Source organism: Pseudomonas sp. KH_024_B2, from assembly GCF_057839965.1.
This window is the reverse complement of record NZ_CM174502.1, coordinates 1,061,901-1,118,823: the sequence shown is the minus strand read 5'-3', so window position 1 is coordinate 1,118,823 and position 56,923 is coordinate 1,061,901. Positions and strand designations below refer to the sequence as shown.

At 59.8% G+C, this 56,923-nt stretch carries 53 protein-coding genes and 1 pseudogene (2 of these 54 only partly in view); 19 read left to right on the top strand and 35 right to left on the bottom strand.

Going from position 1 to position 56,923, the window contains the following annotated elements:
• Window positions 1-611, top strand: the final stretch of a protein-coding gene (locus tag AC3I0A_RS05245) for a glucan biosynthesis protein D (RefSeq protein WP_489376553.1). 1,015 nt of this gene lie to the left of the window's left edge; only the last 611 of its 1,626 coding nucleotides appear in the window; its start codon lies beyond the left edge, outside the window; its stop codon occupies window positions 609-611.
• 219 nt (window positions 612-830) lie between these two features.
• Here the strand turns inward: AC3I0A_RS05245 and AC3I0A_RS05240 are convergent, their stop codons facing one another.
• The 3 genes from AC3I0A_RS05240 to AC3I0A_RS05230 all read right to left on the bottom strand — a co-directional run bounded on the left by AC3I0A_RS05240 (window position 831) and on the right by AC3I0A_RS05230 (window position 4,644).
• On the bottom strand, window positions 831-1,937 hold the full coding sequence (locus tag AC3I0A_RS05240; RefSeq protein WP_489376552.1) for an NADH:flavin oxidoreductase/NADH oxidase: 1,107 nt from the start codon (window positions 1,935-1,937) through the stop codon (window positions 831-833).
• A 388-nt stretch (window positions 1,938-2,325) separates the two neighbouring features.
• Window positions 2,326-4,035, bottom strand: a complete 1,710-nt coding sequence (gene recJ / locus AC3I0A_RS05235) for a single-stranded-DNA-specific exonuclease RecJ (protein ID WP_489376551.1) — start codon at window positions 4,033-4,035, stop codon at window positions 2,326-2,328.
• 66 nt (window positions 4,036-4,101) lie between these two features.
• On the bottom strand, window positions 4,102-4,644 hold the full coding sequence (locus AC3I0A_RS05230; protein ID WP_489376550.1) for a YaeQ family protein: 543 nt from the start codon (window positions 4,642-4,644) through the stop codon (window positions 4,102-4,104).
• A gap of 140 nt (window positions 4,645-4,784) precedes the next feature.
• Here AC3I0A_RS05230 and AC3I0A_RS05225 point away from each other — a divergent pair, with 140 nt between their 5' ends.
• Window positions 4,785-5,984: a CaiB/BaiF CoA transferase family protein gene (locus tag AC3I0A_RS05225; protein WP_489376549.1), complete on the top strand. Its 1,200-nt coding sequence runs from the start codon at window positions 4,785-4,787 to the stop codon at window positions 5,982-5,984.
• Between the two features lie 199 nt (window positions 5,985-6,183).
• Here the strand turns inward: AC3I0A_RS05225 and AC3I0A_RS05220 are convergent, their stop codons facing one another.
• The 10 genes from AC3I0A_RS05220 to ffh form a co-directional block, all read right to left on the bottom strand.
• Complete coding sequence (locus tag AC3I0A_RS05220) at window positions 6,184-6,471, bottom strand: DUF3509 domain-containing protein (RefSeq protein ID WP_489376548.1); 288 nt, start codon at window positions 6,469-6,471, stop codon at window positions 6,184-6,186.
• Between the two features lie 269 nt (window positions 6,472-6,740).
• On the bottom strand, window positions 6,741-8,165 hold the full coding sequence (gene thrC / locus AC3I0A_RS05215) for a threonine synthase (RefSeq protein WP_489376547.1): 1,425 nt from the start codon (window positions 8,163-8,165) through the stop codon (window positions 6,741-6,743).
• A 68-nt stretch (window positions 8,166-8,233) separates the two neighbouring features.
• Window positions 8,234-9,538 (bottom strand): homoserine dehydrogenase, encoded by a 1,305-nt coding sequence (locus AC3I0A_RS05210; protein WP_489376546.1) that lies wholly within the window; start codon window positions 9,536-9,538, stop codon window positions 8,234-8,236.
• A gap of 134 nt (window positions 9,539-9,672) precedes the next feature.
• Complete coding sequence (locus AC3I0A_RS05205) at window positions 9,673-10,404, bottom strand: thioredoxin fold domain-containing protein (protein ID WP_489376545.1); 732 nt, start codon at window positions 10,402-10,404, stop codon at window positions 9,673-9,675.
• A 150-nt stretch (window positions 10,405-10,554) separates the two neighbouring features.
• Entirely contained in the window at window positions 10,555-11,451 is an 897-nt protein-coding gene (gene xerD, locus AC3I0A_RS05200; RefSeq protein ID WP_489376544.1) for a site-specific tyrosine recombinase XerD, read from the bottom strand.
• Window positions 11,452-11,579: 128 nt separating this feature from the next.
• A complete protein-coding gene (rplS, locus tag AC3I0A_RS05195) occupies window positions 11,580-11,930 on the bottom strand; it encodes a 50S ribosomal protein L19 (RefSeq protein WP_419116253.1) in 351 nt (116 codons plus the stop codon).
• Between the two features lie 45 nt (window positions 11,931-11,975).
• Complete coding sequence (gene trmD, locus AC3I0A_RS05190) at window positions 11,976-12,749, bottom strand: tRNA (guanosine(37)-N1)-methyltransferase TrmD (protein ID WP_489376543.1); 774 nt, start codon at window positions 12,747-12,749, stop codon at window positions 11,976-11,978.
• Window positions 12,731-13,270, bottom strand: a complete 540-nt coding sequence (gene rimM, locus AC3I0A_RS05185; protein WP_489376542.1) for a ribosome maturation factor RimM — start codon at window positions 13,268-13,270, stop codon at window positions 12,731-12,733. Before rimM ends, trmD begins: the two co-directional genes overlap by 19 nt.
• Window positions 13,271-13,275: 5 nt before the next feature.
• On the bottom strand, window positions 13,276-13,527 hold the full coding sequence (gene rpsP / locus AC3I0A_RS05180; protein ID WP_262114813.1) for a 30S ribosomal protein S16: 252 nt from the start codon (window positions 13,525-13,527) through the stop codon (window positions 13,276-13,278).
• A 249-nt stretch (window positions 13,528-13,776) separates the two neighbouring features.
• Window positions 13,777-15,153, bottom strand: coding sequence for a signal recognition particle protein (gene ffh / locus AC3I0A_RS05175; RefSeq protein WP_489376541.1), 1,377 nt, complete (start codon window positions 15,151-15,153; stop codon window positions 13,777-13,779).
• A gap of 222 nt (window positions 15,154-15,375) precedes the next feature.
• Between ffh and AC3I0A_RS05170 the strand changes: the two genes are divergently transcribed.
• Together AC3I0A_RS05170 and AC3I0A_RS05165 are read left to right on the top strand one after the other, a co-directional pair.
• Window positions 15,376-16,188 carry a cytochrome C assembly family protein gene (locus tag AC3I0A_RS05170; RefSeq protein WP_489376540.1) on the top strand — a complete coding sequence of 271 codons (813 nt, stop codon included), beginning with the start codon at window positions 15,376-15,378 and terminating at the stop codon, window positions 16,186-16,188.
• A 12-nt stretch (window positions 16,189-16,200) separates the two neighbouring features.
• On the top strand, window positions 16,201-17,442 hold the full coding sequence (locus AC3I0A_RS05165; RefSeq protein ID WP_489376539.1) for a CNNM domain-containing protein: 1,242 nt from the start codon (window positions 16,201-16,203) through the stop codon (window positions 17,440-17,442).
• Between the two features lie 155 nt (window positions 17,443-17,597).
• On the opposite strand, the gene purT is transcribed toward AC3I0A_RS05165, so the two are convergent.
• From purT to AC3I0A_RS05145, 4 genes are all read right to left on the bottom strand, one after another.
• The gene (purT, locus tag AC3I0A_RS05160) at window positions 17,598-18,779 is read right to left on the bottom strand and encodes a formate-dependent phosphoribosylglycinamide formyltransferase (RefSeq protein ID WP_489376538.1); all 1,182 of its coding nucleotides are present in this window, start codon (window positions 18,777-18,779) and stop codon (window positions 17,598-17,600) included.
• Window positions 18,780-19,029: 250 nt separating this feature from the next.
• Window positions 19,030-19,245, bottom strand: a complete 216-nt coding sequence (locus AC3I0A_RS05155; RefSeq protein WP_489376537.1) for a DUF1289 domain-containing protein — start codon at window positions 19,243-19,245, stop codon at window positions 19,030-19,032.
• Entirely contained in the window at window positions 19,242-19,766 is a 525-nt protein-coding gene (locus AC3I0A_RS05150) for a gamma carbonic anhydrase family protein (RefSeq protein WP_489376536.1), read from the bottom strand. The genes AC3I0A_RS05155 and AC3I0A_RS05150 overlap by 4 nt, the downstream gene beginning before the upstream one ends.
• Window positions 19,767-19,801: 35 nt before the next feature.
• Window positions 19,802-20,401: a CoA pyrophosphatase gene (locus AC3I0A_RS05145; protein ID WP_489068328.1), complete on the bottom strand. Its 600-nt coding sequence runs from the start codon at window positions 20,399-20,401 to the stop codon at window positions 19,802-19,804.
• Between the two features lie 148 nt (window positions 20,402-20,549).
• On the opposite strand from AC3I0A_RS05145, the gene AC3I0A_RS05140 reads away from it, so the two are divergent.
• The 3 genes from AC3I0A_RS05140 to AC3I0A_RS05130 all read left to right on the top strand — a co-directional run bounded on the left by AC3I0A_RS05140 (window position 20,550) and on the right by AC3I0A_RS05130 (window position 23,030).
• A complete protein-coding gene (locus AC3I0A_RS05140; RefSeq protein WP_489376535.1) occupies window positions 20,550-21,110 on the top strand; it encodes an NUDIX hydrolase in 561 nt (186 codons plus the stop codon).
• Between the two features lie 33 nt (window positions 21,111-21,143).
• Window positions 21,144-21,653 (top strand): L,D-transpeptidase family protein, encoded by a 510-nt coding sequence (locus AC3I0A_RS05135; protein WP_489376534.1) that lies wholly within the window; start codon window positions 21,144-21,146, stop codon window positions 21,651-21,653.
• Window positions 21,654-21,788: 135 nt separating this feature from the next.
• On the top strand, window positions 21,789-23,030 hold the full coding sequence (locus tag AC3I0A_RS05130; protein ID WP_489376533.1) for a TIGR03862 family flavoprotein: 1,242 nt from the start codon (window positions 21,789-21,791) through the stop codon (window positions 23,028-23,030).
• A 153-nt stretch (window positions 23,031-23,183) separates the two neighbouring features.
• On the opposite strand, the gene rhlE1 is transcribed toward AC3I0A_RS05130, so the two are convergent.
• Window positions 23,184-24,518 carry an RNA helicase RhlE1 gene (rhlE1, locus tag AC3I0A_RS05125; protein WP_489376532.1) on the bottom strand — a complete coding sequence of 445 codons (1,335 nt, stop codon included), beginning with the start codon at window positions 24,516-24,518 and terminating at the stop codon, window positions 23,184-23,186.
• Between the two features lie 58 nt (window positions 24,519-24,576).
• Window positions 24,577-25,467 (bottom strand): drug/metabolite exporter YedA, encoded by an 891-nt coding sequence (yedA, locus tag AC3I0A_RS05120; RefSeq protein WP_489378419.1) that lies wholly within the window; start codon window positions 25,465-25,467, stop codon window positions 24,577-24,579.
• 183 nt (window positions 25,468-25,650) lie between these two features.
• Here yedA and AC3I0A_RS05115 point away from each other — a divergent pair, with 183 nt between their 5' ends.
• Window positions 25,651-26,112, top strand: coding sequence for an Lrp/AsnC family transcriptional regulator (locus tag AC3I0A_RS05115; RefSeq protein WP_489376531.1), 462 nt, complete (start codon window positions 25,651-25,653; stop codon window positions 26,110-26,112).
• Between the two features lie 156 nt (window positions 26,113-26,268).
• Here the strand turns inward: AC3I0A_RS05115 and AC3I0A_RS05110 are convergent, their stop codons facing one another.
• From AC3I0A_RS05110 to AC3I0A_RS05100, 3 genes are all read right to left on the bottom strand, one after another.
• Complete coding sequence (locus tag AC3I0A_RS05110; protein WP_489376530.1) at window positions 26,269-26,880, bottom strand: 3'-5' exonuclease; 612 nt, start codon at window positions 26,878-26,880, stop codon at window positions 26,269-26,271.
• Between the two features lie 27 nt (window positions 26,881-26,907).
• A complete protein-coding gene (locus tag AC3I0A_RS05105; protein WP_489376529.1) occupies window positions 26,908-27,387 on the bottom strand; it encodes a LabA-like NYN domain-containing protein in 480 nt (159 codons plus the stop codon).
• Window positions 27,388-27,525: 138 nt separating this feature from the next.
• A complete protein-coding gene (locus AC3I0A_RS05100; RefSeq protein ID WP_489376528.1) occupies window positions 27,526-28,299 on the bottom strand; it encodes a DUF2076 domain-containing protein in 774 nt (257 codons plus the stop codon).
• A gap of 177 nt (window positions 28,300-28,476) precedes the next feature.
• Between AC3I0A_RS05100 and AC3I0A_RS05095 the strand changes: the two genes are divergently transcribed.
• Both AC3I0A_RS05095 and AC3I0A_RS05090 read left to right on the top strand, forming a co-directional pair.
• Entirely contained in the window at window positions 28,477-29,139 is a 663-nt protein-coding gene (locus AC3I0A_RS05095; RefSeq protein WP_489376527.1) for a hypothetical protein, read from the top strand.
• A gap of 88 nt (window positions 29,140-29,227) precedes the next feature.
• Complete coding sequence (locus tag AC3I0A_RS05090) at window positions 29,228-30,307, top strand: endonuclease/exonuclease/phosphatase family protein (RefSeq protein WP_489376526.1); 1,080 nt, start codon at window positions 29,228-29,230, stop codon at window positions 30,305-30,307.
• A 102-nt stretch (window positions 30,308-30,409) separates the two neighbouring features.
• Here AC3I0A_RS05090 and hrpB read toward each other — a convergent pair whose 3' ends face one another.
• Complete coding sequence (gene hrpB, locus AC3I0A_RS05085) at window positions 30,410-32,941, bottom strand: ATP-dependent helicase HrpB (RefSeq protein WP_489376525.1); 2,532 nt, start codon at window positions 32,939-32,941, stop codon at window positions 30,410-30,412.
• Window positions 32,942-33,060: 119 nt separating this feature from the next.
• On the opposite strand from hrpB, the gene AC3I0A_RS05080 reads away from it, so the two are divergent.
• Both AC3I0A_RS05080 and AC3I0A_RS05075 read left to right on the top strand, forming a co-directional pair.
• Window positions 33,061-33,480, top strand: coding sequence for a polyribonucleotide nucleotidyltransferase (locus AC3I0A_RS05080; RefSeq protein WP_489376524.1), 420 nt, complete (start codon window positions 33,061-33,063; stop codon window positions 33,478-33,480).
• Between the two features lie 30 nt (window positions 33,481-33,510).
• Window positions 33,511-34,410 carry a cation diffusion facilitator family transporter gene (locus tag AC3I0A_RS05075; RefSeq protein ID WP_489376523.1) on the top strand — a complete coding sequence of 300 codons (900 nt, stop codon included), beginning with the start codon at window positions 33,511-33,513 and terminating at the stop codon, window positions 34,408-34,410.
• Window positions 34,411-34,419: 9 nt separating this feature from the next.
• Here AC3I0A_RS05075 and AC3I0A_RS05070 read toward each other — a convergent pair whose 3' ends face one another.
• Window positions 34,420-35,577: a DUF6515 family protein gene (locus AC3I0A_RS05070; protein ID WP_489376522.1), complete on the bottom strand. Its 1,158-nt coding sequence runs from the start codon at window positions 35,575-35,577 to the stop codon at window positions 34,420-34,422.
• Between the two features lie 251 nt (window positions 35,578-35,828).
• Here AC3I0A_RS05070 and lon point away from each other — a divergent pair, with 251 nt between their 5' ends.
• The 6 genes from lon (at window position 35,829) to cmoB (ending at window position 41,976) form a co-directional block, all read left to right on the top strand.
• Entirely contained in the window at window positions 35,829-38,246 is a 2,418-nt protein-coding gene (lon, locus tag AC3I0A_RS05065; protein WP_489376521.1) for an endopeptidase La, read from the top strand.
• Between the two features lie 200 nt (window positions 38,247-38,446).
• Window positions 38,447-38,905: a hypothetical protein gene (locus tag AC3I0A_RS05060; RefSeq protein ID WP_489376520.1), complete on the top strand. Its 459-nt coding sequence runs from the start codon at window positions 38,447-38,449 to the stop codon at window positions 38,903-38,905.
• Between the two features lie 153 nt (window positions 38,906-39,058).
• Window positions 39,059-39,451: a protease inhibitor I42 family protein gene (locus AC3I0A_RS05055; RefSeq protein ID WP_489376519.1), complete on the top strand. Its 393-nt coding sequence runs from the start codon at window positions 39,059-39,061 to the stop codon at window positions 39,449-39,451.
• A 2-nt stretch (window positions 39,452-39,453) separates the two neighbouring features.
• The gene (locus AC3I0A_RS05050; RefSeq protein WP_489378418.1) at window positions 39,454-40,089 is read left to right on the top strand and encodes a lysoplasmalogenase; all 636 of its coding nucleotides are present in this window, start codon (window positions 39,454-39,456) and stop codon (window positions 40,087-40,089) included.
• Window positions 40,090-40,243: 154 nt separating this feature from the next.
• On the top strand, window positions 40,244-41,023 hold the full coding sequence (gene cmoA / locus AC3I0A_RS05045) for a carboxy-S-adenosyl-L-methionine synthase CmoA (protein ID WP_489376518.1): 780 nt from the start codon (window positions 40,244-40,246) through the stop codon (window positions 41,021-41,023).
• Window positions 41,020-41,976 carry a tRNA 5-methoxyuridine(34)/uridine 5-oxyacetic acid(34) synthase CmoB gene (gene cmoB / locus AC3I0A_RS05040; RefSeq protein ID WP_489376517.1) on the top strand — a complete coding sequence of 319 codons (957 nt, stop codon included), beginning with the start codon at window positions 41,020-41,022 and terminating at the stop codon, window positions 41,974-41,976. The genes cmoA and cmoB overlap by 4 nt, the downstream gene beginning before the upstream one ends.
• Window positions 41,977-42,124: 148 nt before the next feature.
• Here the strand turns inward: cmoB and tadA are convergent, their stop codons facing one another.
• The 7 genes from tadA to treP form a co-directional block, all read right to left on the bottom strand.
• The gene (gene tadA / locus AC3I0A_RS05035) at window positions 42,125-42,622 is read right to left on the bottom strand and encodes a tRNA adenosine(34) deaminase TadA (protein ID WP_489376516.1); all 498 of its coding nucleotides are present in this window, start codon (window positions 42,620-42,622) and stop codon (window positions 42,125-42,127) included.
• Window positions 42,622-43,998 (bottom strand): multicopper oxidase family protein, encoded by a 1,377-nt coding sequence (locus AC3I0A_RS05030; RefSeq protein ID WP_489376515.1) that lies wholly within the window; start codon window positions 43,996-43,998, stop codon window positions 42,622-42,624. Before AC3I0A_RS05030 ends, tadA begins: the two co-directional genes overlap by 1 nt.
• 220 nt (window positions 43,999-44,218) lie before the next feature.
• Window positions 44,219-44,512 (bottom strand): PTS sugar transporter subunit IIB, encoded by a 294-nt coding sequence (locus AC3I0A_RS05025; protein ID WP_489376514.1) that lies wholly within the window; start codon window positions 44,510-44,512, stop codon window positions 44,219-44,221.
• Window positions 44,513-44,514: 2 nt separating this feature from the next.
• Window positions 44,515-47,052, bottom strand: coding sequence for a phosphoenolpyruvate--protein phosphotransferase (gene ptsP / locus AC3I0A_RS05020; RefSeq protein ID WP_489376513.1), 2,538 nt, complete (start codon window positions 47,050-47,052; stop codon window positions 44,515-44,517).
• A gap of 63 nt (window positions 47,053-47,115) precedes the next feature.
• The gene (locus tag AC3I0A_RS05015) at window positions 47,116-48,339 is read right to left on the bottom strand and encodes a maltoporin (RefSeq protein WP_489376512.1); all 1,224 of its coding nucleotides are present in this window, start codon (window positions 48,337-48,339) and stop codon (window positions 47,116-47,118) included.
• A gap of 96 nt (window positions 48,340-48,435) precedes the next feature.
• The gene (gene treC / locus AC3I0A_RS05010) at window positions 48,436-50,085 is read right to left on the bottom strand and encodes an alpha,alpha-phosphotrehalase (protein WP_489376511.1); all 1,650 of its coding nucleotides are present in this window, start codon (window positions 50,083-50,085) and stop codon (window positions 48,436-48,438) included.
• A gap of 131 nt (window positions 50,086-50,216) precedes the next feature.
• Window positions 50,217-51,659 (bottom strand): PTS system trehalose-specific EIIBC component, encoded by a 1,443-nt coding sequence (gene treP, locus AC3I0A_RS05005; protein WP_489376510.1) that lies wholly within the window; start codon window positions 51,657-51,659, stop codon window positions 50,217-50,219.
• 336 nt (window positions 51,660-51,995) lie between these two features.
• On the opposite strand from treP, the gene treR reads away from it, so the two are divergent.
• Window positions 51,996-52,700 (top strand): trehalose operon repressor, encoded by a 705-nt coding sequence (gene treR, locus AC3I0A_RS05000; protein ID WP_489376509.1) that lies wholly within the window; start codon window positions 51,996-51,998, stop codon window positions 52,698-52,700.
• 10 nt (window positions 52,701-52,710) lie between these two features.
• Here the strand turns inward: treR and AC3I0A_RS04995 are convergent, their stop codons facing one another.
• The 4 genes and pseudogenes from AC3I0A_RS04995 to guaB form a co-directional block, all read right to left on the bottom strand.
• Entirely contained in the window at window positions 52,711-53,229 is a 519-nt protein-coding gene (locus tag AC3I0A_RS04995) for a helix-turn-helix transcriptional regulator (RefSeq protein WP_489376508.1), read from the bottom strand.
• Between the two features lie 4 nt (window positions 53,230-53,233).
• Window positions 53,234-53,513 (bottom strand): annotated as a pseudogene (locus tag AC3I0A_RS04990) (hypothetical protein).
• Window positions 53,514-53,793: 280 nt separating this feature from the next.
• Window positions 53,794-55,371, bottom strand: coding sequence for a glutamine-hydrolyzing GMP synthase (gene guaA / locus AC3I0A_RS04985; RefSeq protein WP_489376507.1), 1,578 nt, complete (start codon window positions 55,369-55,371; stop codon window positions 53,794-53,796).
• Between the two features lie 104 nt (window positions 55,372-55,475).
• Window positions 55,476-56,923 carry the 3' portion of an IMP dehydrogenase gene (gene guaB, locus AC3I0A_RS04980; protein WP_489376506.1) on the bottom strand. It continues 22 nt past the right edge of the window, so the window shows 1,448 of its 1,470 coding nt (coding positions 23-1,470); its start codon lies beyond the right edge, outside the window; it ends in the stop codon at window positions 55,476-55,478.

Here is a 56,923-nt window from a genome sequence, read left to right as displayed (position 1 = left end):
ACGAGTTCGCCAGCTACCAGGACACCGTGGACTGGTACAGCCGCCGTCCGAGCCTTTGGGTCGAGCCGACTACCGCTTGGGGCGAGGGCTCCATCGATCTGCTGGAAATCCCGACCACGGGCGAAACCCTCGACAACATCGTGGCCTTCTGGACACCCAAGAAACCGGTAGCCGCGGGCGACTCGCTGAATTACGGCTACAAACTCTACTGGAGCGCCCTGCCCCCCGTCAGCACGCCGCTGGCACGGGTGAATGCAACGCGCTCGGGCATGGGGGGGTTTATCGAAGGCTGGGCACCGGGCGAGCACTATCCAGAAGTCTGGGCTCGACGTTTTGCCGTGGACTTTACCGGCGGCGGCCTGGACCGTCTGCCAGAGGGCACGGGCATCGAGCCGATCGTCACCGCGTCGAACGGCCAGGTGAAAGACTTCAACGTCCTGCTGCTTGAGGACATCAAAGGCTATCGCGTGACCTTCGACTGGTACCCCACCGATGACAGCGTTGCCCCGGTCGAGTTGCGGCTGTTCATTCGCACCAATGACCGGACGTTGAGCGAGACGTGGCTGTATCAGTACTTCCCGCCAGCGCCGGATAAGCGTAAATACCCTTGATGGGCTAAACCTTTAGATAATCGGTGTCTGACCTGGCCCCATCGCGAGCAAGCTCGCTCCCACATTAGAACTGCGTAGTACACATGATTTGTGTCTGGACGCGGTCCAGTGTGGGAGCGAGCTTGCTCGCGATGACGGCCGCACAGCCAACAAAAATCTCTGCCAAAAACACAAAAGCCCCAGTCTCACGACCGGGGCTTTGGTTTTTTGCAGGTGCGTTTACTCACGCAAATCCGACTCATGAACCGGCTGATCGCGGTGAGTCGCCCGTTGGTATTGCGCCGGCCAAATGGCTTTGTGTCCGCCCAGGTCATCATCGGCATGCAGCGGCCAGTACGGATCACGCAACAGCTCGCGAGCCAGCAGGATGATGTCGGCCTGACAGGTACGCAGAATGTGTTCGGCCTGAGCCGGTTCGGTGATCAAACCGACGGTGCCGGTGGCGATGCCCGACTCCTTGCGCACGCGCTCGGCGAAGCGTGTCTGGTAACCCGGCCCGGTGGGAATCTCGGCATTCACCGCGGTACCGCCCGAGGACACATCGATCAGGTCTACACCCAAGGCTTTCAGGCGCCGCGCCATCTCCACGGTTTCATCCGGGTTCCAGCCATCTTCGACCCAATCGGTCGCCGACACCCGTACGAACAGCGGCAGCTCTTCAGGCCAGACCGTGCGCACCGCTTCGGTCACTTGCAGCACCAGCCGAATGCGGTTCTCGAAAGAGCCACCGTATTGATCGCGGCGCTGGTTGCTCAATGGCGACAGAAACTGATGCAACAGGTAACCATGGGCAGCATGCACCTCGACTACTTTGAAACCGGCGACCAGGGCGCGTTTGGCGGCATCGACGAAGGCTTGAATGACTTCGGCGATCTGCCCTTCATCCAGTTGTGTCGGTGCGGTGTGTTCGGGGTCGTAGGCAATCGGCGATGGACCGACCGGGATCCAGCCGCCGTCGGCCGGTTTGACGCTACCGTGCTTGCCCAGCCACGGACGATGAGTACTGGCCTTGCGCCCGGCGTGAGCCAACTGGATACCGGCGACAGCGCCTTGTGCGGTAATGAAGCGGGTAATGCGTTGCAGGGGTTCGATCTGCTCATCATTCCACAGACCAAGATCCTGAGCGGTGATCCGGCCGTCGGCGGTCACCGCCGTGGCCTCGGTAAAGACCAGGCCGGCACCGCCCACCGCACGACAGCCAAGGTGAACAAGATGCCAGTCATTGGCCAGCCCATCGACGCAGGAGTATTGGCACATCGGCGAGACCGCGATGCGGTTGGGCAGTGTCAATTGACGAATGGTGTAGGGTTCAAGCAGCAGACTCATGGGGCACCTCTCAATCAGTGGTCAGGCTCCAGGGTTCTGTTTGAAAAGTCGACGAGTGACAAGAAGGGATGCAGCACCCGCCCCCGCGGGCAAAAAATGGACAAGACGTCACAAGGCCAATCAAGCAGTGGTTAGAGCCTAGTCGACAACGAAGGATGAGGGGGGGATCAGAAAACGAAAGAACCCAATTTGGAGGGATGCACACACCTGTGGCGAGGGAGCTTGCTCCCGTTCGGCTGCGCAGCAGCCGTAAAACCGGCTGAGGTGTTCTAGCTGAAAAAAACCGCGATTGCTGGTTTTAGGGCCGCTACGCGCCCCAGCGGGAGCAAGCTCCCTCGCCACAGAGTCGGTGTTCGACTTCTAAGCCCCTCGCCACAAAGCCGTCGATCTATCTCGGTTCGATATGGGCAATCATCAATTGCACGGTTTCCTGGCCGCGGAACTCGTTGAGATCGAGTTTGTACGCCAGTTCGACCCAACGGATAGTCGGATTCGGCCAGATCTCGCGGTCGATGCCGAACGCGATGCCGTCGAGTTTCAGCGAACCGCATTCACTTTTGAGCACCACTTTCAGGTGCCGCTCACCGACAATCCGCTGCTCCACCAACTGAAACACGCCATGGAACAGTGGCTCCGGGAAATGCTGCCCCCAGGGACCGGCATGACGCAAGGCGCGGGCCAGTTCCAGGTGGAACTCCTCGACCGCCAGCGTGCCGTCCGAGAGCAGCCGACCGGTCAGGTCTTCCTCGCGCAGTTGCCGTCGGACCTCAACGTCGAACGCTTCGGCAAACGCCGGGAAATTCTGCTCCGGCAGCGACAGCCCGGCCGCCATGGCGTGGCCGCCAAACTTGCTGATCAATTCAGGGTGTTTCGCCGCCACCGCATCCAGTGCATCGCGGATATGAAACCCCGGCACCGAACGCGCCGAGCCTTTGAGCATGCCTTCACCGGCGTCGGCAAACGCGATGGTTGGACGGTGGTAGCGCTCTTTCATACGCGAAGCGAGGATACCAATGACACCTTGGTGCCAATCGGCGTCGAACAGGCACAGCCCAAACGGCATTGATTCCAGCGGCAAATCCTTGAGCTGGGCCAGGGCTTCGCGCTGCATGCCTTGCTCGATGGATTTGCGATCCTGGTTCAGTTCATCGAGTTGAGTCGCCATTTCGCGCGCTGAGGCGATGTCTTCGCTGAGCAGGCATTCGATGCCCAGGCTCATGTCATCCAGTCGCCCCGCCGCGTTCAGACGCGGGCCGATAATAAAACCCAGGTCCGTGGAAGTGATTCGTGAGTGATCGCGTCTGGCAACTTCAAGGATCGCTTTAAGGCCCGGCCGTGCACGCCCGGCGCGAATCCGCTCAAGCCCTTGGTGAACCAGAATCCGGTTGTTGGCATCCAGCGGCACCACGTCGGCCACACTGCCCAGCGCCACCAGATCCAGCAACTCACCAATGTTCGGCTGCGGTTTGCGCTCATACCAGCCCAGGCTGCGCAGACGCGCGCGCAACGCCATCAACACGTAGAAGATCACCCCAACGCCGGCCAATGCCTTGCTCGGGAACTCGCAACCCGGTTGATTCGGATTGACGATGGCGTCCGCCGCTGGCAACTCGTGGCCCGGCAAGTGGTGGTCGGTGACCAGTACGGTCAGCCCCGCGGCCTTCGCCGCCGCCACGCCTTCGACGCTGGAGATGCCGTTATCGACAGTGATCAGCAATTGCGGCTCGCGCTGCAAGGCCACCGCGACAATTTCCGGAGTCAGGCCGTAACCGTATTCGAAACGATTGGGCACCAGATAGTCGACATGAGCGGCGCCCAGCAGGCGCAAACCGAGCATGCCTACGGTGCTGGCGGTGGCGCCATCCGCATCGAAGTCCCCGACAATGAGAATGCGCTGACGCTGTTCCAGTGCCACTACCAGCAGATCCACCGCCGCATCGATGCCCTTGAGCTGCTGATACGGGATCAAGCGCGCCAGGCTCTTGTCCAGTTCAGCCTCGGACTGCACGCCACGGGCCGCGTAAAGACGGGTCAGCAGCGGTGGCAGATCGCCGAGAAACGGCAGGGTAGCGGGCAGCAGGCGGGGTTCGATACGCATGGGGCGGCGGATGCTTCCATTCTAAAAAGGGATGAAACACAGGTGTTGCAGACCCGCGGCGAAGAATCAGCCGCGCTCGCCTGTCAGCCACTGCAGCTGGACTTCGTGCTGACCGCGATCGTCGGTCACGAAAATCGTGCCTTCGCTGATCATCACGTCCCACTTGATAACGCGCGGCATGTCTTTGGCCAGCACTTCCAGAATCTCTTGCGGCACGGCGGCGATGTTGACGTTTTTCAGGTTTTTCACGGCGGGGATAACTTTGTTTTCCCAGACCCGCAGGCTGCCATAAGCCAGCAAACTGGTGCGTTCAGTGCGACGCGAGCACCAGGTCAGGCGATCGGCGTCCGGCTGGCCGACTTCGATCCAGTGCAGGACACGGTCATCCAGGCTTTTTTCCCACAAGGCCGGTTCGTCTACTTCTGACAGACCACGTCCGAAAGACAGCTGCTCGTTGTACCAAAAGGCGTAGGACAACAATCGCACAGTCATCCGTTCTTCGGTTTCCGAAGGATGGCGGGCGATGGTCTGTTTAACGCTTTCATACACCCCACGATCGAGGTCAGTAAGGTTCAGTTCAAACTTGTAGGTCGTGGACGGCTGGGCCATGAACGGGCTTCTTGATACGGGGAAAGGCGGCAAGTCTAACCGATGCGCAGGCTAATCAACGAATCATCATCCTTTAGCGAGATAGGCGGGCTATGTTAAAACGCTCTCTGCACTCAACCGTTTGTCCTACAGGATTTCCCATGCCGCTCACCGCCAAACCGCTTGCCGGGGTAAAAGTCATCGAACTCGGCACTTTGATCGCCGGGCCGTTCGCATCGCGCATCTGCGGTGAATTCGGTGCCGACGTGATCAAGGTCGAATCCCCGGATGGCGGAGATCCGCTGCGCAAATGGCGCAAGCTCTATGAAGGGACATCGCTATGGTGGTTCGTCCAGGCGCGCAACAAGAAATCCCTGACCTTGAACCTGAAACACCCGGACGGTCTGGCGATTCTCAAACAGTTGCTCAGTGAAGCGGACATCCTGATCGAAAACTTCCGCCCGGGCGTGCTGGAAAAACTCGGCCTGGGCTGGGAGGTTTTGCACGCGCTGAACCCGAAACTGGTGATGGTGCGTCTTTCCGGTTTCGGCCAGACCGGGCCGATGAAGGATCAACCGGGTTTTGGTGCGGTCGGCGAGTCCATGGGCGGCTTGCGCTACATCACCGGCTTCGAGGACCGGCCACCGGTGCGCACCGGTATTTCCATCGGTGATTCGATTGCTGCGCTCTGGGGCGTGATCGGTGCCTTGATGGCCTTGCGTCATCGCGAGGTCAATGGCGGTCAGGGGCAAGTGGTGGACGTCGCACTGTATGAAGCGATCTTCGCCATGATGGAAAGCATGGTCCCGGAGTTCGACGTCTTCGGTTTTATCCGTGAGCGCACCGGCAACATCATGCCTGGCATCACGCCCTCCTCCATCCATACCAGCGCCGACGGCAAACACGTGCAGATCGGCGCCAACGGCGATGCGATCTTCAAACGTTTCATGCAGGCGATCGGTCGCGACGATCTGGCTAACGATCCGGCCTTGAGCAGCAACGATGGTCGCGACGGCCGTCGCGATGAACTCTATGGCGTAATCGATCGCTGGGTCAGCTCACTGCCGCTGGATGCCGTGATCGAGCGATTGAACCTGGCCGAAGTACCGGCCAGCCGGATTTTCAGCGCCGAAGACATGTTCAGCGACCCGCAGTTTCTCGCCCGGGAAATGTTTCTGCAGGCCAAGCTGCCCGATGGCAAAAACTTCAAGATGCCGGGGATCGTGCCGAAACTCTCGGATACGCCGGGCACATCCGAATGGGTCGGGCCAGCGCTGGGTGAACATAACGTGCAGGTACTGAACGATCTTGGCTACGACGCCGCGCAGATCACGCGCCTGCGTGAAGTCGGGGCTATCTGAGCTGAAACGCTTGTCGAGCTCGCAAGCGCAATGACAAACGCCAGGCAAAAAGAAACCCCGAGAAGTGGGGAGACGACTCGGGGTTAAACGTGGTCAACAAAGACCAGTACAACAGGCTACAAGCACCGGAGCACAATGCCTGATCCTGCTGTACAAAATCTGACTGGCCTATGCCCTTAAGGTTCCAAAAAAAATGAAATCAATTCCTGTTGGCGAAGGCTTTGTCTTGCGCGGCGTTGCGCAGGGCAGCGATTACGCAGGGTTCGAGACGGCCTTCAGCAATCAGTAAATCCCGGTGCAGGCCGTCGACGACGTCGGTCAGCAAACGTTTATCGGTCAGCTGGGCCTGATTGAACTCCCGCTCGACCACAATGGCCCCGGTTTCATTCTTCAACCTCACCAGGCATTCGCCATGGGCACCCGATGGGGTCAGAGCGACCTGATACGGGCTTAAAGCCTCACCCAGCAATAGGCTGATACTTTCCATCTCGATCACCACTCAATAGTCCGAAAACAAAGTGCCTAAAGGGCGTGTCTGTAGGAGCGAGCTTGCTCGCGATGGCGATCTCAAGGACACCATCGCAGGCAAGCCGTGCTCCTACAGATGTTCAAGCTGAGTACATGGAGCATGCATGGGAAATATGACAGAGAGAAAACAGCCAGGTTGAACCGTCAGCCTTCCAGTGATCCTGGTATGGCAGTAATGAAAAAGCCCGTCAGGAGACGGGCTTTTTCATGTGCGACAGATTCACTCGATCAAAGTGGCTTGCCGCGGTTACCATGCTGACTGACAAAGGCCTGCACGGCTTTCAGGTCATTTGCCAAGACGGTGCAGCGTTCATCTCGCTCAAACAAATCAGAAAGATGGGCTGGCAGTTCAAGCGCTTTTCCTACGCCGGCTTTTTCCACAGCTTCCGGGAATTTGACCGGGTGGGCCGTTCCCAGAATCACCATCGGAATATCCAGGCTGCGACGGCACTCACGAGCGGCCTTGACGCCGATGGCCGTATGCGGATCCAGCAACTCGCCGCATTGTGCGAAGACTTCAGCGATGGTTTCGCAGGTTTGCGCATCATCGACCGCCAGCGAGTCGAACAATTTGCGCGTTTCGGTCCAGCGCTCCTGATCGACGCTGAAACCACCGCCCTGCTTGAAGGTGTCCATCAAGCCGGCCAGTGCTGCGCCATTGCGACCGTGCATATCGAACAGCAGGCGTTCGAAGTTCGACGAGACCATGATGTCCATCGACGGCGACAAGGTCGCGTGCAGGGTTTCCTTGACGTACTGGTTGCCGCTCATGAAGCGGTGCAGGATGTCGTTGCGGTTGGTGGCGACGATCAGTTGATTGATCGGCAGGCCCATGTTGCGCGCCAGGTAGCCGGCGAAGATATCGCCGAAGTTACCGGTTGGCACCGAGAACGATACCGAACGGGCCGGGCCGCCCAACTGCAGGGACGCGTGGAAGTAGTACACGATCTGGGCCATGATCCGCGCCCAGTTGATCGAGTTCACCGCCACCAGGCGAGTGCCCTTGAGGAAGCTCTGGTCGGCGAAGCTGGCCTTGACCATTTCCTGGCAATCGTCGAAGTTGCCTTCAACGGCGATGTTGTGGATGTTCTCGCCGAAGATGGTCGTCATCTGCCGACGCTGGACTTCGGAAACGCGGTTGTGCGGATGCAGGATGAAGATGTCGACGTTTTCGCAGTGCTTGCAGCCTTCGATCGCCGCCGAACCGGTATCACCGGAGGTGGCACCGAGGATCACCACGCGCTCGCCGCGCTTTTCCAGCACGTAATCAAGCAGGCGACCGAGCAGTTGCAGAGCGAAGTCCTTGAACGCCAGGGTCGGGCCGTGGAACAGCTCGAGCACCCATTCGTTACCGTTCAGCTGACGCAGCGGCGCAACGGCGCCGTGGGAGAACACAGCCGGATCTGATGAAGAATAGGTTTCTTCAAGGATCTTCTTGAAATCGGCATCCGGAATACTGCCGGTAACAAACGGGCGCATCACCCGGAAAGCCAGCTCGTGATACGGCAGGCCGGCCCAGGAAGCGATTTCTTCCTGAGTGAAGCGTGGCAGGTTTTCTGGCACATACAGGCCGCCATCGCTGGCCAGACCGGTCAGCAGCACATCTTCGAAATTCAGGGCCGGTGCCTGGCCGCGGGTACTGATATAACGCATGACTGGCTCCTCTAAAAAGAGTTCTCAAACGAGGGCCTTGGCAAAAAAGCCCTCGGAACAATAACGGCTTAGTTCAAGTGCTCGACGCGGATCCGCACGACAGGACCGACCACATCCTGCAACGCTTCCAGAGCGGTGATCGCGTCATTCATGCGCTGCTCCAGCACACGGTGGGTCAGCAGGATCATTGGCACCAGACCGTCGTGTTCTTCGACTTCTTTCTGCATGATCGATTCGATGTTGATACCACGCTCCGACAGGATGCTCGCGACCTGAGCCAGCACGCCCGGATGGTCTTTGGCCTGGATGCGCAGGTAGTAGGCACTTTCGCAGGCCTCGATCGGCAGGATCGGATGCGCCGACAGCGAGTCCGGCTGGAAGGCCAGGTGCGGTACGCGGTTTTCCGGGTCCGAGGTCATGGCGCGAACCACATCCACCAGGTCGGCGATCACCGACGAAGCCGTCGGTTCCATGCCGGCACCGGCGCCGTAGTACAGCGTCGAGCCTGCGGCGTCGCCATTGACCATGACGGCGTTCATCACGCCATTGACGTTGGCGATCAGTCGATCAGCCGGGATCAGCGTCGGGTGTACGCGCAGCTCGATACCGCTTGGTGTACTGCGGGCTACACCCAGGTGCTTGATGCGATAGCCCAGGGCTTCGGCGTAGTTCACGTCAGCAGTGGTCAGCTTGGTGATGCCTTCGGTGTAGGCCTTGTCGAATTGCAGCGGGATGCCGAAGGCAATGGACGCCAGGATCGTCAGCTTGTGCGCGGCGTCGATGCCTTCAACGTCGAAGGTCGGATCGGCTTCGGCGTAACCCAGGGCTTGCGCCTCGGCCAGCACGTCTTCGAAGGTCCGGCCTTTTTCACGCATCTCGGTGAGAATGAAGTTGCCGGTGCCGTTGATGATCCCGGCGACCCAGTTGATGCGGTTGGCGGACAGGCCTTCACGGATCGCCTTGATTACCGGAATGCCACCGGCCACGGCCGCTTCGAACGCCACAATCACGCCCTTCTCGCGGGCCTTGGCGAAAATTTCATTACCGTGAACGGCGATCAGTGCCTTGTTCGCGGTGACCACATGCTTGCCATTCTCGATGGCCTTGAGTACCAGCTCACGGGCAACGGTGTAGCCGCCCATCAGCTCTATGACGATGTCGATCTCAGGGTTCGTGGCCACTTCGAAGACATCGTTGGTAATCGCAATACCGGTCGTCTGGAACTGAGGCTTTGGCGTGCGCATGGCAATTTGTGCCACTTCGATTCCACGCCCGGCACGACGAGCAATTTCCTCGGCGTTGCGCTGAAGTACGTTGAAGGTACCGCCACCGACGGTCCCTAACCCACAGATGCCTACTTTGACCGGTTTCACTGTGAACTCCCCATAAAACGGCCGACTCAAGGCCGGCCGTGAAAACAACCGCATGCTCGCGGTTCTCTATTAATGGCCCGGCAAACGTTGCCGCCGGACCATGATCGTCAAAGGCTGACCATGACGATGCGAATTTATTTCGCGCCCAGCGCCAGTTTGGCGACTTGTGGCGCAGGCTGGTAGCCCGGAATCACTTGGCCGTCGGCCAAAACGATGGCCGGTGTACCGTTCATACCGATCGACTGACCGATGGCGAACTGTTTGGAAACCGGGTTATCGCACTTGGCGGCCTTGATTTCCTTGCCGTCGACCATTTTGTCCATGGCCGCTTTTTTGTCTTTCGAGCACCAGACCGCTTGCAGTTGCGCGTCACCCGGCGAACCGAGGCCCTGGCGCGGGAAGGCAACGTAACGCACCTCGATGCCCATTTTGTTCAGCGCAGGCACTTCGGCGTGCAGCTTGTGGCAATACGGGCATGTGGTGTCGGTGAACACGGTGATGTGCGATTTGGTTTCCCCGATGGCCGGATAAACCACAGTTTCCGCGACCGGGATGCCGTTGATCAACCTGGAAATGCCCAGACGCTCGGTTTTTTCAGTCAGGTTGACCGGTTTACCGTCCTTGAGTTGATACAGGTAGCCCTGCATGACGAACTGACCATCGGCGCTGGCATACAGCACCCGGCTGCCTTTGAGCTTCACTTCATAAAGGCCGGGCAACGGACTGGCAGTGATGGTGTCGACCGGCACTTCGAGTTGCAGGTTTTCGAGGCTCTTGCGAATCGCTTGCTCGGCGGCGTCATCGGCTACGGCAAAGGTGCTGACCAACGCAATGGCTGCGGCGGCGAAAATCTGGGTCACGCGCATGGGAACTCCTGAAGGCGGACAAATGGCACGGATGGAACGCCGATACTGAAACATCGGGTTTTAGCCGCCCACTGTGTAAACCGGCAAAGCCTACCACATAAGCCTTGCGGGGCCGACTGTCGCCGCGCCCTCTGTAGGAGCAGCCGGCAATCATCCTCTGGGATGGTGTTTGGCGTGCAGGTCTTGTAACCGCGCTCGTGCCACATGAGTGTAGATCTGTGTGGTCGACAAATCGCTGTGACCGAGCAACATTTGCACCACGCGTAAATCGGCACCGTGATTGAGCAGATGAGTCGCAAAGGCATGGCGCAAGGTATGGGGGGACAAGGATTTGCCGATCCCGGCAACTTTTGCCTGATGCTTGATCCGGTGCCAGAACGTTTGCCGGGTCATCTGTTCCCCGCGCAGGCTGGGAAACAGCACATCGCTGGGGCGCCCGCCCAGCAGCTCGGCGCGAGCATCGCGCATGTAGCGCTCGACCCAGACGATCGCCTCCTCACCCATCGGCACCAGCCGCTCCTTGCTGCCCTTGCCCATCACCCGCAGCACGCCCTGACGCAGATTGACCTGCTCCAGGGTCAGACTGATCAGTTCGGTCACACGCAAGCCGCAGGCGTACAGCACTTCGAGCATGGCACGATCACGCTGACCGATGGCCTCACTCAAGTCCGGTGCGGTCAGCAAAGCTTCGACATCGGCTTCCGACAAGGATTTTGGCAAGGGCCTGCCCAGCTGCGGCATATCGATCTGCAACGTCGGGTCGACCGCAATCAGCTTTTCCCGCAGCAAGTAACGATAAAAGCCACGTACACCCGAGAGGAAACGTGCAGTGGAACGCGGTTTGTAGGCCTGCTCCAGACGCCAGGCCAGGTGATCGAGAATCAGCTCGCGACCGGCATTGATCAGTTCCAGGTTTTGCTCTTGCAGCCAACCGTTGAACAGCACCAGGTCACTGCGATAAGCGTCACGGGTATTTTCGGCAAGACCCTTTTCCAGCCATAAGGCATCGAGAAACCGGTCTATCAGAGGATGGTCGATGGCAGGCATGAGCACTCAGGATTCGCAGGCTCAAGGCCGCGCTTGAATAAATAGTGAACACGTCACCAGTCTTTAAATCACAGGCAACAAAAAAGCAGCCCGCAGGCTGCTTTTTTTTTGCATCGGAGAAGCTGGACTTAAACCAGTTTTTCCTTGATGCGAGCTGCTTTACCGGACAGGTCACGCAGGTAGTACAGCTTGGCTTTACGTACGTCACCGCGACGTTTAACGGCCATGCTGTCGATTTGCGGGCTGTAGGTCTGGAAAGTACGCTCTACGCCAACACCGTTGGAGATTTTACGAACGGTGAAAGCACTGTTTACGCCGCGGTTACGCTTGGCGATAACAACACCTTCGAACGCTTGCAGACGCGAACGGTCGCCTTCCTTCACTTTCACCTGAACGACAACGGTGTCGCCCGGGGCAAAGGTAGGGATCTCTTTGGTCATCTGCTCTGCTTCGAGTGCAAGGATGATTTTGTTAGTCATGCTGTGCTCCTAAGGTAAATCGTCGGATTTACCATCGATACGTTGTTAACTATCGTCCCGCTCGCGGATGTATTCCTCGAGCAGCTTCTTCTCTTCTCCAGAAAGCGAGCGGCTTTCCAGAAGATCGGCGCGTCGTTCATAGGTCCGCCCAAGGGACTGCTGTAAACGCCAACGCCGGATGTGTGCGTGGTTGCCACTTAGCAACACGTCGGGAACACGCTGATCCACATACACCTCCGGTCGGGTGTAATGCGGGCAATCCAGCAAACCATCCGTAAAGGAATCTTCCTCGGCGGAGTCTGCATGCCCTAAAGCTCCAGGCAGCAGTCGTGTAACCGCATCTATCAGGACCATCGCCGGCAGCTCGCCACCGGAAAGTACATAGTCGCCAATCGACCACTCTTCATCGACATGAGCTTCAATAAATCGCTCGTCAATGCCTTCATAGCGGCCGGCAATCAGGATTAATGCTTCCTCATTCGCCAACTCGCGTACCGCCGACTGAGTCAGTCGTCGGCCTTGGGGCGACAGGTAAATTACCTTCGCCGCCTCCCCGGCTGCCTGCCTGGCCTGAACCAGCGCATCTTCCAGGGGCTTGATCTTCATCACCATGCCCGGACCACCGCCAAATGGGCGATCATCCACAGTGTGATGTCGATCCGTCGTGTAGTCTCGCGGATTCCAACAGGTGAGCTGCAAGAGCCCCTGTTTCACCGCACGACTGGTGATGCCGTACTCGCTGATGGCGGAAAACATCTCGGGAAACAAACTGATCACTTCTACGCGCAGGTTAGCCACGTTTAGAAGTCCGCATCCCATTCCACCTTCATCTCGCCTGCTGCCAGGTCGACGGCCAACACGCATTGCTCGGTATAGGGCAACAGGCGTTCGCGATCATCCAGGCTGCCAGCGCAAGGCTTGACCACCATTACATCATTCGAGCCGGTCTCCAGCAGGTGATCGATCTTCCCGAGCAATTGCCCGAGTTGGTCAATGACCTTGAGGCCTTCCAGCTGGTACCAGTAGTACTCGCCGTCGGTCAGATCAGGAAACAGGTTACGCGGCACGCAGATTTCAAAACCGGCCAGAAGACGAGCTTCTTCACGGTCATCGAGACCCTTGAGCTTTGTGACCAGAAACTTGCCGTTATGTACACGGCCGCTGACCAGCTCTACCTGTTGCACAACACCTTCGCGCTTGAGCGTCCAGGCTTTGTAGTCCAACAGGTTTCCAATCGGATCAGTAAAGGAAAAGACCTTCACTTCGCCGCGAACGCCATGGATGGAATAAATCTTGCCGATAACGATCAAATCATCAGCAATGGCAGGCGTCGCGTTCATATTGCTCAGGCCGCAGCCTTAGCAGCGTCCTTCAACAACTGAGCAACACGCTCAGAAGGTTGTGCACCAACGCTCAGCCAGTAGGCTACGCGCTCTTGGTTCACGGACAGGCGGACTTCTTGACCACGAGCGATCGGGTTGAAGAAACCAACTTGTTCTTTGTGCGAACCGTCGCGTGGGTTGCGGCTGTCGGTCACGGTCAAGTGGTAAAACGGGCGCTTTTTGGAGCCGCCAAGGGCAAGACGGATTGTTAGCATGTGAACATCGTTCCTGTAGTCGGTGCTGCAAATCTAAATGCACAGCGGGCATAGGTGCCCGAAAGGCCGCATATTCTAAGGAATATCCGGACTTTTGCAAATGTCTTTTTCCGGCGCCTATCGGCATGCCATCAAGATTTGCTATAGAGCCGTCGCGAACGACGGCAGGTCAGCTCCCGCCAAGCGCGGGTTTGCTGGAGATCCCACGTCCGTGTGGGAGGCGCCGACATGACTGCCGACGCGAATTTTTTAGATCCTCGGCATACCGCCGCCGGGCAACATTCCGCCCATGCCGCGCATCATTTTCGCCATTCCGCCTTTGGCAGAGAATTTTTTCATCATCTTCTGCATCTGCTTGTGCTGCTTGATCAAGCGACCGATGTCCTGCACCTGAGTGCCGGAACCCAGAGAGATCCGACGTTTGCGCGAACCGCTGATGATGTCAGGGTCGCGGCGCTCGGCCGGGGTCATGGAGTTGATGATGGCTTCCATCTGCTTGAACTGCTTCTCTGCCGCGCCCTGGGCATTGCCCATCTGCGCCAGGTTCATACCACCCATGTTCGGCAGTTTGTCCATGAGGCCGCCGAGACCGCCCATGTTTTTCATCTGTTGCAGCTGATCGCGGAAGTCTTCGAGATCGAAGCCTTTGCCTTTCTTGAGCTTTTTCGCCAGTTTGTCGGCTTTGTCTTTATCGAGGGTCTGTTCGGCCTGCTCGATCAGGCTGAGCACGTCGCCCATGCCGAGGATACGCGAAGCGATCCGCTCAGGGTGGAACGGCTCGAGCGCGTCGCTCTTCTCGCCCATCCCGATAAACTTGATCGGTTTGCCGGTAATCGCACGTACCGACAGCGCGGCACCACCACGAGCATCACCGTCGACCTTGGTCAGGATCACACCGGTCAGCGGCAGCGCGTCGCCAAAGGCCTTGGCGGTGTTGGCGGCGTCCTGGCCAGTCATGGCGTCGACCACGAACAGCGTTTCGACCGGGTTGATCGCCGCGTGCAGGGCTTTGATCTCGCCCATCATCTCTTCGTCGATGTGCAGACGACCGGCGGTATCGACGATGACCACGTCGATGAATTTGAGCCTGGCTTCCTTGATTGCCGCTTCAGCAATCGCCACAGGCTTCTGGCTGAGATCGGACGGGAAGAAGGTTACGCCGACTTCACCGGCGAGCATTTCCAGCTGTTTGATCGCCGCCGGACGGTAAACGTCCGCCGACACCACCATGACGCTTTTCTTCTTGCGCTCTTTAAGGAAGCGCGCAAGTTTACCGGCGGTAGTGGTTTTACCCGCACCTTGCAGGCCGGCCATCAGCACCACGGCCGGCGGTACAGCGCTCAGATTCAGGTCTTCGTTGGCCGCGCCCATCAGGCTTTCGAGTTCGGCCTGAACGATCTTCACAAAGGCCTGGCCTGGCGTCAGGCTGCGCGACACCTCGGTGCCGACAGCGCGCTCCTTGACCGCATGGACGAAGTCTTTGACCACCGGCAAGGCGACGTCAGCTTCGAGCAACGCCATGCGCACTTCGCGCAGGGTGTCTTTGATGTTGTCCTCGGTCAGCTTGGCCTTGCCGGTGACATGGCGCAGCGTCTGCGAGAGACGGTCAGTCAGGTTTTCAAACATGCGCGATCCTTTCAGGCCCTATGTAGACCGAGGTAATTGCAGCCCGGCCCGTGATGACTTGGTTAAAAAAAGTGTCGCTTCGCGAGCCTGCGGCGTGGGCAGGTGGCGGATTATAGCGAAGACTGAGGCTGGCGCACACCTCGCCGTCTGGTTCTGTGGTCTTTCGTGTCATGAGGGTTCTATGCCAAACTCAGCGCCTTCCGGGCTTGCTTAACAGGATTTATGCTCCCCTTGTCACCCAGCTTGCTAACCACCCTCGCCGCCGCCTGCTTATATGCCGCTGCGACTCTCTATCAAGGCACTCTTCTGGCCAAGGGCGCCAAGGCGAACAAGCGCCTGCTGGTTACGCTCGGCATCTTCGCCGTACTGACCCACAGCGCCAGCCTCTTCACTCACCTGATGACCCCGGCCGGACTGGGCCTGGACTTCTTCAGCGCCGCCAGTTTGATTGCCGTAGCGGTCATCGCTCTGACCCTGCTGGCCTGCTCGCGGATCCCGGTGGAGAACCTTCTGTTGTTGCTCTTCCCGCTAGGGCTGGCCACGGTGCTAATGGCGCAGTTCGCACCATCAGGCACTGTGCAGGTGATCGATGAAGAACCGGGGATTCTCGCGCACATTCTGCTATCGATCCTGGCCTACGGCATGTTCACTATTGCGGTGTTCCAGGCTTTGCTGTTGCTGCTTCAGGATCACCAGCTCAAGCACAAGCATCCGTCCGGGCTGATCAAGAACTTCCCGCCGCTGCAAACCATGGAAAGCCTGCTGTTCGGCTTCCTCTGGGCCGGCTGGACGCTGTTGTCGCTGTCGCTGATCTCCGGCTGTTTGTTCGTCGAAAATCTGTTCGCCCAACACCTGGTGCACAAGACCCTGCTGGCGTGTCTCGCCTGGATCGTCTTCAGCGTGCTGCTATGGGGCCGCAACCGCCTCGGCTGGCGCGGGCACAAGGCCATTCGCTGGACCCTTGCCGGTTTCTGCCTGCTGATGCTGGCGTACTTCGGCAGCAAGCTGGTCCGCGAATACATCCTGCATATCTGACGGGCAGTGAACATGGACAACTTGCCCACAGGGCCGATGCTCGCGGTATTGGTCCTGCTGATTTTATGGTCGGGGCTGTTTACCGCCATTGAAATCGCTCAACAGCAGCTGCTCACTCAGCGCCAGGCTTCGCGCTCGGGCGACAAGCCGCTCGCCAGACTGAGCTTTCCCCGTGAAAGCCTGATTCTGTGCAACACCCTGAGCCGGGTGCTGGCGGTCATCATCGGGACGCTGCTGGCCCTGGATTACTGGCAGGAAAACGGGCCGTTACTGGCCTTCCTCAGCACCACCTGCGCGCTGCTGGTGTTCGCCGATTACCTGCCGCGAATCCTCGCCACACGCTACCCCGAAGCTATCGTTGGTTTCGGTAATACCCTGCTTGGCGTGCCGCTGAAGATCCTCTATCCCGCCGCCTGGCTACTCAACCGTATTTCCCTGCTGTTGCTGCGCCCGTTCGGCAGAAGGCCCGGCGCCGTCAAACAGAGTGACGAGGATCTCCCGCCCGCTCAGGACGACGAACCTGACCACGAACACCCCGCCTGCCGTCCGCACCTGCTGCAAGGCATTCATGCGCTGGACAACATCACGGTCAACGACATCCTGGTACCGCGCAGCGAAGTCGACGGGATCAATCTGGACGATCCGGTCGAGGAGATCATCGAACAGCTGCGAATCTCCAAGCGCACCCGGCTGCCGGTGTTCTACAGCGACATCAACCAGGTCGAGGCAGTGCTCAATACCCGCCAGATCCAGCATTTGCTGCCCGACGCGAGCCTGACCAAGGAGGCCTTGCTGGCGGCCTGCCACGAACCTTATTTCGTTCCGGAAAGCACCCCGCTGCAGCTGCAATTGCTGAACTTCCACAAACAACAGCGACGCCTGGGCATGGTGGTTGATGAATACGGCGAAGTGCTCGGTATCGTCACCCTGGAAGACATTCTCGAAGAAATCGTCGGCGAGTTCGAAAGCGAGCAAAGCCTCGATAATCCGCACATCCATCCTCAGGCCGACGGCCGACTGCTGATCGACGGCGCGGCATCGATCCGCGAGCTGAACAAGAGCCTGGGCTGGCACCTGCCCAGCGACGGTCCGAAAACCCTCAACGGACTGGTCACCGAAGCACTGGAAACCATTCCTGAAAGCGCCGTCTGCCTGAAGATCGGCCGCTACCGCCTGGAAATCCTCGAAACCGAGGACAACCGGGTAAGCCGCGTGCTGATCTGGCACACCAGCTCGGCACCAGTAGTTTTATAAACACCGCTTGTGGTTTTGGCGCAAACCCCTGTGGCGAGGGGGCTTGCCGGAACGCCGCACCGTCGCTCCCACATTAGATCTTCAGTGGACACAGATTTTGTGTACGACAGAAATCCACTGTGGGAGCGAGCCTGCTCGCGATGGCTGCGACTCGGTTACAGCTCTACTACAACTGCCTGGGAAGCACGGGTCGCTTTGGCGCGAGCAGCTTCGATCGACTCGTCACGCGCCAGGGCAACACCCATGCGGCGCTGGCCATTCACTTCTGGTTTGCCGAACAAACGCAGTGCAGTATCCGGCTCGCTCAATGCGGCGCCCAGATTGGCGAATGCGGTCTGGGTCGACTGCCCTTCCACCAGAATCACCGCCGAGGCCGACGGGCCGAACTGACGGATCAACGGAATCGGCAAGCCGAGAATCGCCCGCGCATGCAGGGCAAACTGCGACAAGTCCTGAGAAATCAGGGTCACCAGACCGGTGTCATGCGGGCGCGGCGAGACTTCGCTGAACCAGACCTGATCACCCTTGATGAACAGCTCGACTCCGAACAGACCACGACCACCCAGCGCCTCGGTCACCGCTTTGGCGACACGCTCGGATTCCGCCAACGCCACCGGGCTCATGGCCTGCGGCTGCCAGGACTCCTGGTAATCGCCCTTCTCCTGACGATGGCCGACTGGCGCGCAGAAGGTGGTGCCACCGATATGCCGTACAGTCAGCAGAGTGATTTCGTAATCGAAGTCGATAAAGCCTTCGATGATCACCCGGCCTTTGCCGGCACGGCCGCCTTCCTGCGCGTAATCCCAGGCTTTCTGCACGTCATCGACGCTACGCAGCAGGCTTTGGCCTTTGCCCGACGAACTCATCACCGGCTTGACCACGCACGGGAAGCCGAGGTCTTCGACTGCCTTGCGGTAGTCTTCGACGGTGTCGGCGAAGTGATACGGCGAGGTCGGCAGGTCCAGCTCTTCAGCGGCCAGACGACGGATACCTTCGCGGTTCATGGTCAGCGCAGCGGCGCGAGCGGTCGGAATCACGGTGAAGCCTTCGGACTCCAGCTCCACCAGCGTAGCGGTAGCGATGGCTTCGATTTCCGGCACGATGAAGTGCGGCTTCTCAGCTTCGATCACTGCACGCAGCGCGGCGCCGTCGAGCATGTTGATCACATGGCTGCGGTGGGCCACTTGCATGGCCGGTGCATTGGCGTAGCGATCCACGGCAATCACCTCAACGCCCAGGCGTTGCAGCTCGATTACCACTTCCTTGCCCAGCTCACCGCAGCCACACAGCAAAACGCGGGTCGCGGTGGGCGACAATGGAGTTCCGATACGGGTCATCTCAGGTCCTCAAAGGAGCGGATCATCGAGGGTCGCGCGCTGAGCGGGCTTCCCATGGGGAGAAAGCGCGGCATTTTACATGAACCGGGCGGGTTGGCGGAGTGGACCAGGAAAGCGATGTCGACTTTGAGGCCGTCATCGCGAGCAGGCTCGCTCCCACACTTGACCGCATTCTCCTTTGAGACCGCGATCTAATGTGGGAGCGAGCCTGCTCGCGATCGAGTGCGAAGCACTCGCAAAAAAGCTCAGTTCAATGGTTCGGCTTGGCCCCAATCATCCACACCAACCCACTCGACTTCGCCCTTTCATGACACAACCCCAACACCTCGCGGCGCTCGGTGTTGTCCATCCGGCTCCAGCGGGTAATTTCATCGACGGTGCGTTGGCAGCCGGTGCAGATGTCGTCCTCATCGAGTGCGCAAATGTTCACGCAGGGCGAGGCGACTGGTCGTTCGGTCGTGCTCATGGCTCTTGCTCGGCCAGATCCCGGGCGTAACGCTGGGAGTTGTGCACATAGTGCGCGGCGCTCGCTTCGAGCATTTTTTTCTGTGGCTCGGTCAACTCGCGTACCACCTTGCCCGGCGAGCCCATCACCAGCGAACCATCGGGAATTTCCTTGCCTTCGCCAATCAGCGAATTGGCGCCGATGATGCAGTTCTTGCCGATTTTCGCCCCGTTGAGGATCACCGCATTGATGCCGATCAGGCTGTAATCGCCAACGGTGCAGCCGTGCAGCATGGCGTTATGGCCGATGGTCACGCCGGTGCCGATGGTCAGCGGGTAGCCCATGTCGGTATGCATGACGGTGCCATCCTGCACGTTGCTGTTCTTGCCAATCAGAATCAGCTCGTTGTCACCGCGCAATACCGCGTTGAACCAGACGTTGGCGCCTTCTTCCAGTTTGACCTTGCCCACCAGCGTGGCGTTGGGGGCGACCCAGCTCTGCGGATGGGTGTCGACTCGGGCGTCGCCCAGGCGGTATTTCATCGAGTAATCTCCAGGCAGGCAGCCGAGCGATGGCTTCAAATATTGATAAAGCTTTTGGGCGGGTGGTGCAGGCTGATTTTCGCGTCATAGAGCAGGTTGATCAACTCGACGATCATAATCGCCGTCAGTCCCCAAATCTTGTACTCGCCGTAACGATAGCTGGGCACATACCAACTGCGGCCCTGATAGTCGATGCGGTGGGTGTGTTCGCGCGGGTCCTCGCGGAAGAACTCCAGCGGCACGCTGAACACTGCGGCAATCTCGGCATCGTTGGCGCGGTACTCGACAAAATCCGGAATCACCCCGACGTAAGGGGTGACCTTGATACCGTGCAGGGAGATCAGCGGACTCAGCGGGCCGATCACTTCCACCAGCCCCGGCGGCAGACCGATTTCCTCTTCGGCTTCGCGCAGTGCGGTGAAGATCAGGTCGGGGTCTTCCGGGTCACGCCGTCCACCGGGGAAAGCCACTTCACCGCCGTGAGTCGAGAGCCCGCTGGCGCGCAGGGTCAGGACCAGCTCCGGCTCGTCACTACGGGTGATTGGCACCAGCACTGCGGCTTCGGGGAAACGTCGGTCGGTCTCCAGCGTACGCGGGGTATGGTTGCTTACGCGATGAAGTAGCTCGTCCAGCATGAGTCATCTCGATCTGTTGGCTACCTTGCATCATGCACCAAAGAAATCCCCTGCCCAACCCCCGATCCACGGCATGTCGCTTTAACGACAACTTGCCGACAACGGGCCTCCCACGCCAAGATAGGCGCAGCATTCAGGGAAACCCAGCATGAAATTCTGCAGCAACTGCGGCCAGCCGGTCACCCAGCGCATTCCCGAAGGCGATTGTCGCCTGCGTTTTGTCTGTGACCACTGCCAGACTATTCATTATCAGAACCCGAATATCGTCGCCGGTTGCTTGCCGACCTGGGGCACTCAGGTGCTGCTCTGCCGCCGCGCCATCGAACCACGACGCGGGTACTGGACCTTGCCGGCAGGCTTCATGGAGAACGGCGAAACCGTGGAGCAGGCGGCTGTTCGCGAAACGGCAGAGGAGGCCCGCGCGCGGGTACGCAACCTGAGCATCTACACCTTGATCGATGTGCCACACATCAGCCAGGTGCATGTGTTCTTTCGCGCGGAGCTGGAGGACCTCGATTTTTCCGCCGGCGAGGAGAGCCTGGAAGTCCGGCTTTTCGAAGAAGCCGACATTCCCTGGTCCGAGCTGGCTTTCCGCACAGTCGGGCGTACTTTAGAATGTTTCTTCGCTGACCGGCAGACACAGGTTTTCCCGGTCCGGTCCGAATCGATTCCACCACTCGCGCAACCTGCGATTACACTTGAACAATAGAAAGTACGCCGTACTCACAGGGATATCGTTTCAATGCGCTGGTTGCTCGCCCTCTTCTGTCTATCGTTCGTTACTGTCTCCCAGGGCACCGCCTCCACGGTGGTTACCCTGAACGGCAAAGTCATCGAAAAAGTACTGGTGCTCAAATCCGCCCACCAACTGCAATTGCTCAACGGCGGCATGCCGCTCAGGACCTATCGCATCTCCCTGGGCAAGCAACCCAGAGGCGCGAAGCTCATGGAGGGCGACAAACGCACGCCGGAAGGTATTTATTGGGTGGACTGGCGCAAGATCAGTGACCGCTTCAACTTGGCCATGCACATCTCCTACCCGAACGTCGCCGACTCCGTGCGCTCGATGCGTGAAGGGGTAGCGCCCGGCGGCATGATCATGATCCACGGCACCCCGGATACCCTGGATTATCCGGAGCAGCTTTTCCATACCCTGGACTGGACCGACGGCTGTATCGCCATGCGCAACATCGACATGCGCGAAGTCTGGCAGCTGGTCCCGGACGGCACGATGATCGAAATTCGGCCGTAAACGAAGGTTGATCGTTCCCACGCTCCCGCGTGGGAATGCATCCCCTGACGCTCTGCGTCACAGCAGAAGCAGACGGGTGCACTTCGATTGTGCTGGTAGAATGCCGCACTTATTTCGCCGAATCCGCAGCTCGCCATGACTCAATCCAGCCCGCCCCTTCCCCACCACGTCACCATTATCGGCGGCGGCCCCGCCGGTTTGATGGCGGCCGAGGTCCTGAGCCAGGCCGGGATCAAGGTCGAGCTATACGACGGCATGCCGTCGGTAGGGCGCAAATTCCTGCTGGCCGGTGTTGGCGGCATGAACATCACCCATTCCGAAGCCAGGCCGGCGTTTCTCTCGCGCTATGCCGAACGGGCGCCACACATCGCCCCGCTGCTGCGCGAGTTCGGCGCCGAGGCGCTGTGTGAATGGATTCATGGATTGGGGATCGAAACCTTTGTCGGCAGCTCCGGCCGGGTGTTTCCTACCGACATGAAAGCCGCGCCCCTACTGCGCGCCTGGCTGAAACGCCTGCGCGACGCTGGCGTAGTTATCCACACCCGCCATCGCTGGCTCGGCTGGAACACCGACGCCAGCCTGCGAGTCGACAGCCCGGAAGGCGAAAAAGCCCTGCAAACCGATGCGCTGCTGCTGGCGCTTGGCGGCGGCAGTTGGTCACGTCTGGGCTCGGATGGCGCCTGGATGCTGCCACTGGAACAGCGCGGAATCTCACTGGCGCCCCTGCAACCGAGCAACTGCGGTTTCGAAGTGACGGCCTGGAGCGATCTGTTGATCGGCAAGTTCGCCGGAGCGCCGCTGAAAAACATCGCCATCGGCCTGAATGACGATGCCCCGCGACTGGGCGAATGCGTCATCACCGCGACCGGGATCGAAGGCAGCCTGATTTACGCGCTGTCTGCGCCGATCCGCGACACCATCAATCAAAGCGGCTCGGCGACGATCCACCTCGACCTGCTGCCGGGCAAAACCCTGGACAAGATTCAGGCTGCGCTGGCCAAACCTCGCGGTTCACGCTCGATGGCCAAACACCTGCACAGCCAGCTCGGCATCGACGGCGTGAAAGCCGCCTTGCTGCGCGAACTGACCCCGACTGAGTGTTTTGCAGATCCGTCACTGCTGGCCAAAGCGATAAAGGCCTTGCCCCTGACCCTGGTGAAAACCCGTCCACTGGACGAAGCCATCAGCAGCGCTGGCGGCGTGCCGTTCGAAGCGATGAATGAAAACCTGATGCTCAAACAACTGCCCGGGGTGTTTTGCGCTGGCGAGATGCTCGACTGGGAAGCGCCAACTGGCGGCTATCTGCTCACCGCGTGCTTTGCCAGTGGCCGAGCGGCGGGGTTGGGGATGGTGGAGTGGTTGAAGCGAAAGGCTTAATACCGGGGGTGCCCCCTTCGCGGGCAAGCCCGCTCCCACAAGGACCGCATATTCCCTGTGGGAGCGGGCTTGCCCGCGAAGACGGCATGACAGTCAATACAACTCTCGACCCGATGCAATCTCAGGCCCCACGACGAATCAATGCTGTCGAGCTCAAGGCTTACGCTTACGCGGCCCGGTGTTAAACACCGGCACCTTGCGCACAGGCTTGATCGCCGGCACGTCAGCCGTCACTTCGCCGCTGTCCACCCACTTGCCCAGGTTGCGCTTGCCGCCACCCGATACTTTTGGTTTCTTCGGCTTTTTCGGCTTCTTGATCACCTGACCACTGGCATCGGTATCCGGCACACGGTGCTCGGGCTCGAAATCCTGCTCTTCATGACGGGTCAGTGTCTGACGGGTCAAGGTCTCGATGGCCGACAGCAGATTCACCTCATCGGCACAGACCAGCGAAATCGCTTCGCCGGTAGCGCCCGCACGACCGGTACGACCGATACGGTGGATGTAGTCCTCAGCCACGATCGGCAAGTCGAAGTTCACCACCAACGGCAAGTCTTCGATATCCAGACCACGGGCCGCGACGTCGGTCGCCACCAGAATCTGAATTTCGCTGGCCTTGAACCGGTCCAGCGCACGCTGACGGGTCGCTTGAGGTTTGTCGCCATGGATACCGTCGGCATTCACCCCCAGACCCTGAAGTTTTTCCACCAATTGATCGACACCGTTACGGGTCTTGGCGAACACCAGCACCTGCTTCCAGCGATTTTTGCGCATCAAATGGCTGAACAGCTCCGGCTTGCGCTTCTTGTCCACCGTCACTACCCATTGCTTGACGGTGTTGGCCGCGACGTTGCGCGGGCTGACTTCGATGCTCAGCGGATCATTGAGCATTTGCCCGGCCAGCAGGCGGATCGCGTCGGAGAAGGTCGCGGAGAACAACAGCGTCTGACGTTTTTTCGGCAGGACCCGGTAAATGTTCCCCAGCTCTTCGGAAAAACCGAGGTCGAGCATACGGTCAGCTTCGTCGAGGACCAGGGTTTGCAGTTGGTTGAACTTGAGCGCGTTCTGCCGAAACAGGTCAAGCAAGCGGCCCGGTGTGGCGACCAACAGGTCAACGCCCTTGCGCAGCTTCATCATCTGCGGATTGATGCTGACGCCGCCGTACACCGCGTAAGTGCTCAGTGGCAGGTGTTCGGCGTATTGGCGAACGCTTTCGTGAACCTGCTCGGCCAATTCGCGGGTCGGCACCAGAATCAGTGCGCGCACCGAGTTACTGGTGACCTTCGGCCCTTCCATGGCCAGCAACTGCAGCAACGGCACGGCGAAGCCGGCGGTCTTGCCGGTGCCGGTCTGGGCCGCAGCCATCAGGTCGCGACCGGCCAGCACCGCAGGGATGGCTTGCGTCTGCACCGGCGTCGGGGTCTGGTAACCGAGCGTCTCAAGGGCGCGCAGCAAGGGTTCGATCAGGCCAAGAGTGGCGAAAGTCATGGGGGTACCGTAGGGAAATGTCAGCGCAGGTGTGCAATGCGCCGCAGTTTACCCTAAATCAAGCCGGATTCTGCCTGCGCCACTGCGGCAAGCTGATCAACACCACAGCGCTGATGATCACCGCCATCGCCAGAGCCTCTTCGATCCCGATGCTTTCGCCGGCAAAGACAATCCCCAGCAGCACCGCCACCGCCGGATTGACGTAGGCATAGCTGGTCGCGGCCGCCGGGCGGACATTATTCAGCAGGTACATATAGGCGTTGAAAGCGATGATCGAGCCAAAGCCGATCAAATAAGCCAAGGCGACCCAACCCTCTACCGGCGGCAAGCTGTCCAGATGTTCGCCATTGAGCGCGCTGGCGATCAACAGCACCACGCCGCCCACCAGCATTTCCGCTGCGCTGGCCATCGCCCCCTGAGGCAACGACAAGTGCTTGCTCCAGACCGACCCGAACGCCCAGGTCGCCGCCGCGAATATCAGCAACACCGCGCCCAAAGGGCTCGACTGCAAGTTGGAGCCAAGGTTGAGCATGGCGATGCCGATCAGCCCGAGCACGATCCCGGCCCACTCCAGACGAGTATTGCGCGCTCCCCAGAAATAACCGCAGAGCAAAGTGAACAGCGGCACCGTCGCCACCGCCAGCGCCGCGACCCCGGAAGCCACGCCGATGTGCTCCGCCACCGTCACCGCGCCGTTCCCGCAACTCAGCAGCAAGATCCCGATCATCCCCGCCGCCCGCCATTGCGGCCAGGTCGGCGCAGGCACCCCGCGCCAGCGCAGAAAGCCGTACATCAAGGCTCCAGCGATGATGAAACGAATCCCGCCGAGCATCAGCGGAGGCCAATATTGCACACCGATTCGAATGACCAGATAGGTGGAACCCCAAATCACATACAACGCAAAAAAGGCACCGATCAGCTGCAACGGAAAACGGCGTGGGCCAGGCACGGAGAGCTCGATGGCAGACATGGAACACACTCGATGGCAGGATAAACAAAGCGCTATTTTAGAAAGCTCCAGGGCGGAATTTAAGTTACAAAACCTGTTTATAGCGCCCGTACACTTTTCAAAGCATGGAGATTATGGCTATAAACCATGTTTTCGAAAGTCGAGTATTTCAGGAGCCTGATCATGGATAAATACGACCGCATGCTCCTCAGTGCCCTGCTGGAAAACGGCCGGGCCTCGTATGCGGAACTGGCGCGCAAGGTCAACCTGTCGGCCCCGGCTGTGGCCGAGCGCGTGGCCAAACTGGAAACCAGCGGGGTGATTACCGGCTACCAGGCCAAGGTCGATATGACCAAGGTCGGCCTGCCGATCCAGTGCGTCATCGAACTGCGCCTGAACCAGCACGGCAGCCAGAAAACCTACGACGAACTGATCAAAATCCCGCAACTGACCGAATGCCACCGGGTCACCGGCGACCCCTGCGTCATCATGCAAGCCGCCGTCGGCTCAATGCCGGAGCTGGAGGAGTTGATCAACCGCATCGCCCAGTTCGGGTTCAGCAAGACCTCGATCGTGCTTTCCAGCGCCATAGAAAAGCGTGTGCCGTTGGGGCAGTTGGAGGGGAATGGCAGGAATGGTGGGTGAGTGTTGACCTGACCGAGGCATGTAGCGACTGCTCTACCGTCTTCGCGGGCAAGCCCGCTCCCACAGGTTCTAAGCCGATCGCAAAGGTGCGGTTCGCCTCTGACAATGTGGGAGCGGGCTTGCCCGCGAAGAGGCCAGCAGGCTCAATGCTGAACGTCAGAATCCACGATGGCGCTTGAGATGCTCATTGATCTTCGCCGCCGGCACTTTCTGCAAGCTGCACAACAGATCATGGGACAACTCCCGCAGACCATGGCGCTGGCGCAGTTCCTGGGCCAGGTACGCGGTGAGGTTGGCGGCCATTTCGGCGTCGGCCATGGCCCGGTGAGCCTGGCCGGTGTGGGGCAGTTTGGCGAAAGTGGTGAGGGTGCCGAGTTTGTGGTTCGGCGCGGCCGGCATCAGGCGGCGGGCGAGTAACAGGGAGCAGGCGAAGTTCTGCAACCGTGTACGTTTGATTCGCCCCATTTCGTAGTCCCAGAATTTCTGGTCGAACGCGGCGTTGTGGGCCAACAGCGGTGTGATGCCGACGAATTCGTTGACTTCGTTCATCACCTGTTCGGCAGACGGCGCGGTGCGCAGCATGGCGTTGCTGATACCGGTCAGGCCCTCGATGAAGGCCGGGACGCGCACACCGGCGTTCATCAGGCTCTGGTAACGCTCGACGATGCGCCCCTGTTCAAGGATCACCACGGCAATTTCCGTGGCCCGGCAGCTGCTGCTCGGGGAGATCCCGGTGGTTTCAAAGTCGATGACCGCTATCCGTTCCAAACCTGTTCCCATTCCGTCAAAAAAGTTTCAGTTTTTAAGCAGCAACGCGCCTTCGATCGGCACGTAGCGGCTGGCGGCGCGTATCAACGAGTTGGCGGTCAGCCCCGGCACGCCGTAGGCGACTGCTTCAACCCCGTGTTTGTTGATGATGCGTTCGAGCAGCAGGTCGAAATCACCGTCGCCGGAGGCCAGCACCACTTCGTCGACGTTCGCGGCGGCGTCCATGATATCGATGGTGATACCCACGTCCCAATCGCCCTTGGCCGAGCCGTCGCTGCGCTGGATGTAGGGTTTGAGTTTTACGATGAAGCCGAGGTTGCGCAGGATCTGCTGGAATTGCTGCTGCTTGCTGTCACCGCGATCGATGGCGTAGGCGTAGGCCTCGACGATCTGCCCGCGCTGGCTGATGTCAGCCCACAGGGCGGCATAGTTGAAGTGACAGCCATAAGCCTGACGCACGGTGTAGTAGAGGTTCTGGACATCGGCGAACACAGCGATTTTTTTCACCGCAAATCCTCATGGCGCAGACGCGCGCAGGCAATTGATCAGGCGCAAGACCCGAAAAGTCGCCCAGTATGCCAGCCAGAAGGAAATTTCCGCGAACAATCGGTCCGAAGCGCCATGGCGCTCCGGACGAATGGTGCATCAGATGAAGGAATCGTCGTCGCCGAAGAAGGATGAGCTGTCATCGCTGTAGTCGGCGTCGGTAAGCCCGCCTTGGTCATCGCCGTAGGAATCGTTACTGACCGTACGCTGATCGTTATCAGCCAAATCGTTGCCGCTGTCACTGACTTGTGCCGGCTCTTCCTTGATGACTTCGACCACTTCCTGCGGTTGCTGACTACTGTGGAACAGGCTGCTGATGCCTTGCGCCAACATCACACCACCGGCCACGCCGGCCGCGGTTTTCAAAGCACCGCCGAGAAAGCTGCCGCCTGCTGGAGCCTGTTGCTGTGGCGCCGCGTAATTCTGCTGCGCAGTTCCAAAATTTTGTTGGGGCGCCACGCCCGGTTGGGTATTGAACGAAGACCGCGCCGGCTCACGCCAGCCGCCGGTCGAGGCTGGGGCACTGGGGGCCGAAGCCGCTTGCGAGTCACGGGAACCACCACCGAAGATGCTCGACAGGAAACCGCCGCCACCGCTGCTCGGTGCCGGTGTCGCCTGGACCTTGGCTTGCTGCAGTTCGGCTTGCAGTTGCTGGTTGTGCTGAGCGAGTTGTTTGTTCTGTTCGTCGAGGCTCTTGATCGCCGCCTCTTGTACCAGAATCGCCTGGGTCATGAAGTACCCCGCCACAGGCTGGCGAGCCAGGTGCTCCTTGATCCGCGCCTCGGCCAAAGTATCGCGCGGGGCTGAGTCCGTTTCGGCTTGCTGCAGCCGTGAAAACAGTCCATCGATCAGGGTTTGTTCTTCGCTGTTCATGGCGACCTCGTTAGATTGCCGATAAAAATCCTGAAACCTTTCCTGGTGAAAAGGCGCCCACCAGTAATGGGGTTGTTGTGGGACGATTCAATCGCCTTTACCTAACGTTTACGTTTGCTCGCCCGGGAGCTGCATCGGTTAAAGTGTCGGACTGCTTTTGACCTGCGATACCGACCCATGAATCCGTTAGATGTGCTCCGCGACTCCTTGTACTTCTTCAAGCGCAATCTGCGCCAGATTGTGCTGCTTTGCCTGCCATTGGTGGTGGTCGAGGCCCTGCTTCAGCAACTGGTCGATAGTTCACAGGGCCCGGATGCTTTTCCCGGTTACAGCGTGATCGTCGGGCTGTTGATTTATCCGCTGTACACCGCTGCGCTGATTCTTTTTCTGGATGCTCGCAGCCGTAGCGAATCGCCGCGAGTCAGTGATCTGCTGGCGATGTCTGTCAGCCTGTGGCCCAAGTTCGCACTGCTGACGGCGATTAATACCCTGCTGATTCTGGTGGGTCTGTCCCTGTATTTCCTGCCGGGTATCTGGCTGATGGTGACGCTGGCCTTTGCCGAGTACCTGCTGGTCCTGCGTGGTCTGCAACCGCTGGCGGCCATCAAGGAAAGCTTTCGCCTGAGCCGTGGACACTTCCTGCGCATCCTGGTCTGCATTCTGTGTGTGATGGGACCGCTGTGGATTCTCAAGGGCGCGAGTTTTGCGGTGTACCCCGAGCCGCAGAACCCTGCGCTGTCATTGCTGATCGAAAGCGCCCACAGTTTTCTGCAACTCTTTACCAGCGTGGTGCTGTTTCGCCTGTTCATGTTGATCAGTGAAGCGCCCGAGAAAAATTAATCGAAGGGTCAGGTAGCGCTGGTCTTGGGATCCAAGCCGGCTCTCGGGTATGCTCGGGCTCAATCCTGCAACGCCATAAGCCGAGCCGATGACCCGTCTAGTGCGCTACACCCTGCTGGGCCTGTTGATAATTGTCGGCCTGTTGTCAGCCATGATCTACAGCCTGACCTGGCGCCCGGGAACCAAAGAGCGGGTGCCGGTCAGTTGCAGCGTCCAGGCACCGACGCTGGTGCCCGGTCAGGCGCTGAAGGTAATGACCTGGAACGTCCAGTACCTGGCGGGCAAACGCTATGTGTTCTGGAATGATCTGGCCAACGGCGACGACGAACGCCCCACCGCCGAAGACATGGCCTTCAGCCTCGATGAAGTGGCACGGGTGATTCGCGATGAGCAACCGGATATCGTCCTGTTGCAAGAGCTCGATGATGGGGCCAAGGCCAGCGGCTATCAAAACCAGCTGAAGCTTCTGCAAGAGCGTCTGACCGACCTCTATCCGTGCAGCACCCATGCCTTCGACTGGAAAGCCGACTTCGTGCCTGACCCGCACATTTTCGGTAGCGTCGGCCGGCAACTGGCGACATTGAGCCGCTACCGGATCGAGCACGCCGAACGCCTGCAATTACCCCAGGCGCCCGCCAATCTCATCAGCCGTCAATTCCAGCCGAAAAACGCGCTGCTGGTGAGTTATCTGCCCTTTCGCGACGGTGGGCAAATAGCGCTAATCAACACCCATCTGGACAGAACGACTCAGCCTGACGACAGGCTGCAACGGCAAGTGACGGCGACCGCCAAGGTGCTCGACACATTCGAAAGTCGCGGTACGCCGTGGTTGATCGGCGGCGATTTCAACCTGTTGCCGTTGGGCCAGTATCAACGGCTCGCCCCGGAGCAGCGAACCCCGTACTCCGCCGATAGCGCGCTGCATGTGCTCTGGGACAAGTACCCGATGATTCCCACCAACAACGAAGCCAGTGGCATCGACCGCGCGCACTGGCTGACCCACTACCCCAATGACCCGACCCTCAGCGGCCCGGACCGGACCCTTGACTACCTGTTTTACAGCCCGCGAATCAAACGGGTTGAGGCCCGGGTAAGGCTGGACGACACGCTGCGGATCTCCGATCATCTGCCGGTGATTGCGCGGATCCTGTTGCCTGCGGTGCATTAAATCAAAAGCTTCGCGGGCAAGCCCGCTCCCACAAGGACCGCGCAAATCCTGTGGGAGCGGCGGTGCGGCGATCCGACTTGCCCGCGAATTCGGTCTATCTGACTACTTACGCGGCTTGATCCGCGCTGTCGCCTCAGCCACCAGCGGGTCATCGGGCCAGTAGTGCTTCGGATAACGCCCCTTCAGATCCTTCTTCACCTCGGCGTAAGTACTGCGCCAGAAGTTCGCCAGATCCTGCGTCACCTGCACCGGCCGGCGGGCCGGTGATAGCAGGTGCAGCTTGACCACTTGCCGGCCACCGGCAATGCGCGGGGTTTCGGCCAGGCCGAACAACTCCTGCAAACGCACCGCCAGAATCGGCGGTTGCTCGCTGTAGTCCAGGCGAATCGACGACCCGGACGGCACTGTCAGATGATGGGGTGCCAGCTCATCCAGGCGCTGCGGCAATGGCCATGGCAGCAGATTATGGACAATGCTGGCCAGTTCCAGATTGGCAAAGTGGCTAAGCCGCGAGACCTTGTTCAGATAGGGCCGCAACCAGTGTTCCAGATTAGCCAGCAGCACCGCATCGCTGACATCCGGCCATTCGCTCTGCCCTTTCGCCTCCATATCCAGCTGGCGCAACAACGCCACTCGCGCCTGCCACTGGCGCAACTCCGGCGTCCACGGCAGCAACTCCAAGCCTTTGCGCCGTACCAGATTCACCAGTGCCTGGCTGCGTGCCGCTTCATCCAGCCCGGTCAGCGGCTCGCGGCTGAGTATCAGTTCGCCGACCTTGCGCTGCCGCTCGGCCCGCAGCACGCCTTCGCGCTCGTCCCAGTCGAGCTGATCGACATTGCGCACCTGCTCAGCCAGTACCGAGTCGAACAGCGCCGGATCAAAATCCGCCGCCAGATAAATCCGTTCTTCGCGCTGCCCCTGACGACTGCCCAGATCGGCAATCACCAACCAAGGCTGTTTCATCAGGCTATCGGCCTCGGCGAACAGCGCGGCGCGACCGTTGGCCAAACGATACTCGGCCCCGCCGGCCCGTCGTTGTTGCGCAACGCGATCCGGGTAGGCCAGGGCCAGCAGCGCACCGAGCCAACGCGGATGATCAGGATCGCTGACCGGCTCCAGCGCTTTGCCCCGCAGGTAACCACGGTATTGCCGAGCCAGTTGCCGGGCCCGCTGAACGCCACCTTGAGCGCCGCGAGCCGCTCGCTCTTCGCCGGACAACAGCACCAACCGGCTGTGCAGATCCGCACCGGCACCGCGCAGAATGTCCCGCTCGCCCAGCAATGCGGCGACGTCGCAGGCCATGTCCGCCAGTCCCAGCGCCTGCCCACGCAACAACAAATGCGCGATACGTGGATGGGCCGGCAGCTCGGCCATCGCCTGACCATGGCGGGTCAGCTTCCAGTCCTCAGCGGTCTTGCCCTCCAGCGCGCCCAAACGTTCGAGCAAATCCTGAGCCTGTGCATAAGCCGCCGCCGGTGGCACATCGAGCCAGACCAGTTGCCCAGGCAGAACGCCCCAACGCCCCAGCTGCAAAGCCAGGCCGGCGAGGTCGGCCGAGAGCATTTCCGCACGGGCGTAGGCCGCCAATTGCTCGTGCTGGTCCTGCGACCACAGGCGATAACACACGCCCGGCTCCAGACGCCCCGCCCGCCCCGCACGCTGAGTGGCACTGGCGCGGGAAATCCGCTGAGTGTCGAGGCGAGTCATGCCGCTGCCCGGGTCGAAACGCGGCACCCGCGCCAACCCGGCATCGATCACCACCCGCACACCATCGATGGTCAGGCTGGTTTCGGCGATGTTGGTGGCCAACACTACTTTGCGCTTGCCGGGCGCTGCCGGCTCGATGGCCGCGCGTTGCGCGGCCAGATCCAGTTCGCCATGCAGCGGGCAAAGCAACACTTCAGTCCGTTCGCCCAGCGCATCGGCCAATTGTTGATGCACGCGGCGGATTTCCGCTTGCCCCGGCAGAAACACCAGCAGGCTGCCGCGTTCGTCGTGCAGCGCGTCGAGGATGGTCTGCACCAGGCGCGGCTCGATGAATTCCCCCGGCTGAAACGCCCGGCCCCAGCGCATCGTTACCGGGTACATGCGTCCTTCGCTACGCAAAATCGGCGCGTCATCCAACAGACCCGCGAGGCGCTCGCCTTCCAGGGTTGCCGACATCAAGAGAATTTTCAGCGGTTGATCGTCACGAAACAAATCGCGGCCATTGAGACTCAAGGCCAGCGCCAGATCAGCATCGAGACTACGCTCGTGGAATTCGTCGAAGATCAGCAAACCGACGCCTTCCAGCGCCGGGTCGTCTTGCAGACGTCGGGTCAGAATCCCTTCGGTAACGACCTCGATGCGAGTGTTCGGCCCCACTTTGCTGTCCAGGCGAATGCGATAGCCCACGGTTTCGCCGACTTTTTCTCCCAACTCACTGGCCAGCCGTTCGGCCGCAGCCCGTGCAGCGAGGCGACGCGGTTCGAGCATCAGAATGGTTTGCCCCGCCAGCCATGGCTCATTCAACAACGCCAACGGCACGCGGGTGGTTTTACCGGCGCCGGGCGGTGCTTCGAGCACGGCTTCGTGGCGTGTCGCCAGAGCTTCACGCAGTGCGGGTAAAACTTCATCAATCGGCAAAGAAATCATGCTGGCTCCAAAACAGAGCGGCGAGTATAACGGCGAACTGCTTGGCGTTAATCACGGTCTGAATTAATACCGACAACGCTCTTTCACTGTTTCGTTTCGAGTGTGCTCAGGAGATCCACATGCGTATTCCCTCCCGTGTTATTGGTGGCGTGCTGCTCGCTACCCTGCTGACCCAAATGACCGCTTGCGGCACGATCTTCTTCCCGGACCGCCGTGGCCAGATCGAGGGCAAGATCGACCCGGTGGTGGTGGTCCTCGACGCCGTGGGCATCTTGTTCTATGTCATTCCGGGGCTGATCGCTTTCGGCGTGGACTTCGCCACTGGCGCCATCTACCTGCCACCCGGCAAGACCGTGCAGGTCGCCCCGGAAAAACTCCAGCAGGCCATCGATGTGGACGGCAAGGTCGATAACGGTAAGTTGCAGGCTATTCTCGAAAGCGAACTGGGCCGCAGTTTTCCGCTGGATGATCCGCGTCTGATCCAGCACAAAGGCAGCGTCCAGCAATTGGCCATGTACGGTCTGCAGCCCGCCGCCTGATATCGCGCACTCGAAGGAACGTAAACGCCTATGACCAATAGCCAGGAACACGCTCGCCTGTTGCGTCTGGCGACAGGCGCCTCGCTGGCGGTGGCGAGCATTCTGATTGTGGCCAAGGCCATCGCCTGGTGGTTGAGCGGTTCGATCAGCCTGCTGGCCGGCCTGACCGACTCCCTGCTCGACGGCGCCGCGTCGTTTCTCAATCTGCTGGCGGTGCATTACGCGCTGCGCCCGGCGGACGATGACCATCGTTACGGGCACGGCAAGGCCGAGTCGCTGTCGGGCATGGCCCAGGCGTTGTTTATCGCGGTGAGTGCGGTGTTGATTGCCGTGCAAGCGATCGAACGCCTGAAAAACCCGGAACCGCTGGGCGCGCCATGGATCGGTATTGGCGTGATGCTCTTGTCACTGGCGCTGACGGTCGCGCTGCTGATGCTGCAACATCGGGTGATCCGCGAAACCGGCTCGACCGCGGTACGCGCTGACTCGCTGCATTACCGTTCCGATCTGTTGCTCAATGGCAGCATCCTGTTGGCGCTGATGCTGGCCAGTTTCGGCTGGCAGCAACTGGATGCCTGGTTTGGTCTGGCGATCGCGGTGTACATCCTCTGGAGTGCCGTGCAAATCGCCCGGGAAAGCGTTGCGGTATTGATGGATGAGGAACTGCCGCCGGATGTCAGCCAGCACATGCTCGAACTGGCCTGCAGCGTACCCGGCGTACTCGGCGCCCATGACCTGCGCACACGGATCTCCGGCAGCCATTGGTTCGTGCAATTGCACCTGGAGTTGCCGGGGGAGCTGACCCTGTCCGTCGCCCACGGCATCAGTGATCGTGCCGCCGAGGCGATCAGCGCCGCTTACCCGCGAGCCGAGGTGCTGGTGCACGCCGATCCGCAAGAAGTGGTGACCGCCACTAAGGTGTCTACTTAGCAGGCCACCTTAGTAGGTCACCTGATAACCGCGACTGCTCAGGCAGTTGCCTTGGGCCTGACGGTAGGTTTGTACCACCGCAGGTGCCGGTTGGTAGGTGACGGCCGCCGGATCGAAGCCGCTTTGCTCGACCGCCCAGCGGTAGCAGTCATAGCGATCCTGATTAATCTGCTCAGGCGTTTGCCCGCTGGCCGGGTAAGCGATCACGTCATAGCCATAGCTGACTGGCTGCGGAGGGTCGACCACTACGTACTGCTGGGTGCTCGCTTCGTACATGTAGTAAACGCCGGCCGCGAGGAAGAACAGCGCGCTGCCGATCCAGATCTCCCGAGCGTAGTCCGGCAGGTAACTGATACGGATACCACGAGGCGGCAAGACCACCACATACCGCGGGCCATGTGGGCGATACCAGTAACCACCGGAGAAGAAATAATCCCGACCGTGATACGGCACGCGATAATTTCGATCCGGGAACCTAGTGATCACATAACCCGGTCGATATTGCGGGCCAGGCCCCCAGCCGGTGCCGTGTCCACCCGGACGACCCGGCCAGCGATAATCATTGGGACGACGATAATCACCCGAACGCGAACCACCGCCACCGGTCTGCCAGCGCTGATCGCGGTCGTTGCGCCGAGGAATGTCCTCATAGTAGCCACGCAGCGGCTCTTGGGTCTGGCGGACGGTATCCGGGCGGCTTTGAATCGGCAGATTGTTGCTCGGCTGTTGCTGCACTGGCTGCTGCACCGGCCGGCTCTGCACATTGGGATCATACAGCGGACGGTTTTGCCACTGGCCGCCCTGATTCTGGCCGCTGCGTTCGAACTGCCGACTGTTGTCGCCGCGAATAATCTCGCTCTGCGCACGCGGCTGATTATTTTGCATACGCGGTTGATTGTTCTCTGGACGCGCCTGATTGTTTTGCTGTCGCGGCTGATTGCTCTCTGGACGCGCCTGCGGCTGGTTGTTTTGCGGACGTGGCTGATTATTCTCAGGGCGCTGTCGATTGTTTCCCTGACGCCCGTCGGGACCATGCTCACGCTGCCCCTCGCCCTTTTGACCTTGTCGAGGACGTTGCTGATCATCCTGCTGCTCGGCCAGCGATTGCGCGCTGACACTCATGCAAAGCAATCCAACACCTGCCAAACGCCAGATGGACGACTTCATGCTGTTCCTCACTGCGGTTCAGGACCTTATCCATAAGACTGGAAAAGCGCAGAGCGGTTCTGCGAGAGCTTATCAGTCACCCTACTTATTTTGATCGTTTTGATCGTTCCCATGCGGGAGTGGGAACGATCAGTGTGAAACCTGTCTGCCCACTGAATGCTGTTCATGAAATAACCGTTAACAACCTCTCACCATTGAAACCACCACCGACCTGCCCCATCTAACCTCCATACCCTATGCGCAGGTGCCCCATGAGCGACCAGCAAGAATTCCCGGAAGATCCCAACGACTACGCCGACCCGGAAAACGCCGAACACCAGACCTCGGGCACCGGCCTGGCCCTTCCCGGGCAGAATCTGCCGGACAAGGTTTACATCATTCCGATCCACAATCGGCCGTTCTTCCCGGCGCAAGTGCTGCCGGTGATCGTCAACGAAGAGCCCTGGGCCGAGACGCTGGAGCTGGTGAGCAAATCCGATCATCACACCCTGGCGCTGTTCTACATGGACATGCCGCAGGAAGACCCACGACATTTCGACACTTCAAGCCTGCCGCTCTATGGCACGCTGGTGAAGGTCCACCACGCCAGCCGCGAAGGCGGCAAACTGCAATTCGTCGCCCAGGGCCTGACCCGCGTGCGCATTCGCACCTGGCTCAAGCACCATCGCCCGCCGTATCTGGTGGAAGTCGAATACCCGCACCAGCCGAGCGAGCCGACCGACGAGGTCAAGGCTTACGGCATGGCGCTGATCAACGCGATCAAGGAACTGCTGCCGCTCAACCCGCTGTACAGCGAAGAGCTGAAGAATTACCTCAACCGCTTCAGCCCCAACGATCCGTCGCCGCTGACTGACTTCGCCGCCGCCCTCACCTCGGCGACCGGTAATGAGCTGCAAGAAGTGCTCGATTGCGTACCGATGCTCAAGCGCATGGAGAAAGTCCTGCCGATGCTGCGCAAGGAGGTCGAAGTCGCGCGTTTGCAGAAAGAAATCTCCGCCGAAGTGAACCGCAAGATCGGTGAGCACCAGCGTGAATTCTTCCTCAAGGAACAGCTCAAGGTCATCCAGCAAGAGCTGGGTCTCACCAAGGACGACCGCAGCGCCGACATCGAACAGTTCGAACAGCGTCTGATGGGCAAAGTCCTGCCGCCGCAGGCGCAAAAGCGCGTCGAAGAGGAAATGAACAAGCTGTCGATCCTCGAAACCGGCTCGCCGGAATACGCGGTGACCCGCAATTATCTGGAGTGGGCAACGGCGGTGCCGTGGGGCGTCTATGGCGAGGACAATCTCGACCTCAAACACGCGCGCAAAGTGCTCGATCAACACCACGCCGGGCTCGGCGACATCAAGACCCGGATTCTCGAATTCCTCGCGGTGGGTGCCTATAAAGGCGAGATCAGCGGTTCCATCGTGCTGCTGGTGGGCCCGCCGGGCGTGGGCAAGACCAGCGTCGGCAAATCCATCGCCGAATCCCTCGGGCGGCCGTTCTATCGCTTCAGCGTCGGCGGCATGCGCGATGAAGCAGAGATCAAGGGCCACCGCCGGACCTACATCGGCGCCCTGCCGGGCAAGCTGGTGCAGGCACTCAAAGACGTCGAAGTGATGAACCCGGTGATCATGCTCGACGAGATCGACAAGATGGGCCAGAGCTACCACGGCGACCCGGCCTCGGCGCTGCTGGAGACCCTCGACCCGGAACAGAACGTCGAATTCCTCGACCATTACCTGGACTTGCGTCTGGACCTGTCGAAAGTGCTGTTCGTCTGCACCGCCAACACCCTGGATTCGATTCCCGGCCCGCTGCTGGACCGGATGGAAGTGATTCGCCTGTCGGGTTATATCACTGAAGAAAAAATGGCCATCGCCAAGCGTCACTTGTGGCCCAAACAGCTGGAAAAGGCCGGTGTTTCCAAAGCCAGCCTGTCCATCAGCGACGGCGCTCTGCGCGCGGTGATCGACGGTTATGCCCGCGAGGCCGGAGTGCGGCAACTGGAAAAGCAGCTGGGTAAACTGGTGCGCAAATCGGTGATGAAGCTGATCGACGAACCGAACGCGGTGATCAAGATCGGCAACAAGGACCTGGAAGCTTCCCTTGGCATGCCGGTGTTTCGCAATGAACAGGTGCTGTCCGGCACCGGAGTGATCACCGGTCTGGCCTGGACCAGCATGGGCGGCGCCACCCTGCCGATCGAAGCGACGCGGATACACACGCTCAATCGCGGCTTCAAACTCACCGGGCAACTGGGCGACGTGATGAAGGAATCCGCCGAAATCGCCTACAGCTACGTCAGCTCGCACCTGAAACAATTCGGCGGCGATCCCAAGTTCTTCGACGAAGCCTTCGTTCACCTGCATGTACCTGAAGGCGCGACACCGAAAGACGGCCCGAGCGCCGGGGTGACCATGGCCAGTGCGCTGCTGTCCCTGGCGCGCAATCAGCCGCCGAAAAAAGGCGTAGCCATGACCGGCGAACTGACCCTGACCGGCCATGTGCTGCCCATTGGCGGCGTGCGCGAAAAAGTCATCGCGGCCCGGCGGCAGAAGATCTACGAACTGATCCTGCCGGAACCTAACCGCGGCAACTTCGAGGAATTGCCGGAGTATCTGAAGGAAGGGATTACCGTGCATTTTGCCAGGCGTTTTGCGGATGTGGCGAAGGTGTTGTTCTAAACAATTTAAAGTGCAACACACAAATGGCCGGACGTGTCGCCTGGCCATTTTAATTCTGGGCAGAACAACAATCGGACATGATATATATTGTCATCCATTCTGCTAAAAACCTGTTAGTTCTAACAGTATCTTTGGCTAATCGTCGGCGTACACTCCAAGCTCCATTCATTCGTACACCGTGAATAAAGGATATAAACCTTATGGATATCAAGCAACGAAGAAGCCTTGTCGACAACCGCATTAATGACGAAATAAAATTCCGCCACTGTTGCGAAAAAAACTACTTGAACGCCATCGTTCAGGGACGCGAAGACTTCAACTCCGAAGAGTTTTACACTAGCGTCGGTTCCCGAGAAATATTAGCTATTTTCAAAGCTGGCGAAAAAAACACCCCTCTCGATCGCGCCTTCGATATTTACATGCCTAAAAACATCGTAACGGGTGTCTACACATTAAATTCCCCAGACCAATTGGTAGAAATCGCTTTTACAGAGAATTTCCCTGCCTACCTCAGCTACTGGGCATTCGAAGGTGTCATGGACCTGACCGTGCAGGCTGATCAGCAAGAATACTTCGGCAAAATCGACGTCAAGTTCAAGGACAAACAGGGCGGCGAATTTGTATCCAAAGGCGAGTTTGCTTTTTCTCTGAATAACTAACTGCAAGGCGCAGGGTGGCTAAAGCCTGTTTGATCGTTCCCACGCGCGTGGGAACGATCAAACCATCGCCAGCCACAGGCCGCCGCTCGTCACACTTTGTCTCATCTTCGGTTATGCTCGCCGTTCGTCGTGTATGACCGGAGCTTCTGACCCATGTCCCCCACCCGCCTGCTTCTCCCCCTCAGCCTCGCCCTGCTTGCCGCCTGCGCCAGCCAATCCAGGCAGAATGTCACTGTGGATAAACAGAGCGAATGCCCGGTGCAATTGAAGACCGGGCAGAACCTGATCCTGACCCTGCCAAGCAATCCGACCACGGGTTATCGCTGGGCGATTCAGGATTCGGCCGGGGGCGTGCTGCGCAGCCTCAGCCCTGAGGTCTACAGCAATCCGGAAGACGCCGGGCTGGTGGGCAGTGCCGGGCAGTCGACCTGGCGTTTTCAGACCTTCGCCGCCGGTAACGGGCGCTTGCGTCTGACGTATTCACAGCCATGGGCGCCGGAAGTGCCGGCGGTGAAGACCTTCGATTGCGTGATTTCGGTCAACTGATCGTGGGCTGGCTGATTCTCGCGCTGATGGGCGCGGTGACCTTCATCTACGGGCTGAGCATTCATGCCGATCTGCTGTGCCTGGTGGTCAAGCCATTGCCGGTTCTGGCATTGCTCGGCTGGTTGCACGATGCACCACCCGGCGACTATCGGCGCTGGATCAGCCTCGGCCTGATGTTTTCCCTGTTTGGTGATGTGCTGCTGGCCTGGCCGGGGGATTTGTTCGTGTTTGGTCTCGGGGCGTTTCTGGTCGCCCACTTGGCCTATCTGAAAGCCTATGTAGGTGATTGCCGTCGGCTGGCGCTGTTGCCGCTGTTATTGGCGCTCGGTGTCGGCGCAGTATTGCTGGGAATCCTGATCTCCCATGACCTTGGCCCGTTGCTGATTCCGGTGATTGTTTACGGTCTGGCCATCAGCGCGATGCTCTGGCGGGCGCTGGCCCGATTGGGCAGCGATGTGCCCAAACGCTCGGCGTTGCTAGCGGCGGCGGGTGCGGTGGCGTTTGTGTTTTCTGACAGCGTGATTGGCATCAGCCGTTTTGTGGTGGCTTTTGAGGCGGCGCCTTACCTGATCATCCTCAGTTACTGGCTGGGACAATGGGGGATTGCGGCGTCGGCGTTTACGCAGAAACCGAGTTGAATTCTTCGCGGGCAAGCCCGCTCCCACAGGTACAGCGGCGCTCTTGTGGGAGCGGGCTTGCCCGCGAAAGCAATATCAATGACAACCCAGACTCCGGATTCCACTACAGCGCTTTATCAGACAGATCGCGCATCCCTCAGCCAAGTTGGCTAAAATGCCAGCCTTTTCCACCTACGCCGCTGGAACCGCCGTGAGCAAAGAACCCGATCGCCTTTTCGCCCAGCCCCTGCCTCAGGTGCCGGACTTCGCCTTCAATGAGGACGTGGTGCGGGTGTTCCCGGACATGATCAAGCGTTCGGTGCCGGGTTATCCGACCATTGTCGAGAACCTCGGAGTGCTGGCGGCGCAGTTCGCCCAACCCAATAGCGTGCTGTACGACCTGGGTTCTTCTCTCGGCGCCGTGACTCAGGCCTTGCGCCGTCATGTGCGCACCGACGGTTGCCGGGTGATCGCGGTGGATAACTCGGCGGCGATGGTCGAGCGCTGCCGCGAATACCTCAACGGCCAGGACTCGATGTTCCAGGAGCTGCTGCCGGTAGAAGTGATCGAAGGCGATATCCTCGCGCTGGAGTTCCAGCCGGCCTCGGTGGTGGCGCTGAACTTCACTCTGCAATTCATCGACCCGGACCAGCGTCTGGCGCTGCTGAGCCGTATTCGTCAGTCCTTGTTGCCGGGTGGTGCGCTGATTCTCTCGGAGAAATTGCGCTTCAATGACCTCGAGGAGCATGCGCTGCTCACCGACCTGCATATCGCCTTCAAACGCGCCAACGGCTACAGCGAACTGGAAATTGCCCAGAAGCGCAGCGCCATCGAAAATGTGATGAAACCCGATAGCCTCGAAGAACACCGCGAACGCCTGCTGGCCGCCGGGTTTTCGAAAGTCGTGCCGTGGTTCCAGTGTCTTAACTTTGCCTCGTTGATTGCCTTGCCATGATTGATCTGTCCCCCCTCGCCCGTCGTCTGGCCGGCACACCGTTGGCTGAATGGGCCAACGGCCTGCAAGCGCAACTCGACACCAAAATGGAAAAGGGCCACGGCGATCTGGAGCGCTGGCAGAGTGCGCTGGATGCCCTGCCGAAGATCATGCCAAGCCGCATTGATCTACTGGACGGCTTGACCCTCGACACCGACTGCGACGATCAAACCCGAGCACAGATGCGCACCGCACTGATGGGCCTGTCGCCATGGCGCAAAGGGCCGTTCGATCTGTTCGGGGTGCACGTCGACACCGAATGGCGCTCGGACTGGAAATGGTCACGGGTCGCCCCGCACCTGGACCTCAAGGGCAAACGCGTTCTCGATGTCGGCTGCGGCAACGGCTACTACATGTGGCGCATGCTCGGCGCCGGTGCCAACAGCGTGATCGGCGTCGATCCGAACTGGCTGTTCTTCTGTCAGTTCCAGGCCGTACAGCGTTATCTGTCGGAGCCGGCCGCGTGGCATCTACCGTTTCCTTTCGAGGACCTGCCGCCGAACCTGGAAGGCTTCGACACAGTATTTTCCATGGGTGTGTTCTACCATCGCCGCTCGCCGATCGAGCATTTGCTGGCGCTGAAAGATTGCCTGGTGAAAGGCGGTGAACTGGTGCTGGAAACATTGGTGGTCGAAGGCGACGTGCATCAAGTGCTGGTACCGGAAGACCGCTACGCACAGATGCGCAACGTCTGGTTCCTGCCGTCGGTGCCGGCACTGATGCTATGGCTGCGCCGCGCCGGGTTCAGCGATGTGCGGTGTGTGGATGTCAGCGTGACCAGCGTCGAAGAACAACGCGCAACTGAGTGGATGAAGTTTCAGTCGCTGAGCGATTTCCTCGATCCGGACGATCACAGCAAGACCATCGAAGGCTTACCGGCGCCGATGCGTGCGGTGATTGTGGCTCGTAAGTAAAAACACCAATCTTCGCATCGATGAAAATCCAAATGTGGGAGCAGCCGGTCGACGCTCGATTGCTCGCGATAGCGGACTGTCATTCAACATCATTGTTGACTGTAAGGCCCTCATCGCGAGCAAGCTCGCTCCCACAATGGTTGGGTGTTTAATCGGATGACTTGGCTCTACGCGCCTTGAAAAACTCGCTCAACACCGCGCCGCACTCTTCGGCCAGGACACCGCCTTCGAACAACACCCGATGGTTGAGAAAGCCCTGGCTGAAGAACTGACCCTGGCTTTGCACAATCCCGGCCTTGGGCTCCAGCGCGCCATACACCACCCGCGCAATCCGCGAATGCACGATCAACCCGGCGCACATGCTGCACGGCTCCAGCGTGACGTAGAGCGTGCTGCCGGGTAGACGGTAGTTGCTTGCAGCCTGCGCCGCGGCACGGATCGCGACCATCTCGGCATGGGCGCTGGGGTCGCTGCCGCTGATCGGGCAGTTGAAGCCGCGGCCAATGATTTCCCCGTCCTGCACCAGCACCGCGCCCACCGGCACTTCGCCCAGCGCGGCGCCCTGAGCAGCCAGCACCAGGGCTTCGCGCATGAAGTCCTGGTCGCGGCTACGGTCGATGATTTGCGGTTGACGCATCTGACGCATCAGGAGACCTCGATGGCGGCCATCAGGCCGGTTTCCATATGGTCGATCACATGGCAATGGAACATCCATACCCCCGGATTATCCGCCACCAATGCGACGCGAGCGCGCTCGTTTTTACCCAGCAGGTAGGTGTCGGTGAAGTACGGGGTGATCTTCTTGCGGTTCGAGGCGATGACTTTGAAGCTCATGCCGTGCAAGTGGATCGGGTGCTGATACTGAGTCATGTTCTTCAATTCGAAAATGTAGCTTTTGCCCTTCTTGAGCGTGGCAATCGGGCGGTCGGCGCAGGTCTTGTCGGTGATGTCCCAGGCCTTGCCGTTGATCTGCCACAGGCTCGGCGGTTGGCCATTGTCCACGTTCACCGAGACCGAGCCAACCCACTCGAAGTTGAAGTTGAGTTTCTCGGCGTTGGCGATGTCCGGTTCGGCGATCGGATTGGCCGGCAGCGCCGGTGGCCACTGGGTCGGCGCATCGCTGTTGGCCACCGAACGGAAGGTTCCGAGACGTACCGGACCGTTGCGCAACGAAAGCTCCTCCCCCGCTGGCGGCGCCTTGATCGCCAGGCAGATGCGCATGCCAGGCCCCAACCAGTATTCCTTGCCCAGCGGCCGCGGCTCGATCGGGTTGCCATCCAGCGCGTAGATCTGCGCTTCGACTCCGGGGATGTTGATCCGATAAGTCAGGGTGTTGTCGAGATTGAGCAAACGCACCCGGGTGATCTGCCCGGCCGGAAGGTCGACCACTGCCTGCGATACACCGTTGATGGTCGACAATCGCCCGGCCGTGCCACCGCGAGCCGCTTCACGAGGAATGCTGAACGGCACGAAGGCGCCTTCTTCATCGACGTGCCAGCTTTTCAGGCTCAGGGTTCGCTCATACTTGAAACCGCTAGGCTCGCGCTCTTCGATGATCAGCGGCCCGACCAGCCCGCGGCCCAGCTCCTCGCTGCTGTTGACGTGAGGGTGATACCAGTAGCTGCCGGCATCCGGCACGCGGAATTTGTAGTCGAAATATTCGCCGGGCAAGACCGGCAATTGCGAGACGTAGGGTACGCCGTCCATCTCCAGCGGCAGACGAATGCCGTGCCAGTGGATGGTGGTGGCAACCGGTAGATGATTGATGAAGCGCACCCGCAGCCACTCGCCCTGGCGTACCCGCAACTCGGTACCCGGCGCCGAAGGACCAAAAGCCCAGGCCTCGGTTTTATGCCCGGCGACCAGTTCGACGTCCAGGGGGGCGGCGATCAGCTCGTAGTCGTGGCCGGCATCGGCATCGGCCATCTTTCCCAGCCAATAGCGCGACGCGCCACCCGCCCCGACGCCAACTACTACAAGACCGGCCAGACCACCGAGTATTTGTCGACGGGAAAAGGACATGAACTCAACTACCTCACGTATCCGCAGCGGGCCTGGACCCGCAAAAAAGCGAATACGATACACCCGCAGTTGAGAAACAGTAAGGGCAGCGCGGCGAATGTGGCGAGGTGGGTTGTGCGCAAAACCTGGGAGCGGGCTTGCCCGCGAAGAACGATGACGCGCACAGCCTGAAAAACCGCGGAGCTCGCTTCGCGGGCAAGCCCGCTCCCACAAGGTCCGGTTACGCTTCCAATCCTACGATCAAATGCACCACCCCACCCGCCAACACCATCACCCCCGGCACACCGGCCGCGCGCAAAGCTACCGGGTCCAGTTGCGCGTCATCGTGCAGTTCCACCCGCACCCGCGTCAGGGCGATGTGTTGTTGGGATTTGAGGTTATTCGACCCGCCCAGCGCGGCCAGAACGCTCGGTTCCAGGGTCACCTCCCCAGGCTGAACAAGCACTTTAGCCTGATCCACCACCAGATCCGGTGTCAGGGCCTTCCAGAACGCCCGCTGCAATTTCTCGAACATGTTCAGTTCTCCAAAACCAATGAGGTGACGACCGCTGTCTGTTGATGCCGGTGCAAGGCATCACGCACTTGCTCGGCGCTTTCCAGGCTCAGAATCTGTTGCGCGATGAGCTGGCAATCCTGCAGATCCACCTCGCGGATCGTCGCTTTGATCGCCGGAATCAATGGCACGCTGACCGACAGTTCATCCACCCCCAATCCCAGCAACAGCGGCACCGCCAGGGTTTCGGAGGCCAGCGCGCCGCACACGCCCACCCACTTGCCATGGGCATGAGCGGCTTTCACGGTGCTGGCGATCAGGCGCAGCACTGCCGGGTGGAAGCTGTCGGCCTGACTGGCCAAACGCGGATGATCACGGTCCATGGCCAGGGTGTATTGGGTCAGGTCGTTGGTGCCGATGGAGAAGAAGTCCACCTCCGGGGCGAACAGATCAGCCATCAATGCCGCCGCTGGAACCTCGATCATGATGCCGAGCTTCGGCAACTCCCTGAGTCCCAGTATCAGCGCTTGCTCTTCGAGCATCTGCCGCGCTTCGCGCAATTCGGACAACTGCGTGACCATCGGCAGCATGATGTGCAAACGGGCCAGCCCGGCGCAGGCCAGAATCGCCCGGAACTGCTCACGCAGCAATTCAGGGCGCTCCAGGCACAGACGAATCCCGCGCATGCCCAGGAACGGATTGGCCTCGCTGTCCATCGGCACGTAGGCCAGCGGTTTGTCGCCGCCGACATCCAGCGTGCGCACCACCAGATTGCGCTCCGGCCCAAGGGCCTGGGCGATGGCGATGTAGGTGGCCGCTTGCTCGTCATGGCTCGGTGCGCTATTGCGCTCCAGATAAAGAAACTCCGAACGCAGCAGACCGACGCCCTCACCGCCCAATGTCATCGCCTGCGCAGCTTCTAGCAGCGAGGCGATGTTGGCTGTCACCTCGAAGTGATGACCGTCGCGGGTACAGGCAGCCAGCGAAGCATGCTCGAGTTCGCGCTGCTGCCGCAGTCGTTGCTGCTGACGTTTGGCCTGTAGCCGTTCGATCTCTGCCAGGTCAGGGTCCAGTTGCAGTTCCCCCTTGTCGGCATCGAGCAGCACTTGAGTCCCGCTGACCAGCGCCAGCACCTGGGTTGGCAGCCCGCACAACGCCGGCAAGCCCAGGGCCCGAGCGAGAATCGCCACATGGCTGGTGGCGCCGCCGCCCACGGTGGCAAAGCCCAGCACCTTGCTGGTGTCCAGCCCGGCGGTCTGCGACGGCGTCAGTTGTTCGGCAATCAGGATCGCCTGTTCCGGCAAGACCCAGACGCTGTCCTGTACGCCGAGAATCAGCTTGAGCACCCGCTGACCGACATCCGCCAGGTCCAGCGCACGTTCAGCCAGCAAGGCGCTGCCGAGGTTCTTGAACAGATCCGAAGTCGCCTCGGTCGAACTGCACCAGGCGAACGCGGCGCTTTTGCCTTCAGCGATCAGGACCTGAGCCTGTTCCAGCAAGCTTGGGTCTTCCAGCAACTCCTGATGCGCCTTGAAAATTTCCGCCTGCGCGTTACTTGTCGCATTGTCACGCAAGCTTTGCAGTGCTTGCGCGGCCTGAACCAGCGCACGCTCCAGATGCCCGCGCTCAACCACTGGGTCCGAGCCGAACTCAGCCACTTCAAGGGTCTGTTCCGCCACCTGCACTACCTGCCCGAACGCCGAACCCGGCGAGGCACAAACACCACGCAACAGCTTCGCCGAAGACGCTTCGACCCGCGCAACCGGCTCACTCACCACCATCACCGCAGCGACTGCTTCACCACAACCCGCCGCCAACAATTCGGTCAGGGTCTTGATCGCCAGCTCGGCATCCTCGCCCGCCGCGCTGATCTGCAAGGCATCACCCTGCGCGGTCTGCAACGCCATGATCGCCACCAGGGATTTGGCGTTGGCGCTGGCCTGTTGTTTATGCAGGCAAATGCTCGCCGCAAACCCCTTCGCCGCCTGAGCGAACACCGCCGCAGGACGTGCATGCAAACCGTTCGGATTGGGCAAGGTCAGCGGCTTCGAGAACAGAGCCTCTCCTTCTTCCACCGCAGCACTTGAGACCTGACTGCCCAGATTCAAACGCAACAACGGCTGGCCGCTCTCCACCAGACCGCTGTCGGACGTCAGCAAGGTGAAGGGCTCAGCACTGACCACCAGCACCAGAGTCAGCAGGCTGCGGGCATGCAAGGCGATGTAATCGGCGTCGAACTCGATCAGCGCCTGGCCGGCCTCGACCCGCTGCCCCTCCTCCACCAGCCGTTTGAAACCCTGGCCGTCGAGGTTCACCGTGTCCAGACCGATGTGCATCAACACCTGCACGCCGCTGTCGTCGGTAATGCTGATCGCATGACCACTGCGCTGCACATTGCTGATCAACCCGGCGAGCGGCGCGCAGAGGGTTTGCGACGTCGGGTCGATGCACAAGCCATCACCAATCAGACGGCTGGAAAACACCGGATCCGGCACTTGATCAAGCGGCATCAGCACCCCGGACAGGGGCGCTAGCAGTTGCAAATGTTGGGTTGTGGCCATGACTTCACCTGCTGTTTTTTGTTCTTTGAAGTGCCGATGGAGCGCGAGCCCCGACAGCATCGCTTATTTCCACCAGTACTCGACCTGCAATCCGACGTTCGACCCATGCCGCGCCGTACCGAATGCCCCGGTGTCGGACAACGCCGAGCCCGCCGCCAGCTCATTGGCCGCACGCTTGGCGGCCTCGTTCCAGGTGGCATAGGTGTAGTACAGACGCACTTCCGGACGCGCCCAGAAATCCGGGCCCTTGGGCGACCAGGTCGGGGCGAAAGTGAATTTGCTCAGCTTGCGTGTGCCGCCGGGGGCTTCGACCTGATCGTGGCCCAGTTCGGTGACCAGCTTGAACTGTTCAGTGATGGCGTAGGCCGGACGAATGCCGAGGGAAATCCAGTTCTGATCGTTGCCGTCCGGGCGAATGTCTTTCTGATAGACCGCCTCGACCTGACCACCGAAGCGCGGCGTCACTTGCCAGTCGAAGAACTCCACCAGACGGTAGCTCTTGTTGCTGTCGTCGAGGCCGACATTGCCGGTATAACCCAACCCGGTGCCGGGGCCTTCGCCGTATTGAAAGGCCAGTTTATTCTTGCCGCCGAAAAAGTCTTTCTGCACATGCTGGGTGGTAATCGCCCAGCCACGATGCGCGTCGCGACTGTCCGGTTTGTCGATGTAGCTCAGGCCGAACTCCAGCTCACCACCGGGGTTGGTCTTGAACCCGGCAACGTTGAAGTCGTGACGGTTGATGTAGTCCTTCTGGTACAGGTTGTCCTTGCGCGAGAAGGCGTAGCTGTATTTCAGATCGCCGATCAGCACGTCCTCGACACCGCCGCCGGTGGCGCTCTGGTTCCAGTAGTAGAAGTCGGAAATATGGATGTCGTTCCGCTTGTAGTAGCGCCGACCGGCCCACAACGAACCGCCATTGAGGCTGGGCATTTTCGACCACTGCGCGTACAGCTGCGGCATGCGCACCGAGCCGTTATCGCCTTCGAACGTCAGGCTGCGGTCGTATTGGTTATACAACGACGCCATGCCGTCGACGCTGAGCACCGAACCGTCGTCGAGGGTGAACAGGTCCTGACGCAACTCCAGCTCTGCATACTGCTCGCATTCGTTGCCCAAGCGGTATTTCGACTGCGCCCCGGGCAATTGAAAACATGACTGCGAACTGCTGTTGACCGAGGTTCCCACGCCGCTGCGCAGGTAACCGGCGAACTCCAGTGCCTGGGCCGAGAACGGCAATGCCAGGCACACGCACGATGCTGCAAGACTGCGATTTATTGTTGTTTTCAAGAGGCACCCCATTATTTTTATTGTGTAAAACCGGCAAAAGCGGCGCGCAAAACTCCCCCGCGCAGCGCTCTGCGAGTTGTTTTCAAACAGTGCTTTTTAGTGGTCGGTCAGGTGTAGAACGAACGACTCGTAAGGCCGCAGGAAGAGCTGCCGGCTGCGCGTCGGGCAGTCGCCATAGTTGCTGATTACCAGCCGCTGCTCTGTCGCGCCGTTGATCACGCCATTCGGCAATTCAACTTCGCAGGCCGCGGCGTAGAAGTTGTTCACCACCAGCAAACGCTCACCATCACCCTCGCGTAGGTAAGCCCAGACTTGCATGTGTTCGGGCAACAGCTGGCGATAGATGCCGTCCTGGATCAGCGGCTCGCTGCGACGCAAGGCGATCAACCGGCGATAGTGATGCAGCACCGAGTGCGGGTCCTCGAACTGCTGTTCGACGTTGATCTGCGCCGCGTTTTGCGGAATGCCGATCCAGGGTTCGCTGCTGCTGAAACCGGCATTGGCTTGGGCATTCCAGTGCATCGGCGTGCGGCTGTTATCCCGGGACTTCTGCATGATCGCCGCCATGTTTTCAGTCTCGGACTCACCGGTCTCACGCTTGAGGCGATAGATGTTCAGCGTCTCGACATCGCGGTACTGGTCGATGTGATCGAAGCCCGGATTGGTCATGCCCAGTTCTTCGCCCTGGTACACGAAAGGTGTGCCCTGAAGGAAGTGCAGCGCAGTGCCGAGCATCTTCGCCGAGACCACCCGGTGTTCGCCGTCATCTCCAAAACGCGAGACCACCCGCGGCTGATCGTGGTTACACCAGAACAGCGCATTCCAGCCACCGCCAGCCTGCATGCCAGTCTGCCAATCCGAGAGGATGCGCTTGAGGTCGAGGAAGTCGAAGTCGGCGCGGATCCATTTCTGCAGATTTGGGTAATCGACTTTCAGGTGATGAAAGTTGAAGGTCATCGACAGTTCTTTCGATTCAGGACACGAGTAACGAATGCAGTGCTCGAGACTGGTGGAGGACATCTCGCCGACATTGATCAGGTCAGTACCTTCGAAGACTTCGCGATGCATTTCCTGCAAGTAGTCGTGGACGTTCGGGCCGTCGGTGTAGAAGCGCCGACCGTCGCTGTTGTCCTCGGGGAAGTCCGCCGGTTTCGAGATCAGGTTGATCACGTCCAGACGGAACCCGCCGACGCCCTTGTCACGCCAGAAGCGCATCATCTTGAAGACTTCGGCGCGCACCTGCGGGTTATCCCAGTTCAGGTCGGCCTGGGTGTGGTCGAACAGGTGCAGGTAGTACTGACCGGTTTGCGCCTCGTATTCCCAGGCCGAACCACCGAACTTGGATTCCCAGTTGTTCGGCTGATCGCGCCAGATATAGAAGTCGCGGTACGGGTTATCGAGACTGCTGCGAGCCTGCTGGAACCACTGGTGTTCGATGGAGGTGTGGTTGACCACGATATCGAGCATCAACTTGATACCGCGTTTGTCAGCCTCGGCGATCAGCAGCTCACAGTCGGCCATGGTCCCGTAGCTCGGGTCGATGGCGTAGTAGTCGCTGATGTCGTAACCGTTGTCGCGCTGCGGTGAGCGCAGGAACGGCGTGATCCACAGGCAGTCGACGCCCAGCCAGTGCAGGTAATCGAGTTTGGCCACGACTCCGAGCAAGTCACCCGTGGCTTTGCCTGCGTGGCTGTGAAAACTCTTCGGGTAGATCTGATAGATCACCGAACGTTGCCAGTTTTGCATGGCGTAATCCTTTAATAAGTTTTGCTGTGTCTGGTCTGGCGTCTTCGCGGGCAAGTCGGATCGCCGCACCGCCGCTCCCACAGTGGTTCGCGGTGCTCTTGTGGGAGCGGGCTTGCCCGCGAATCGATCTATCAGGCGACGCGATATCCAGGCCGGACAATCTTCATGCTCAACCCACAGGTCAGCACGAACGGCACCACCATCGCGATGACCATCCCGACCACGAACACCGGGATGTACTGCGGAATGATCGAGATGAAACCCGGTAACCCGCCGACGCCAATCGCCGAGGCCTGGACCTTGTTCAGCGAGAGGAAAATGCCGCCCAGCGCCGAACCGATCAGCGCGGCGTAGAACGGAAATTTGTAGCGCAGATTGACGCCGAACATCGCCGGCTCGGTGATGCCGAAATAAGCGGAAATCGCCGAGGTCGAGGCCATGCTGCGGTCCCGGGCATTGCGGCTCATGGTGAACACCGCCAGCGCCGCGCTGCCTTGAGCGATGTTGGACATGACGATCATCGGCCAGATAAAAGTGCCGCCCTGAGTCGAGATCAGCTGCAGGTCAACGGCGAGGAACATGTGGTGCATGCCGGTGATTACCAGCGGCGCGTAGAGCAGACCGAAAATCGCTCCGCCGACCATCGGCGCCAGATCGAACAAGGTAACCACGCCTTCGGTGATGAGAATCCCCAGGTGCCGCGTCACCGGCCCGATGACTGCCAATGCCAGCACACCCGTGACGACGATGGTGGTGATCGGCACTACCAGCAGTTGAATGGCATTCGGCACTCGCACCCGCAGCCACTTTTCGAGGGTGCTCATGACCCAGGCCGCCAGCAGGATCGGCAGGATCTGCCCCTGATAACCGACCTTCTCGATCTGGAACAAACCGAGGATGTCGAAGTACGGCAGGCTTTGGCCATCGAGGCCGGCGACCGCCTTGCCGTAGTTCCAGGCGTTGAGCAGATCAGGGTGAACCAGCATCAGCCCGAGGACGATGCCGAGAATTTCGCTGCCGCCAAAACGCTTGGCTGCCGACCAGCCCACCAGTGCCGGGAGGAACACGAACGAGGTATTGGCCATCAGGTTGATCAGGCTCCACACACCGTCTAGCGTCGGGTAGGCCTCCAGCAGCGTTTTGCCTTCGATGAACATGCCCTTGGCGCCGATCAGGTTGTTGATGCCCATCAGCAGGCCGGCAATGATCAGCGCCGGCAGGATCGGCATGAACACATCGGAAAACACCCGCACCAGCTGCTGCATGGCGTTGGTTTTGTCAGCACCTTTCTTTTTCACGTCGGCAATGGTCGCAACGGCCAGGCCTGTCAGTTGCCGCAAGGCGGCGTAGACCTTCTCCACTTCGCCGGGGCCGATGACGATCTGAAACAGGCCGCCGGTGAAGAACGAGCCTTTGACCAGATCGATCTGGTTCAGCACTGCACTATTGACCAGGCTTGGGTCTTTGAGCGCCAGGCGCAGTCGGGTGACACAGTGCGCAGCTTGTTCGAGGTTGTCTGCACCACCGAGGCTCTGAAGAATCTCGCTGGCGATATTCGGATAATCGTGGCTCATGCTTTTTCTTCCACTTGGATTCTTGTTATTGGAGAGCGTTATTGGCAGCACGCCGAAGCGAAAAGTACTCGTCTGTACGAGTTAAAGCAACAACTCGTACAGACGAGTTGCAATTATTTATCCTGAACCCGACCAGCGGTGATTTTTCCTACACGATTTCTTCTGATCGTTCCCACGCTCCCGCGTGGGAATGCAGCCCGTGACGCTCTGCGTCACAAGAGCGGACGCAGAGCGTCCAGTGAGGCATTCCCACGCAGAGCGTGGGAACGATCATGGACAAACCCCACCTCTGCCCTTAAGGTTCCAGACCTTGAGCACAGCGGCGCAGCCATCCCCATGAGTAAATACAACCAGATCTACACTGATCTGCTTGCCAGCATCACTACCGAACGTCTGGAGCGTGGCGCCCGGCTACCTTCCGAAACCGAATTGATGGACAGCTACCAGGCCAGCCGCGGCACCGTGCGCAGGGCCATCGAGCAACTTCAGGAACGCGGCTTCGCCCAGAAAGTCCACGGCAAAGGCACCTTTGTGTTGTCGCCCAACCCGATCGAGTTCCAGTTGGGCGGGATCGTCAGTTTCCAGGAAACCTACCCACGGCTGGGCAACAACGTCAGCACCGAGGTGGTCGAGTTCAGCCAGTTCCCCCTCGAAGGCGCCCTGCTCGAACATATCCAGGCGGAGAAAGGCAGCCTCATCACCCGCATCAAGCGCGTACGGCGAATCGACGGCAAGCGGGTGATCCTCGACATCAACCACTTCGTCGCCGAGCTGATTCCGGGTCTGGATCGCAAGATCGCCGAACACTCGATCTACGCCTTCATCGAGCAAACCCTGCAACTGCAGATCAGCTATGCGCAGCGGACCATCGAAGCAGTGCCGTGCAGCAAGGATGACCGGCAGCATCTGGACCTCGACGGCCAGAGCCATGTAATCGTGGTCAGTAACCAGACCTTCCTGCAGGACGGCCGCCAGTTCGAGTACACCGAGTCGCGGCATACGCTGGACAAGTTCTATTTCTCGGATGTGGCGCGGCGCTGAGAGGGGTGTGTCAAACCAGCGCCTGCCACTCGGCGCTGAGGGCCACCACCCGGCGTGACTCCTTGACGAGATTGACGCTTTGCGCGATCCGGGCGACGTCGATCACCGGTTGTTCGAGGCTGTAGCCGCCCTTTGCATCCAGCCAGCTCAATACCTCAGCCAGGTGCCAGAGCGATGTCTTGCCCTCATGAACGGCCAACGGGAAGCTGTGGGAATGGGTCAGCATCAGTTTGCGCATGTTCTGCCGCGAAACGCCGGCGATGTCGGCAATATCCGTCAGACCGACGAAGTCCGGTGCCACCTCCACCAAACGAGCGTCGGGAATGATGCGCTTGACGTCCATCAGTGCGCTCAACAGCGCCGTTTCCGCAGTCGCTGCCTCACGGGTGAACTCCAACGCCAACCGGCCCGGTAATCCGACACCGACCAACGCGTCATCGCAGCCTGCCGCGTATAGACGTTCGACCAACTCGTCGGGATCGCAATCGCACTGCGCGAGCTGATACTTGAGGGTGAAAATGTAGTCCATTGATTTACTCCTTGAGTCGAGGTGCTGACTTCCCATCAATCACCTGCTGCGTCGTACAGTTATCAACCACTCGCCGTAGCGCCCTCGCGTGATTGAAAGGGTTCCTCCGCGTGCTGCACACGCTGGTAATACAGAACTCACCACAGCGACAGAGATCATTTCTGAAAGGGCAGTAGATCTTTCCCCAAGCATGGCTGCCGCCGACTTCTATCCGCCAGCCTCGTTCTTCGGCGTGACGCAGGGCCATTTCGATTTCTTTTTTTAGGATGAGATGCACGAGCCATCCATAGCCTCCAGTCTCGTCAAGAATCGATAAGTTGTCAACTGACAACCACAAATCCGTCGACACACATCCCGGCGCTTGAGCTGCCAAGGCCTCTCGCAGAGCGCGTCGGAAGATTATCTGGAGAGAGTACAGACGAGACCGACAATGGGCTTGGCCCATGTCTTTCAGGGTATTGCGAAGGGTTTTTACAGCCGCTGAAACGCCAGTGGCGATCGACACCGGGGTGTCGATCGCCACTGTTTACACGCGCAGATCACAGGCCGGCGAGCCGGTCTGGATCACTCCCACTCAATGGTCGCTGGCGGCTTGCTCGACACGTCGTAGGTGACGCGGGAGATGCCTTCGATTTCATTGATGATCCGGCCGCTGACGGTTTCCAGCAGCTCGTACGGCAGGTGTGCCCAACGTGCGGTCATGAAGTCGATGGTTTCCACCGCACGCAGGGCCACGACCCAAGCGTAACGACGGCCGTCGCCGACCACACCGACCGATTTCACTGGCTGGAACACCACGAACGCCTGGCTGACCTTGTGGTACCAGTCGGCCTTGCGCAGTTCTTCGATGAAGATGTGGTCGGCACGACGCAGCAGGTCGGCGTATTCCTTCTTCACTTCACCGAGGATCCGCACGCCCAGGCCCGGGCCCGGGAACGGGTGACGGTAGACCATGTCGTACGGCAGGCCGAGTTCCAGGCCCAGACGACGGACTTCGTCCTTGAACAGCTCACGCAGGGGTTCAACCAGCTTGAGGTTCATTTCTTCCGGCAAGCCACCCACGTTGTGGTGCGACTTGATCACGTGCGCCTTGCCGCTTTTGGCGCCAGCCGACTCGATCACGTCCGGGTAGATAGTGCCTTGGGCCAGGTACTTGATGTTGTCGAGCTTGCAGGACTCGGCATCGAATACGTCGATGAAGGTGCGACCGATGATCTTGCGCTTCTTCTCGGGATCCGACTCGCCTGCCAGGTTATCGAGGAACTGGTCGGCAGCATTGGCGCGAATCACTTTGACGCCCATGTTCTCGGCGAACATGGCCATCACTTGCTCGCCTTCGTGCAGACGCAGCAGACCGTTGTCGACGAAGACGCAAGTCAGTTGGTCGCCGATGGCCTTGTGCAGAAGCGCGGCAACGACCGAGGAGTCGACACCGCCGGACAAGCCAAGCAATACGTTGTCGGTGCCAACCTGAGCACGGACCTGAGCGATGGCGTCCTCAGCAATCTTCGAAGGTGTCCACAGGGCTTCGCAGCCGCAGATGTCGAGGATGAAACGCGACAGGATGCGACCGCCCTGTTTGGTGTGGGTCACTTCCGGGTGGAACTGCACGCCGTAGTAGCCGAGGGCATCGTTGAACATGCCGGCTATCGGGCAGCTCGGGGTGCTGGCCAGGATGTGGAAGTCTTCCGGCATCTTGGTGACCTTGTCACCATGGCTCATCCACACGTCGAGGCCGAACAGGCCGTCAGCGTCGATATGGTCTTCGATGCCGTCGAGCAGACGGCTCTTGCCGACCACGTCGACACGGGCGTAACCGAACTCACGCAGCTCGGAACCTTCAACCTTGCCACCCAGCTGTTCAGCCATGGTCTGCATGCCGTAGCAGATACCGAAGACCGGTACGCCCAGGTCCCAGACCGCTTGCGGTGCGCGCGGGCTATCGGCGATGTGTACGGACTCGGGGCCGCCGGCGAGGATGATCCCCTTCGGTGCGAATTCGCGAATCGCTGCGTCGTCCATGTCGAACGGATGCAGTTCGCAGTACACGCCGATTTCACGCACGCGGCGGGCGATCAGCTGGGTGTACTGGGAACCGAAATCGAGGATCAGGATGCGGTGGGCGTGAATGTCGAGGGCCATGGTCATTCTCGTCTAATTTCAGAAACGACACGGGGCTGAAGAAAACAGCCCCGGTTACTAAAGTCATCAATCACCTTCAGGCCTGAACCTGAAGGCGATCACTATCAACCTACGCGATAGTTTGGAGCTTCTTTGGTGATCTGCACGTCGTGGACGTGGGATTCAGCCATGCCGGCGCCGGTGATGCGCACGAATTCAGGCTTGGTGCGCATTTCTTCGATGTCGGCACTGCCGGTGTAACCCATCGAAGAACGCAAGCCACCCATCAACTGGTGGATGATGGCGCTCAGGCTGCCCTTGTAAGGAACGCGACCTTCGATACCTTCCGGTACCAGCTTCTCGGCACCCGCGGAGGAGTCCTGGAAGTAACGGTCGGAAGAACCTTGAGCCTGGGACATAGCACCCAGCGAACCCATGCCACGGTATGCCTTGTACGAACGGCCCTGGAACAGTTCGATCTCGCCTGGCGCTTCTTCAGTACCGGCGAACATCGAGCCCATCATCACGCAGGAAGCACCGGCTACGATGGCCTTGGACAGGTCACCGGAGAAACGGATGCCGCCGTCGGCGATCAACGGAACGCCAGTGCCTTCAAGGGCAGCCGCGACGTTGGCGATGGCGCTGATTTGCGGCACGCCGACACCGGCAACGATACGGGTGGTGCAGATCGAGCCAGGGCCGATACCGACCTTGACCGCATCAGCGCCCGCTTCGGCCAGGGCCTTGGCGGCAGCGCCGGTGGCGATGTTGCCGCCGATGACCTGCACTTCAGGGAAATTCTGTTTGACCCAGCGAACGCGGTCGATCACGCCTTTGGAGTGACCGTGAGCGGTGTCGACCACCACCACGTCAACGCCGGCATGGACCAGGGCAGCTACGCGCTCACCGGTGTCTTTACCGGTGCCGACCGCAGCGCCAACGCGCAGACGACCCTGGTCGTCCTTGCTGGCCAATGGGTAGGCTTTGGCTTTTTCGATGTCGTTGACGGTCATCATGCCTTTGAGAGCAAATTTGTCGTCGACGATCAGTACGCGTTCGATGCGGTGTTTGTGCAACAGCTCGCGTGCTTCATTCTTGTTGGCGCCTTCCTTGACCGTGACCAGACGCTCTTTAGGCGTCATCACTTCGCGGACGGTGGCATCCAGACGGTTCTCGAAGCGCACGTCACGGGAAGTGACGATGCCGACCAGGTCGCCATTGTGCAGTACCGGAACGCCGGAAATGTTGTGCATGCGGGTCAGTTCGAACAGATCACGAACCGTGGCGTCAGCCTCGATGGTGATCGGATCCTTGACAACGCCGGCTTCGAACTTCTTGACCTTGCGCACTTCGGCAGCTTGCTGCTCGATGGTCATGTTCTTGTGGATAATGCCGATGCCGCCTTCCTGAGCCATGGCAATTGCCAAACGGGCTTCAGTGACGGTGTCCATGGCGGCAGAAACCAGAGGAATATTCAGTTCGATGCCACGGGTCAAACGGGTTTTGAGACTGACTTCGTTAGGAAGCACCTCGGAATAACCGGGCACTAAGAGAATGTCGTCGAAGGTCAGAG

Bases quoted from the DNA above. Each gene is read 5' to 3' on its own strand.
- AC3I0A_RS05205 (WP_489376545.1), bottom strand. From the start codon at position 10,404: ATGCGCGTGACCCAGATTTTCGCCGCCGCAGCCATTGCGTTGGTCAGC.
- guaA (WP_489376507.1), bottom strand. From the start codon at position 55,371: ATGGCCCTCGACATTCACGCCCACCGCATCCTGATCCTCGATTTCGGT.
- ptsP (WP_489376513.1), bottom strand. From the start codon at position 47,052: ATGGCCACAACCCAACATTTGCAACTGCTAGCGCCCCTGTCCGGGGTG.
- AC3I0A_RS05165 (WP_489376539.1), top strand. From the start codon at position 16,201: ATGGACAACTTGCCCACAGGGCCGATGCTCGCGGTATTGGTCCTGCTG.
- AC3I0A_RS05075 (WP_489376523.1), top strand. From the start codon at position 33,511: ATGACCAATAGCCAGGAACACGCTCGCCTGTTGCGTCTGGCGACAGGC.
- AC3I0A_RS05240 (WP_489376552.1), bottom strand. From the start codon at position 1,937: ATGAGTCTGCTGCTTGAACCCTACACCATTCGTCAATTGACACTGCCC.
- AC3I0A_RS05220 (WP_489376548.1), bottom strand. From the start codon at position 6,471: ATGGAAAGTATCAGCCTATTGCTGGGTGAGGCTTTAAGCCCGTATCAG.
- AC3I0A_RS05095 (WP_489376527.1), top strand. From the start codon at position 28,477: ATGAATCCGTTAGATGTGCTCCGCGACTCCTTGTACTTCTTCAAGCGC.
- trmD (WP_489376543.1), bottom strand. From the start codon at position 12,749: ATGGGATGCGGACTTCTAAACGTGGCTAACCTGCGCGTAGAAGTGATC.
- rimM (WP_489376542.1), bottom strand. From the start codon at position 13,270: ATGAACGCGACGCCTGCCATTGCTGATGATTTGATCGTTATCGGCAAG.
- AC3I0A_RS05170 (WP_489376540.1), top strand. From the start codon at position 15,376: ATGCTCCCCTTGTCACCCAGCTTGCTAACCACCCTCGCCGCCGCCTGC.
- AC3I0A_RS05230 (WP_489376550.1), bottom strand. From the start codon at position 4,644: ATGGCCCAGCCGTCCACGACCTACAAGTTTGAACTGAACCTTACTGAC.
- rplS (WP_419116253.1), bottom strand. From the start codon at position 11,930: ATGACTAACAAAATCATCCTTGCACTCGAAGCAGAGCAGATGACCAAA.
- hrpB (WP_489376525.1), bottom strand. From the start codon at position 32,941: ATGATTTCTTTGCCGATTGATGAAGTTTTACCCGCACTGCGTGAAGCT.
- recJ (WP_489376551.1), bottom strand. From the start codon at position 4,035: ATGCGTATCGAACCCCGCCTGCTGCCCGCTACCCTGCCGTTTCTCGGC.
- AC3I0A_RS05060 (WP_489376520.1), top strand. From the start codon at position 38,447: ATGGATATCAAGCAACGAAGAAGCCTTGTCGACAACCGCATTAATGAC.
- AC3I0A_RS05090 (WP_489376526.1), top strand. From the start codon at position 29,228: ATGACCCGTCTAGTGCGCTACACCCTGCTGGGCCTGTTGATAATTGTC.
- AC3I0A_RS05150 (WP_489376536.1), bottom strand. From the start codon at position 19,766: ATGAAATACCGCCTGGGCGACGCCCGAGTCGACACCCATCCGCAGAGC.
- AC3I0A_RS05070 (WP_489376522.1), bottom strand. From the start codon at position 35,577: ATGAAGTCGTCCATCTGGCGTTTGGCAGGTGTTGGATTGCTTTGCATG.
- treC (WP_489376511.1), bottom strand. From the start codon at position 50,085: ATGCAAAACTGGCAACGTTCGGTGATCTATCAGATCTACCCGAAGAGT.
- AC3I0A_RS05130 (WP_489376533.1), top strand. From the start codon at position 21,789: ATGACTCAATCCAGCCCGCCCCTTCCCCACCACGTCACCATTATCGGC.
- xerD (WP_489376544.1), bottom strand. From the start codon at position 11,451: ATGCCTGCCATCGACCATCCTCTGATAGACCGGTTTCTCGATGCCTTA.
- cmoB (WP_489376517.1), top strand. From the start codon at position 41,020: ATGATTGATCTGTCCCCCCTCGCCCGTCGTCTGGCCGGCACACCGTTG.
- rhlE1 (WP_489376532.1), bottom strand. From the start codon at position 24,518: ATGACTTTCGCCACTCTTGGCCTGATCGAACCCTTGCTGCGCGCCCTT.
- AC3I0A_RS05225 (WP_489376549.1), top strand. From the start codon at position 4,785: ATGCCGCTCACCGCCAAACCGCTTGCCGGGGTAAAAGTCATCGAACTC.
- AC3I0A_RS05115 (WP_489376531.1), top strand. From the start codon at position 25,651: ATGGATAAATACGACCGCATGCTCCTCAGTGCCCTGCTGGAAAACGGC.
- tadA (WP_489376516.1), bottom strand. From the start codon at position 42,622: ATGCGTCAGATGCGTCAACCGCAAATCATCGACCGTAGCCGCGACCAG.
- purT (WP_489376538.1), bottom strand. From the start codon at position 18,779: ATGACCCGTATCGGAACTCCATTGTCGCCCACCGCGACCCGCGTTTTG.
- cmoA (WP_489376518.1), top strand. From the start codon at position 40,244: ATGCCAGCCTTTTCCACCTACGCCGCTGGAACCGCCGTGAGCAAAGAA.
- AC3I0A_RS05055 (WP_489376519.1), top strand. From the start codon at position 39,059: ATGTCCCCCACCCGCCTGCTTCTCCCCCTCAGCCTCGCCCTGCTTGCC.
- AC3I0A_RS05140 (WP_489376535.1), top strand. From the start codon at position 20,550: ATGAAATTCTGCAGCAACTGCGGCCAGCCGGTCACCCAGCGCATTCCC.
- lon (WP_489376521.1), top strand. From the start codon at position 35,829: ATGAGCGACCAGCAAGAATTCCCGGAAGATCCCAACGACTACGCCGAC.
- AC3I0A_RS05145 (WP_489068328.1), bottom strand. From the start codon at position 20,401: ATGCTGGACGAGCTACTTCATCGCGTAAGCAACCATACCCCGCGTACG.
- AC3I0A_RS05080 (WP_489376524.1), top strand. From the start codon at position 33,061: ATGCGTATTCCCTCCCGTGTTATTGGTGGCGTGCTGCTCGCTACCCTG.
- AC3I0A_RS05025 (WP_489376514.1), bottom strand. From the start codon at position 44,512: ATGTTCGAGAAATTGCAGCGGGCGTTCTGGAAGGCCCTGACACCGGAT.
- AC3I0A_RS05030 (WP_489376515.1), bottom strand. From the start codon at position 43,998: ATGTCCTTTTCCCGTCGACAAATACTCGGTGGTCTGGCCGGTCTTGTA.
- AC3I0A_RS05135 (WP_489376534.1), top strand. From the start codon at position 21,144: ATGCGCTGGTTGCTCGCCCTCTTCTGTCTATCGTTCGTTACTGTCTCC.
- treP (WP_489376510.1), bottom strand. From the start codon at position 51,659: ATGAGCCACGATTATCCGAATATCGCCAGCGAGATTCTTCAGAGCCTC.
- thrC (WP_489376547.1), bottom strand. From the start codon at position 8,165: ATGCGTTATATCAGTACCCGCGGCCAGGCACCGGCCCTGAATTTCGAA.
- treR (WP_489376509.1), top strand. From the start codon at position 51,996: ATGAGTAAATACAACCAGATCTACACTGATCTGCTTGCCAGCATCACT.
- AC3I0A_RS05155 (WP_489376537.1), bottom strand. From the start codon at position 19,245: ATGAGCACGACCGAACGACCAGTCGCCTCGCCCTGCGTGAACATTTGC.
- rpsP (WP_262114813.1), bottom strand. From the start codon at position 13,527: ATGCTAACAATCCGTCTTGCCCTTGGCGGCTCCAAAAAGCGCCCGTTT.
- AC3I0A_RS05100 (WP_489376528.1), bottom strand. From the start codon at position 28,299: ATGAACAGCGAAGAACAAACCCTGATCGATGGACTGTTTTCACGGCTG.
- AC3I0A_RS04995 (WP_489376508.1), bottom strand. From the start codon at position 53,229: ATGGACTACATTTTCACCCTCAAGTATCAGCTCGCGCAGTGCGATTGC.
- ffh (WP_489376541.1), bottom strand. From the start codon at position 15,153: ATGTTTGAAAACCTGACTGACCGTCTCTCGCAGACGCTGCGCCATGTC.